The following is a 57671-nucleotide window of genomic DNA, read 5'->3' as shown; positions in this document are numbered from 1 at the left end:
GTGACGTTGCTGATGCCGATGTGCCGCACCAGGCCATCGCGCTGCAGCGCGATCAGGGTCTCCAGCTGTTCGGCAATCGAGCCTTCCGCCGGTTCCTGCGTCTTGAACATCACGCGCAGGTTGACCACCTCCAGCGTTTCCAGCCCCAGATTACGCAGATTGTCGTGTACCGCCTCGACCAGTTGCTGTGGCGAGAAGGCCGGCAGCCAGGAACCATCCGCGCCGCGGGCGGCGCCGATCTTGGTGACGAGGGTCAGCGCCTGCGGGTAGGGATGCAGTGCCTCGCGGATCAGTTGATTGGTGGTGTGCGGCCCGTAGAAATCGCTGGTGTCGATATGGTTGACGCCGTGCGCCATCGCGTCGCGCAGCACCGCCAACGCGCCTTCGCGATCCTTGGGCGGGCCGAACACGCCGGGCCCCGCGAGCTGCATCGCGCCGTAGCCGATGCGGGCGACGCTGCGATCTCCAAGAAGAAACGTGCCGGCTTTTTCGATGTTGCTCATGGCGTTGCGCTCGCGTGTCGTTGAGCCAGCAACGATAGGAAACGTGGCGCGGCATGTGAATTCGCATTTGCTGCGGCGCCGGTTCGCTCCCGCCAGGGCGTGTGACATATGGGCGCAACCGCATCGGCCCAGCCGATCGTCCAGCGGGATGTGCCGGAGTTTCAGGTTTTGCTGGCTCGGCGGGCAGTGCTTTCGCCGCGTTGCGTCGCAACCGTCGCGTCGTCGCGGCGGTGTGTCTTTACGTTGACAGGCGCCAAGCGGCGGAGCGAGTATTCCAGCGTCGCCGCCCATTCGGCGACCGGGATTGGCGTCCCGAACCAAAAGGCGCACCAGCGCCCATCGATCGATGCACGGCGCTTTTTTACCGCCCGCATCACTGTGGGCGCATGCCGGCCAGCTCTACGGCGGGCGGTGCGCGGGGGCCGCAAGGCCCACCGGTTCCTTTTGGCCGGCACGCCAACCGCGTACCGTCCGCCACCCCGATTGGCGTCTGGGTGGCGGATTCCAAAACACAAAAGGAATCCAGCATGTCTTACGACACCCATGAAATGCCCGCATCTGCTGCGCGCCAGATCGTCCACCATTTCGATCCGGCCGCCAACGCATTCGAATGGAACCGTGCAGCCTCTTTCAACCTGACGCCGCGCGGCGAAGGCCCCAGCACACCCGTTCACCCGCTTACGTCTGCCTACCGTCGTCTGGTTGCGGTGATCGTTGGCGTCGATGGCCCCTCGGAGATGCAGCGATGAGCGCCAACAGGCAATTCCGCGTCTGTGAGGGTGTGGTTCTCAGCGTCGAGGCGATGCAGGGCTATGTGCTGGCGATGCTGCATTCCGACGCGCGGCCCGATGCGTCGCCTGTCCTGATCGCCTGCGAAGCCACTGGCTTTGATGAGGTCTTGCCGGGCAGCGATGCGCAGAGCGTCGTGCTGGGCCGCCTGCATGTCTGCATGCGTGTGGACGCGGCAGTGGACGTGCTCAGGTGGCTGCGCAAGCAGGCGCGCGCCGTCGGGGCCGCGCGACGAACGCGGCGCGTGCAATCGCGTGTCCAGAAGACGCGAGCCAGGTGATCAGCGGGAGTGACACGGCCGCCAGCACCGGGCCCGGGACCTGACGGCCGGCGCAGCGTGATCGGGCGGGAGGGGCCGGCTTGGGTGGCGCCGCGCGCGCTGCGATAGGCGCTGCACCCCATCCAACCGCGTGGCCGTGCAGCACGTTCCATGGCTGCGCAGTTGCCGGTGGATTGTCCGCAGGCACAAAAAAAGCGCCCTGGGCGCCCTTTACGTTGTTGATCTGATTGGTGGGCCGTGATGGATTCGAACCATCGACCAAAAGATTAAAAGTCTTCTGCTCTACCGACTGAGCTAACGGCCCACTGTCCCGGCAGCGCGCCGGGGTGCGCATTCTACCCTACACCGGCGTCAAGGCGAAATGGCGTAGTGGGTGGGGTCCGGGACGCCGGCGTCGGCAAAACCGGCCGCGCGCAGGCGGCAGGCGTCGCAGTGGCCGCAGGCGCGTCCGTCGGCGTCGGCGCGGTAGCAGGACACGGTCAGGCCGAAGTCCACGCCCAGGCGCACGCCTTCACGCACGATGTCGGCCTTGCTGAGGAACTGCAGCGGTGCATGCACGCGCAGGCCGGCGCCTTCCACGCCGGCCTTGGTGGCCAGGTTGGCCAGCACTTCGAAGGCGCGCACGAATTCGGGCCGGCAGTCCGGGTAACCGGAATAATCGACCGCGTTGACGCCGCAGAACAGGTCGTTGGCGCCGATTACCTCGGCCCAGCCCAGCGCCAGCGACAGCATGATGGTGTTGCGCGCCGGCACGTAGGTGACCGGAATGCCGTCGCCACCGGCGTCGGGCACGTCGATGTCGTCGGTGAGCGCCGAGCCGCCGATGCTGCGCAGGTCCACGTCCACCACCTTGTGCGCGATCACCCCCTGCGCCGCGGCCACGCGCGCGGCGGCGTCCAGCTCGGAGGTATGGCGCTGGCCGTAGCGCACGCTCAGGGCATGCACGGCAAACCCCTGCTCCTGCGCAAGCGCGATGACGGCAGCGGAATCCATGCCCCCGGACAACAGAACAACGGCTTTTTTCATGACGGATCGGCAATCACAACGGAATAGGCGGAAAGGCTAGCAGGCTCGGCGTGGCACGGCGAGCCGGTCGCTGCTGCGGCGGCAGCGCGATGCCGGGCAACGCGGCTGTGCCAAGCGCGCGCGGGCAGGGTAGCGACCGTATCTGCACGTCAATTCGGTGCGACATCCTGCCGGCAGTTGCGCGCCTCGGGCTTCGGAGGTGCCTGCCCGCTTCGCGTGCGGCACGGCCGGTCTCAGCGCAGGCTCGCGGCCGCCGCCTTGCGCAAGGCCTGGCCAAGTTGCTGCAGGGCGCGCGAGCGCACTGCTGCGCACTGCCAGTACAGCGGCACATCGAGCCAGCGGCCGGGATCGATGATGACCACCTGCCTGTCACGCACGGCGGGGGTGACCATCGATTCTGGCGCCAGACACCAGCCGAGTCCGCGTGCGGCAGCTTCGACAAAGCCGGTCGAGGTTGGCAGGTAGTGGATCGGCGGCGCCACCTGCACGCGGGTGATGCGGCGGACGAAGCGGGTTTGCAGCGTGTCCTTTCGGTTGAACACCAGCATCGGTGCGCGCGCGAGAGCCGCTGCACTCAAGCCCTGCGTGAAGTGCGTCGCAACGAATGCGGCCGATGCGATGGCGTGATAACGCATCACTCCCAGCGCTTGCACGTTGCAGCCCTGCAACGGCTTGCGCTCGGCAGTGACGGCGCCGAGCACCGCGCCCGATCGCAACAACTCCAGGGTGTGGTCCTGGTCGTCCATCTGCACATCGAACAGAAAACCATGTGCGCGATGCAGCGCCGACAAGGCCGCCAGGAACCAGGTCTGCAGCGAGTCGTCGTTGACGGCGATGGCCAGCGTGCGCGGATGCCCGGCGTTGCTGTCGCCGGGAAGGAAATCGGCAATCGCTTCGGACTCCAGTACCTGCATCGGCTTCACGCGGCGCAGCAGGCGCTCGCCGGCCGGAGTAGGGCGGCAGGGAGCCTTGCGGATCACCAGTACCTGGCCGAGCCGGTCTTCCAATGCCTTGACCCGCTGCGAAATTGCCGACGGCGTCACCGACAGCCGCCGCGCAGCGGCGTCGAAGCTGCCTTCCTCGAGAACGGCAGCGAATGCAGCCAGTTGCGGATGCAGCAGATCCATGGCGTCCGGCGGGATTAGAAATTCTAAGCAGGATACAGAAGATTTAGTTTTCCTAATTGCAGCGGAACGCCCAGCATTGGCGCCTGTGATCCGGGAGGTGCTCGTGTTACTTCAAGCCGCAATCTCTGGCTTCATCGCCAGCGCAGGTCTCATCATTGCAATCGGTGCGCAGAATGCATTCGTGCTGCGGCAGGGACTGCAGCGCCAGCATGTCGGTCTGGTGGTGGCGATCTGCGCGTTCGGCGACATCGCGCTGATCGTGCTGGGCGTGGCCGGGATCGGCGTGCTGGTAACGCAATGGCCGGAGTTGTTGCAGGTGCTTCGCTATGCGGGAGCTGCATTTCTCGCGGCATATGGCGCGCTGGCTGCACGCAGGGCCTGGCGTGGCACCAGCGCACTGGCGCCGGCGCAGACCGGCGCGCAACGCTGGCAGCGCGCCATGCTGGCGTGCCTGGCCTTTACCTTTCTCAACCCGCACGTCTATCTGGACACGATGCTGCTGCTCGGCAGTCTGGCTGCGCGTTACCCGGGTCCGTTGCGCTGGGCGTTCGCGTCGGGCGCGTGCCTGGCCAGCATCACGTGGTTTTCCGGGCTGGGCTATGGCGCGCGTCTGTTGCAGCCGGCTTTTCGCGATCCGCGCGCATGGCGTGTGCTGGATGCGGCGATCGCGGGATTCATGCTGGTGCTGTGTGCCCTGTTGTTGCTGCCCTCGCAGGCGCTACCCTGAGGCCTCACCGTCCCGGAGCTAGTGTCATGTCGCCGCTGCGTGTCTCCACCGATCCATCCGCGCTCGATATCGCGCTGATCCATCGCTACCCGGCGCAGCACACCAGCTGGGCCAGGGACATCCCGCTTGCGGTGGTACAGCGCTCCATCGCCAATTCGCTGTGTTTTGGCGGGTTCTTGGAGGGCAGGCAGGTCGCCTTTGCGCGCGTGGTTTCCGACTACGCAACCGTTGCGTACCTGGGCGATGTGTTCGTGTTGACCGCGCACCGGGGCAAGGGCTATGGCAAGCAATTGATGGACGCGGTCATGGCGCACCCCGATCTGCAGGGGCTGCGCCGTTTCAGCCTGGCAACCAGCGATGCGCACGGCCTGTATGCGCGCTACGGCTTCACCCCGCCGCTGTCTCCGCAGTCGCTGATGGAGCGCTATTTTCCCGGCCTCTATACGCGCTAGCGTTGTCGTGCCTTCTGCCGCGCGGCCGCACCGGCACGGTGCGGCGCGCGGCAGAAGGGCGCCTCAAGGTGCTGCCGCGCTGCGTGAGGCGAGCCGCGCAATGCGACCTCGCCATGGCGCAGTGCCGACCGCTGGCTCAGGCGTGGCGGGCCTTGCTCAGCAGCTTTGCGACCGGTGCCGCTGCGTGCTGCCGCGTCTGCCGTGCGTCGATCTTGAAGATCGCCACCGCATCGGTGAGCTGCACCGCCTGCTCTTCCATCGCACGCGCGGCAGCAGTGGCTTCTTCCACCAGTGCGGCGTTCTGCTGCGTGGTTTCGTCCATATGCGTGATGGTCTGGTTAACCTGCTCGATGCCGGCCGACTGCTCCTGGGAGGCTGCAGAAATCTCGCCCATGATGTCGGTGACACGTTGCACGCTGGCCACTACCTCGCCCATGGTCTCGCCGGCGCTGTGCACCAATGCCGAGCCCTCGGCCACGCGTTGCACCGAGTCGTCGATGAGGTCCTTGATCTCCTTGGCGGCGCCGGAGGAACGCTGCGCGAGCGTGCGTACCTCCGAGGCCACCACGGCAAAGCCGCGCCCCTGTTCGCCGGCACGTGCGGCTTCCACTGCCGCGTTCAAGGCCAGGATATTGGTCTGGAAGGCGATGCCGTCGATGACGCTGATGATGTCGGCGATCTTCCTTGACGAGGCCTCGATACCGCTCATGGTGTCCACGACCTTGCCGACCACTTCGCCCCCTTGCGAGGCAACGCGTGCGGCGCCGATCGCCAGCTGATTGGCTTGGCGTGCGCTTTCGGCATTCTGCCTGACGGTGGAGGTGAGTTCCTCCATTGATGCTGCGGTTTCTTCGAGATTGGCCGCCTGCTGTTCGGTCCGTTGCGACAGGTCCTGGTTGCCGGCGGCGATTTCGCTGGCCGCGGAGTTGATCGACACGGCCGATTGCTGGATGTTGCCGACGATCTGCGCCAGCTGGTTGGCCGTGGCGTTGGCGTCATCGCGCATCTGTGCGAATACGCCGCGGAATTCGCCACTCATGCGTGCGGTGAGGTCACCCGCGGCGATGGACTGCAGCAACGACGACAGCGACTGCAGGTTGCCGTCGGCCGTGGACATCAGGTGGTTGAGGCTTTCGACCATGATGCGGAAGTCGAACTGGAAATGCTCGGCATCGCCGCGCGCGCTGAAGTCGCCATTGGCCGCGGCCTGGGCGAGATGCTTGATCTGGTGATTCATCGCCGACAGGTTGAGCTTGACCTGCGACATGGTGTCGCTGAAAACGGCCTTTTCGCCGGGCAGCGGCTGCATGTCTTCGGAGAGTTCGCCGACGGCATACCGCCCCATGATGCGTGCCAGATCGGTCTGCACTGCCACATGCGAGGCAACCAGCAGGTTGGTGTCGTTGGCCATGCGCCCGTAGTCGCCCGGGAAGGCCGCCGCATCGATACGGAAGCTGATCTGGCCGTTGTCGTGATGCCTGGCCATGTCGGTTTGCGCGGTGATCAGGTTACGCAGCTGCAGCTGCATCTTGTCCATGGCCTTGAGCAGGCGGCCGGTTTCGTCGTTGGCGCTGGTGTGCACATCGTTGTGCAGGTTGCCGGCTGCAATGGCCTCTGCAGTGCGTGTGGCCTGGCTGAGCGGCTGGGTCAGGCTGCGGGTGATCAACCAGGCCAGCAGTGCACTGATGGCCAGCGCGGTGATGCCACCACTGGCCAGGATGACCTTGCCACGATGCATCGAGGCAACGGCGGTTTGATAGGCTTCCTTGCTGAGCCGGCGCTCCAGCTCGGCATTGGCGCGGATGGCCGCCTGCTGTGCGTCCATCGCCACGGCGGCGTCGCCCTGCAGCAAATCCTGCGCTTGCTGGTTCTGGTCGTGAATGCCGTACTGGAGAATCTGGTTGTTGAACTTCACCGACACGTCGCGCTTTTCCTGCAGCAGCTGGAGCGCGTTCTTTTCAGGGGCGCTGCTCGGTAAGGCCGTCAGTGCGTCATGCGCCTCCTTGTAGCGTGCACGGTTTTTTTCGATCATCTCCATGCTGCGGCGGTTGGCGGCATCGCCGGACACCATCACGATGTCGCGCAGGCCGATCGCCACATTGGTATTGGCGTCGAGCATTTCCGAGGACAGCTGGATCTTCTCCATGTTGCTGTTGACGATGGTATCCAGCTCGAAACGGGCGTTGGACATGGTGACCAGGCCAGTCGCAACAAGCAGGCCCGACAATAGGATCAAGATGCCAAAGGCCATGCCCAGGCGACGGCCGACATTGAGGCGTTGCAGATATGTATTCATTACCGCATCCAGGTAGTGCAGCTGAGGGGCTCGATGAATGGGTCATCCACCAGAGCGTCTTGCCCAGCTAACGGCCGGATCGCGACGAGCTAAAGGTACGTATCTGAAATGACTTAGATTGAATTCATCGTGCGGAAGAAATTTCCCGACAGCCGTCCGCAGCGGCCTGACACCCGTGCATGCACTGCGTGTTTGTGGCGTTATCGCTGGATCGAAGCATGCCAACCGCAGAACGATTTTCCGACGTTTCACCGACAGGTGGCGACCCCCTTGAGCGCAGCGGATGCTTTGACAGCATCGCATCCGCTATGTATCGCAATACCTGCAATCCGCTTGTCTTTGGTAAGCGCCGGTGCTTGTGCAGCGGCGTGTTCCGGCGATGCGATCTACTCTGATGCCATGCGACACGGGCCTTGCCATGTGCACCTTGCAAGCCGGCATGGCCGGCTGCTGGTGCGGCAGCGCGCATCGCGCGCGTGGCGGCACTGTGGCTCTTGCGCTCAACCTTCCAGCGCAGCGAGTACCTCGGCATGAAGCTGCTCGGCGCCGCTTTCAGTATTGAAGCGTGCAAAGATTTCCTCGCCGGAGAGCAGGCCGACCCGGACCGAGTGGCAATACGATCCGAAGTTTTCGCCTGCATTGAAGGGATCGCTGATGACGGAGATGTGGTTGAGGCGGACCCGGGTGCTGCCAAACTTGATGAACATCTGCAATCTCCTGTGTGAGCGCCCAGTTTCCCACTTTGTCGGGCAGCGCAGAAGCCGGCCTCACGCATCCGTCGACCCAGCACGTACACTGCCGTCCCCTGAAGCCGAGCCCGCCCGATGTCCGATCCGATCCGTCTCGATAAATGCGTGGCCGCGCGGTTTGGCTGCTCGCGTGGAGAGGCGCAGCAATACATCGAGGGCGGCTGGGTCAGTGTGGACGGGGTCGTGGTCGAAGAGCCGCAAGCCTTGGCGACCGCGGCGCAGGTGACGCTGGCGGAAAACGCCGTGCTCGAACCTGCCGAGCCTGCCACGCTGCTGCTGCACAAACCGGCAGGCATGAGCGCCGAGGCGGCGCTGGCACTGGCCACCGTGGAAACGCGCAGCGCCCTGGACCAGCTCGAGATGCGTGTGCTCAAGCGGCACTTCCTGCGTCTGCACGCGCCGCTGCCGTTGGAGGACGCGGCGAGCGGTTTGCTGGTACTGAGCCAGGATGGCCGCGTCCTGCGCAGGCTCAGCGCCGACGCCACCTCCATCGAACAGGAATTCCTGGTGGAGGTGCGCGGGGAGCTGCGCCCATATGGCATGGCGCGGCTTGCGCATGGCTTGGTGTATCAGCAGCGCAGCCTGTCGCCGTGCAAGGTGAGCTGGCAGAACGAGGAGCGTCTGCGCTTTGCGATCAAGCACGTGCAACCCGGCCAGCTGCATTACATGTGCGGTGAGGTCGGGCTGGAGGTGGTCAGCATCCGGCGCCTGCGCGTGGGCCGCGTGTCGCTGGGCAAGCTGGCCATCGGCCAATGGCGCTATCTGCCGACAGGCGAGCGTTTCTGACGGGCAGCACGTGTTGGATGCGCGTGGCTGCCATGCGGCGGCATGCCGCTGCTGCCGACATGTATGCAGCAAGCATTGCGTAACCGCACCATGGCGGTGTCACTGCCCGGCGCCGTTGTTCAGGCCATTGCGGCATTGATGCGCTGTCAGGCCCGCACGTAAAACGTAGCGACCGTGCCGGGCAATAGCGACGCGCGTCGGCCGAGTCTTGCGCGCTCGGCAATGCACTGCGATTGCGCGGTGAGCGCAAGCTGCGTTGCGCATCCCGATGCCGAGGTCGCCTGGTTCGTGGCTTACTTCTTGTTGCGTTTTTTCTTGGCGCGCGTCACCAGCCAGAACACAACGGCAATCACGCCGATGACCAGAATGATGAAGGCCGGTGACAGAAACGAATTGTCGCCCATGGGAATTTCCTGAAAATCTTCGCAGCCGAGTGCTGCACTGACGTCAGCCTAGCGAGCGGCCTGCTTGATGGCGTGAAATACGCTGCATCGGCCGCGCGCAACCGCGCCGCGTCGCCTGGCCCCGCAAGCGCGCGCGACGGCTGCAAGCGCGCTCGCGTGCATCTGCCTGCCGACGCAGCGGCTGCAATACAGGCGCGACTGAGCACGTGTTCGCCTGCCGGCGGCAAGCTGACAGGTCTGCAGCCGGAAGCGCAGGAACAGCAGCGACCAGCCACCTGCTAGGGAGAGGCTGGCAAACCAATGCATCCGACGGCGTCGCGCAAGCTCAGCCAAGGCGGATATCGGCACGGATCCAGCTGCAGGTTCGGGAATCTCGTCACGTCCGCTGGAGCGCAGGCGCAGTGGTCGCATGCCTATCAGATGGTTCGACGGCGCACTCGAGCGAGCCGCTGTGCGTGCGCACGACTGACTTCTTCGCCTGAAAGGCGCGCGCATCCATGCTGGGGGACGACCAACCACGACCCAGGCGCCGGCGATGTTCCGGCGGGGGGCGTGCTCAGCGCCTCGCGAGTTGAACGGCCCAACAGGCCTCGCGTCCGGTGGCTGCAGTTTAAATGGGGCGTGCGGCACGTAAATCGGGACTGCGCCGACAGCGTGTCGGGTCAACCCCGACGATCGTCAAGCCGTCGGGCTGCGCTCGTCCCCGAGCGCAGCCGTGTCAGGTCAGGGGAAGGTCGCGCTGCAGCGGAAGCCGGCGCAGTCGATCTGCACCGTACTGCCGCCACTGCAGGCGGCGGTGAAACGCGTGGCGCTGTGTGCCTGCACCGTGCCGCAATTCAGGCCGCTGCTGATGCCCTGGGCGCGTGTGCTGGCCGATTCGGTGGACATCGCCGGGCCTGCGGGCGCAACCGTGGCTGCGACCTTGCTGGCCGGTGCTGCTGTGCCGGCCAGCGCAGGCGGGGCGACCTCGCCTGCCAGCGGCAGCGTGACGGCTTCGCCGGGTGTACTTTCGGTGCCGGAGGCGGTTGCCGCGACGTGTGCGTTGTCGCCCTGTAACGGCTGGCCGCGGTCCTCGCGGTGGCGGTCGAAGCTCAGCGTCTGTCCGAATACCAGCTGGATCCAGCTCGGGTAGGTGTAGCCGGTGCCCTTGCTGTGATCGACGATGGCGCCGATCGCGCCGCCGATCAGGATGTTGCCCCAGATCCCGATGTTGGCGCGCGAGATGGAACGACCGGCGGCCTTGCGCTGACCGGGCAGCACGCAGCTGACTTCCAGGTCGCGCGAGGACCGGCGTACCTGCACGGTCTGCCCGGACTTCAGGGTGAACCGACCCTTGTCGTTGCTGAGGGCGCAGTCGGCGCCAGCGATGAGGTGCCCATCGGCGGTCTTGGTATCCACTCGGATGGGCTGGGTCGCGTCGTTCATGACCGTCGCGCAACCGCTCAACGCAGCCATGGCCATGGCTGCGGTCACTAGGTGTTTCATGTTGTCCCCTGGCGTAAGGCATGGTCGGGCCAGGCGGGCATGGCGCCGCGTCCCTGGCACAACCGTGTCGTGGTCAATCCCCGTTGCCGACGCATCGCGTCGGCCGCCACTTCATACCGGGATTGTGGGTCGCCGTCCAGTCGCGACCCTCTACGTCAGGCGACCGGAGTGGGAAGTATCCGGTGCTTGGCCATCACGCTGCGGATCGCGCTCAGCAATTGCTCGGGGGTATAGGGCTTTTCGAGGAACGCCACGCCATCCGGCAGGATCTCTTCCACATACTCCACCGCCAGCCCGGAGGTGAGCAGCACGGGCAGGTTGTAGGGGGCGTGCGCAGTCTTGAGCGCCAGATCCACGCCGGTCAGGCCACCCGGGAAATGGATGTCGGAAAACAGCACATCGACGCGCGGATCGCTTTCGATCAGGGCCAGGGCCTCTTCGACCGAGCCGGCGCTGCGGCAGGTAAAACCATAGCTTTCCAGCACAAGGCAGCTGAGTTGTCGGGTGCCATCGCCATCTTCGACGACGAATACAACTGGCCGTTCCTTGTTCTGTGACATGAGCACGTCTCGTAAGGCAGGCCACATTCTCAGCGATGCGGCAGTGAACCCTCTGTCAACGCAGACGGAGCCGTACGGTTACCAGCCGAACGGGCCAGGACCATAGCCGCCGGGGCCGTAGCGCGGCCCGAACAGCGGGCCTTCGCCGCGCCCGACACTGATGCTGACGCCGATCTGATGCGCCTTGCCGTCATCGTCGTAATAGGTCTTGCAGGAGTTCAGGTTGACCGCCTGCCAGTTGCTGTTGCCGCCGCGGTTGGAGTAGCCCATGCCGGTTTCGACCGCGCCATGCAGCTTGCCCTGGCATTGTTCGGCGCGTTCGGCCGCAAGCGAGGCCGCGCTGGGGCGGGTCAGCGCAGGCTTGGGGCCGCTCTTGTCGCCGTAGAAGGTGCCCGGCGGGTCGGTGCTGTACGCGGGGTCGGAGCGGTACTGCACCGGGGCTTGCGGAACGCTCAGGTCCAGCGACTGCGCCGACCCTGGCTCGGCGCTGCGCTCGCCGGCCTGGGCGAGCGCGCTGCCGGCGGCAAACAGAGTGGCCAGGAGAAGCAGGCTGCGTTTCATCGGATGGACTCTACCAGGAGGGACTGACAGCGCGTGCCAGATCGTCTTGTGAAACTAGCAACGGCTGATTGAATGCGCGCTGTCGATCGCGCGGTTTTTCATGCCGGCGCCGTCACCGCGATGGCACACGCTGCTGCATCAGCCCTGCTCGCGCACGATCTCGATCAATTGCGCCCCGTAGCGGGCGAGTTTGCCGCCGCCGATACCGCCGACACGCGAGAGTGCGTCGATGCTGGTGGGCCGCTGTTCGGCGATATTGCGCAGCGTGCTGTCGTGGAAGATCACGAAGGCCGGCACGTTCTGCTCCTTGGCCAGCTCCGCGCGCAGGCCGCGCAGGGCGTTGAACAGCACCAGGTCCTGCGGCTGCACCGGCAGGCCGGTGCGTTGCGCGCTGCGCTCGCGCCCGGCAGCCGGGTTCTCGCGGCGCATCATCACCTGGCGCTCGCCCTTGAGCACCTGGCGGCTGGCGTCGGTCAGGCGCAGGCCGCCGTGGCCTTCGCTGTCGACCTCCAGCAGGCTGGCCGCCACCAGCTGGCGGAACACCCCGCGCCAGGTGCGCTCGTCCAGGTCGCGGCCGATGCCGTAGGTGCTCAGCTGGTCGTGGCCGAGCTGCTTGATGCGCTCGTTCTCGCTGCCGCGCAGGATGTCGATCAGGTGGCCGACACCGAAGCGTTGCCCGCTGCGGTACACGCAGCTGAGCGCCTTCTGCGAGGCCACGGTGGCATCCCAGGCGGCAGCAGGCGTCAGGCAGTTGTCGCAGTTGCCGCAGGGTTTGGGATAGGTCTCGCCGAAGCCGGCCAGCAGCACCTGGCGGCGGCATTGCATCGATTCGCAGTAGCCGAGCAGGTGATCGAGCTTGGCGCGCTCCAGCCGCTTGCGCTCCTCGGCCGCTTCGCCCTGTTCGATCATCTGCTTGAGCAGCACCACATCGCCCAGGCCGTAGCAAAGCCAGGCCTCGGCCGGGTCGCCATCGCGGCCGGCGCGGCCGGTCTCCTGGTAGTAGCCTTCCAGCGACTTGGGCAGATCCACATGCGCCACGAAGCGCACGTCCGGCTTGTCGATGCCCATGCCGAAGGCGATCGTGGCGGCCATGATGATGCCGTCCTCGCGCAGGAAGCGGCGCTGGTTTTCCGCACGCACCTCGGCCGGCAGGCCGGCGTGGTAGGGCAGGGCGTTGAAGCCCTGCGAGCACAGATACTGCGCGGTCTCTTCCACCTTGCGCCGCGACATCGCGTAGACGATGCCGGCCGAGCCGCGGTGACGGCCCAGGAACTCCTGCAGCTGCTTGCGCGCGTTGTCCTTCTGCACCACGGTGTAGCGGATGTTGGGGCGGTCGAAGGAGCTGACGAAGTGGCGTGCGTCGACCAGATCCAGGCGTTCGGCGATCTCGCGCTGGGTCGGCGGATCGGCGGTGGCGGTCAAGGCCATGCGCGGGATATGCGGCCAGCGTTCGTGCAAGACGGTGAGCTGGCGGTACTCGGGGCGGAAATCGTGGCCCCATTGCGAGACGCAATGCGCCTCGTCGATGGCAAACAGCGCGATGCGGCTGCGTTCCAGCAGGGACAGGAAGCGCTGGGTCAGCAGACGCTCCGGCGCGACGTAGAGCAGGTCAAGGTCGCCGGACAGCAACGCACGTTCGACCCGCTGGGCGTTTTCCGCGTCCAGCGTGGAATTGAGGAATTCGGCGCGCACGCCGAGCTGGCGCAAGGCCTCGACCTGATCCTGCATCAGTGCGATCAGCGGCGAGACCACAATGCCGATACCGTCGCGCAACAGCGCCGGCACCTGGTAGCACAGCGACTTGCCGCCGCCGGTGGGCATCAGCACCAGGGCATCGTTGCCTGCCGCGACGTGTTCGACAATGGCTTGCTGTGGGCCGCGGAAGTCGTCGTAACCGAAGACGCGGCTGAGCAGTTCGTGGGCGGGGGAAGACATCCGCCTAGGATACCGCGCGGGTCAAGCCCTGGCCGGTGTCAGGCGGGCGGTGTTGCGCGACGGTGCGTCGGGGATTGCCGCGATGTGAATGCCGGGGGACATGTTTCGCGACGCGGAGAGGGCCGCAACCCGCCGAGTCAGGGGCGCGCCGAAGGCGCGGGGTGTGGCCGGCGATGGAGCAGGGGCCCAAGGTTTCGGCGCAGCGAAACCTTGGGCACACCCGCAGGGGCGAGGCCCAGGGGTTACTGCAGCAGCGAGCGCAGCATCCAGGCGTACTTCTCGTGGGTCTGCAGGCGCTGGGTCAGCAGGTCCACGGTCGGGTCGTCGCCGGCGTCGTCGGCGGTGCCCAGCACCTTGCGCGCGGTGCGGCAGACCGCTTCGTTGCCGCTGACCAGCTGGCGCACCATTTCACGCCAGTCGGCACTGTCGCTCAGCCCCTGTTCTTCAGGGATCGAGGTCAGGGCGACGAACTCGCTGTAGGAGCCCGGTGCGTTGTAGCCCAGGGCGCGGATGCGCTCGGCCACTTCGTCCAGCGCCGCCCACTGCTCGGTGTACTGGGTCTCGAACATGGTGTGCAGCGAGTTGAACATCGACCCGGTGACATTCCAGTGGAAGTTGTGGGTCTTCAGGTACAGGGTGAAGGCGTCAGCCATGTAGCGGGCCAGACCGTCGGAGATCTGCTTGCGATCACCGTCCTTGATCCCGATATCGATGTGTGGTGCCGATGCTGCGGCGACCGGCAGTGCGTCCAATGCTTCATTGATGACGACGGGCTTGTTGGCGTTCTTTTTCTTGGACATGGGAATGGTCCTCCTGAGGAAACAGATATCGGGTCACAATAGACAGGCTAAAGGATCTGCTGTCATTCAATCTTTCACATTTTTCGATCAATGAGCGCTATCGACACCGACCTTGCCAACACCTTGCGTGAGCGCCGCCGCGCCGTCGATGGCGCGATGAGCCGCGACCGTGGCCGGTTGCTCGGTCTATGGTCGCGCTGGCAGGGCAAGCCCGGCAACCCGCAGGTGCGCGAGGCCTTCGAGCAGGCGCTGGCGGCTTCGCAGGCGCAACGCCAGGCGCGTGCCGAGCAGCAGCCGGCCATCACGCTGGACGAGCAACTGCCGATCGCGCGCGAGGCCGAGCGCATCATCGCGCTGATCCGCGACCATCAGGTCGTCGTCATCGCCGGCGAGACCGGCTCGGGCAAGACCACCCAGCTGCCCAAGCTGTGTCTGGCGGCCGGGCGCGGCGCGGCCGGCATGATCGGCTGCACCCAGCCACGCCGGATCGCCGCGCGGGCGGTGGCCGCGCGCGTGGCCGAGGAGCTGAAGACGCCGCTGGGCACCACGGTGGGTTTCCAGGTGCGCTTTACCGACCGGGTCGGCGAGCAGTCGCGGATCAAGTTCATGACCGACGGCATCCTGCTGGCCGAGATCGCCAGCGACCGCTGGTTGTCGGCCTACGACACCATCATCGTGGACGAGGCGCACGAGCGCAGCCTCAACATCGATTTTTTGCTCGGCTATCTCAAGCAGCTGCTGCACAAGCGCTCCGATCTGAAGTTGATCGTCACCTCGGCCACCATCGACACCGAGCGCTTCGCCCGGCATTTCGACAACGCGCCGGTGATCGACGTGGAAGGCCGGACCTTCCCGGTCGAGGTGCGCTACCGGCCCCTCGAAGGCGAGGCCGACGACGGCGACGGCGAGCGTGGCAATGGCCGCGATGGCGAGCGCACCGTCAACGATGCGATCGTGGCGGCGATCGACGAGATCACCCGCATCGATCCGCGTGGCGACGTGCTGATGTTCCTGCCCGGCGAGCGCGAGATCCGCGATGCGCACCAGGCGCTGGAACGGCGCAAGTACCGCGAAACCGAAGTGGTGCCGCTGTACGCGCGGCTGTCGGCGGCCGACCAGGACCGCGTGTTCAACCCGGGGCCGCGCCGGCGCCTGGTGCTGGCCACCAACGTGGCCGAAACCTCGCTGACGGTGCCGCGCATCCGTTATGTGGTGGATCCGGGCTTTGCGCGGATCAAGCGCTACAGCCCGCGCCAGAAGCTGGACCGCCTGCATATCGAGCCGATCTCGCAGGCCAGCGCCAACCAGCGCATGGGCCGCTGCGGCCGCATTGCCGAAGGCATCTGCTACCGCCTGTATGCCGAAGCGGATTTTGCCGCGCGGCCGGCATTCACCGACCCGGAAATCCGCCGCTCGTCCTTGTCGGGCGTGATCCTGCGCATGCTGCAACTGGGGCTGGGGCGGATCGAGGAGTTCCCGTTCCTGGAAGCGCCGGACGAACGCGCAGTCGCTGACGGCTGGCAGCAGTTGCTGGAGCTGGGCGCGATCGATGCCAATCGGCGCCTCACCGCCATCGGCCGGCAGATGGCGCGCCTGCCGGTGGACGTCAAGCTGGCGCGCATGCTGGTGGCTGCGCAACAGCACGGCTGCCTGCGCGAGATGATCATCATCGCCGCGTTCCTGGGTATCCAGGATCCGCGCGAGCGCCCGCCCGAAGCACGCGAGGCGGCCGACAACGCGCATGCGCTGTTTGCCGATGCACGCTCTGAATTCGTCGGCATCCTGCGGTTGTGGGAGGCGTACCGGCAGGTGCACGAGGATCTCACCCAGTCCAAGTTGCGCGATTGGTGCAACCGGCATTTCCTCGGGTTCCTGCGCATGCGCGAATGGCGTGAGCTGCATCGGCAGCTGCGCCTGTTGTGCGAGGAGCTGGGGTGGAGCGAGGAGCCGGCCGCTGCGATGCTGGCGCCATTGCTGGCAGGTGCCAGCGCGCCTGCGCGCGAGGACGGGCACAACGCCAACCGGCCGACGCGCGGGCAGTTGCATCGCGCTGCGCGGCTGGCGCGTGAAGGCAAGCCGGATCCAAATGCGCCACCTGCGCAAGCCACGTCCGCCGCAGCCGGCAAGCAGGCCGACGTTGCCGAGGCCTCGGCACGCATCAGCGAGCGCGAACGCGCGGCGGCGTATCAGGCCCTGCATCGTGCGCTGTTGGCCGGCCTGCCCACGCAGATCGGCCATCGCACCGAAAAAGGCGATTTTCTCGCCGCGCGGCAGCGCCGGTTCGTGCCGTTTCCCGGCTCGGCACTGGCACGCAAGCCGCCGCCGTGGATGCTGGCCGCCACGCTGCTGGATACGCAAAAAGTCTGGGGCATGACCAATGCCGCGATCGAGCCGGACTGGGCGATCGCCGAGCTGGGGCATCTGCTGGCACGCAAGCATTTCGACCCGCATTGGTCGCGTGCGCAGGGGCAGGTGGTGGCATCCGAGCAGATCAGCCTGTTCGGCCTGGTGCTGGCGCCGAAAAAGCCGGTCCACTTCGGCAAGATCGATCCGGCCGGCGCACACGACCTGTTCGTGCGCCAGGGCCTGGTCACCGGCGAGATCAATACGCGTGCGGCGTTCATCGCCGACAACCTCAAGGTGCTGGAGCAGGCGCGCGAGGAAGAAGCCAAGCTGCGTCGTGCCGGCATCGTCGCCGACGAAGACTGGCAGGCGCGCTGGTATCTGGATCGCATCCCGGCCGAGCTGCACTCGGCCAGCGGGCTGGATGCATGGTGGAAGACCCTGCCGCCGGACAAGCGCCGCAGCCTGCACTGGACGTTGAACGACCTGTTGCCCGGCGAAGGCAGCGAGGCCGACCGGTTTCCGAAGTATTTCCCGCTGGGCGATGCGCGGCTGCCGTTGCATTACCGCTTCGAGCCGGGCGCCATCGATGACGGGGTGACGCTGGATGTGCCGCTGCACCTGCTCAATGCGCTGGATCCGGCGCGGCTGTCGTGGCTGGCGCCGGGCTTCGTCGCCGACAAGGCATCGGCCCTGATCCGCAGCCTGCCCAAGGCGCAGCGGCGCAACTATGTGCCGGCGCCGGATTTCGGGCGCGCGTTCTACGAGGCTTACAGCATCGCCTCGGCCGACGCTATCCGTGGCGAGCTGGCGCGCTTCCTGACCAAGGCCACCGGCACGCAGGTGGCGGCGCTGGATTTCGACGAAGAGTCGCTGGACACGCATCTGCTGATGAACCTGCGCCTGCGCGATGACGACGGCAAGGTACTGGCCGAGTCGCGCGACCTGGACGGATTGCGCGCACGCTTTGGCGAGCGTGCCGGCCAGGCCTTCGCCGCACGTGCGGGGCGCGCGCTGGCGGCCGAGGGCTTGCGCGATTTTCCATCCACGCCGATTCCCGAACAGGTGGCCGGCGAGGCCGGCGTGCCGGCGTATCCGGCGCTGGTGGACCAGGGCGAAGACGCGGCGCTGCGCATTTTCGCCGACCGCAACGAAGCGGTGCAGGCGCATCCGCGCGGCGTGCGCCGGCTGCTGGAAATCGCGCTGGCCGACAAGATCAAGCAGGCGCGCAAGCAACTGCCGGTGTCGCCCAAGACCGGCCTGCTGTACGCGGCGATCGAATCGCAGGAGCGTCTGCGCGGCGATCTGGTCGATGCCGCGCTCAACGCGGTGCTGGCCGATGGCCTGGGCGCGATACGCGACCCCGGTGCCTTTGCGCAGCGCCGCGACGAGGCCGGCAAGCGCCTGTTCGGCGAGGCGATGGAACGGCTGACGCTGGCCGAAAGCATCCTTGGCGCCGTGGCCGAACTCAAGCCGCTGCTGGAGGCGCCGTTGATGGGCTGGGCGCGCGGCAACCTGGACGATATGGAACAGCAGCTGCGCGCGCTGGTGCATGCCGGCTTCCTGCGCGAAACACCGGCCGAGGCACTGGCCAGTTATCCGCGCTATCTCAAGGCGATGATCCTGCGGACCGAGCGTGCCAAACGCGATCCGGCCCGCGACCAGGCGCGCATGCTCGAACTCAAGCCGTTCGTGGATGCATTGGACCAGGCGGCCGCGCGTGGGTTGCAGCAACGTGATGAATGGCAGTCGCTGCGCTGGGATCTGGAGGAATTGCGCGTGTCGGTGTTTGCGCAGGAACTGGGGGCCAAATCGGGCGTGTCGGCGAAGAAGTTGTCGCAGCGGGTGGCGGCGTTGCGCAACTGAGTGGTGCTGGCGCTGGTGACGACGGCTTGCCGTCATCACCAGCGCGCTGCATCAGCGCAGGTCCTGCCATCAACGGGTTGCTCATGCCGCGCGCTGCGCTTGAAGCCACCAACGAAACATAGCGGCCAGTGGCCGGCTGGGCATGGACGGCGCGCCCGGAACCGGCGTGTACGAGGTGTACGTGCCGATTCCGAGCACGGGCCGCGCTCGCCTGGCTGTGAGCGCAGCCGTTTTGGCAGCCGCTGCTAGAACTTCATGTGCAGGCTCGCCATATAGCGGCGCCCACTCCTGTAGCGACCGGCCAGGTGGTCGGTGTCGCCGAGATACTGCAGGTATTGCTCGTCCAGCAGGTTCTGCGCGTCGATCTGCAACGACCAGTTCGGACTGAACGCATAGCCGATGCTTGCGCCGAGTTCGGCATAGTCATCCACGCTTGCCGGCGCGGCGCCGGCCACGTAACCGCCGGCCAGGTAGCTGTCGCGCCAGTTGTAGGTCAGCCGCGCGTTGAGCGGGCCCTTTTCGTAGTACGGGCTGACTGCCACGCTGTTGCGCGACTGGTAGGGCAGCGCGTCGCCGGTGTTGTTCTGCCCATTGGCGTAGGTGTAGTTGGCGGTCAGGCCAAAGCCGCTGTCGCCGAACGGCTGCTGGAATGCGATGTTGAAGCCCTTGACCTTGCCATCGCCGGCGTTGCGTGGCCGCTGGATGCTGTAATCGCAGTAGCCATCGGCGGTGCAACCGTTGCTGCCGAGCAACTGCGCCCAGCTTTGCGGCGCGGTATCGCGTAGCGCGTTGTACTGGCGTTCCACGCTGGCGCTGGTATCGATGTAGTTGTCGATCTTCTTGTAGAACACCGACCAGGCCACCACCGATTGCTGCGCGAAGTAGTACTCGGCCGACAGGTTGAAATTCCACGATTCGTAGGGCGACAACTCCGCGTTGCCGCCGCTGCCGGTCAAGGTGGTGTCGTTGAGGAAGGTGTTGTTGACCATCTGGTTGTACGGCGCCCAGGCGATCACCTTGGCCGCGGCAAACCGGAACACCCAATCGTCGGCAGCCTCGTAGGCCAGCGTGAGCGAGGGCAGCAGGAAATCCTCCTTGCGCGTGCGGGTCTGCCACAGGCTGTCGGCGTTCTGCAGGGTGGGCGTGCCGCTGTAGACGAAGCCGCTGCCCTCGGTTTTTGAATCGACATAACGCAGCCCGAGATTGCCGCGCAGGCCGCCGCCGGAGAAATTCAGCTGGGCATAGGCGGCGTTATTGGTCTGCTGCAGCGCCCAGGTGTTGTTGAGGTAGCTGGCCGGGTCCGGCGCGCCGTAGTCGACCGGGCTGTTGCGGATCCAGTCCAGCACATTGTTGCGGCCTGCCTGCACATGCCGGCCGTGGTCGGGATGGAACTCCTGCAGGTCGGTGAGCCCGATGGTGCCCACATCGGCCAGCGTGCCTGGCGTCACGCCGCCATAGACGTTGAGCTCGAAGCGCTCCTCGTGCTTGCCATGACGCACGCCCAGCAGCAATTGATTGAACACGCTGTCGAACTGCAGATTCAGATCGAGTTGGCCATAGGTGTCCTTGCTTTCAGTGGAAAAGATGCCGTTATTGCCGAACCAGCCGCCGGCCGAGCCCCAGTTGGCCGGATCGCGCGCACGCGCCGGGTCGTCGAAGCGGATACCGCGCCGCGTGTCCCAGCTGAAGCCGCCGTTGTAGAACGGCTCGATGAAGTACTGCGACAGATCCTTGTTCTCGGATCTGCTTTGGCCCACCTGCCCATTCACTCCCCAGCCATCGCCGCGAAACGCGCCGCGCAGGTCCAGGCCCTTGGTGGTGACTTCCGATTCGCGCACGTTGTTGTCGTAGATCACGGTGCCGCCGAGCGGGTCGGCATTGGCGCCGGAATGCCCGCTGGTCACCACGCCGTTGCGCAGGCCGCCGAGTTGATCCACTGCCGCCACCGTGCCGGCATTCCAGGTCAGGAAGCTGTACATCGACTGGTTGTAGTTGTCGAAGTTCTCGTTGATGTACAGGCCGCTGAGGTTGAATTCCAGCGCCTCGCTGGGCTTGAGCTGCAGGTTGACCACGGCGCTGTCGCGCTCGCGATCCTGCTGGAACCAGGCCGCGTTGATCGAGTTGGGCACGTCCGCATCGGCGGGCACGCCGCCTGCGGCATTGGCAAATGTGCTGGCGGGTGCATAGCCGAACACTTCCATGCCGCGGCGATCGACACGCTCTTCGTAATGCTGCGCCGATACCGCGATGCCGAAGGTGTCGGCCGCGTTTTTCCAGCTATACAGCAGCGCGGCATTCGGTTTTCCTTCGCTGGGCTGTGCGCTGTAGCTGTAGCCGACGGAGGCGGCTACCTCGTTGACGTCCAGGTCCAGCGGCTGCCGGGTGTGCATCAGCACCGTGCCACCCAGGCTGCCCTCGGTCAGGCGTGCTTCGGAGGATTTAAGGATTTCCGCACGGCCCAGGATCTGCGGCGCCAGCAAGGTGTAGTCGAATCCGCGGCTGGGCTGCTCGCCGTAGAGCCAGATCGCCTGCGCCACCGGGTGGCCGTCCAGGAAGGACAGATTGAGGCTGGGGTCGGTGCCGTCGATGCTGACCCGCTCGCCCTGGCCAAAGCGCCGGTCCAGGGTGACGCCGGGAATCTGCGACAGCGCCTCGGCCACGTTGGTGCTTGGAAACTTGCCGATGTCTTCGGCGGTGATCGCTTCGGAAATGCCGGCGTTGTTGCGTTTGGTATCGAGCGATTTTTCCAGGCTGGCACGGATCCCGACCACCTGCACGGCATCCAGGTCGGTGGCCTGGCGGTCGACCGTGTCCTGGGCTTGCGCAGTGAATGCCAGCGACAACGCGATCGCGCTGGGCAGCAGGGTGATGCTGTATTTCATGATGTCTCTCCTCATCACGCACAGGGAAGGACGGCGGGCTGCTGCTCGCCGGATGCGGGGTCTTGCAGACGCGCGCTCGGGACCGAGCGCGTGGTGGATCGCTTACGACAGGTCAGCGTGGTGTTGCAGATACCAGTTGGCCGCGCCAAGCACGCCCAGTTGCCCGTGCTCGACCAGCTTGACCGGGATGCGTTCGAGCACCGCGCGCATGCGGCCCTTGGCCAGAAAGCGTTCGCGGAAAGCGCTGTTCTGCAGGAACGGCCCGATCGTCGGCAAGAAGCCGCCGGCCAGATAGATGCCACCGGCCGCGCCGTAGGCCAGCGCCATGTCACCGACCGCGCTGCCCAGCACGGCGCAGAAGATCTGCAGGCACTCGCGTGCCAGCGCATCGTCTTCGTGCAGCGCGGCGTGCGTGATCGCGGCCGGCAGCCGATGGCGCGGGGTGGCGCCATGCAGTTCGCACGCGGCGTTGTACAGGTGCAGCAGGCCGGGCCCGGACAGCACATGCTCGAGTGGCAGATAGCGCTCGCCACGCAGCAGGATCCGCAGCACCTGCAGTTCCATCTCGTCGTTGCTGGCCAGGGCGACCTGGCCGGCTTCGGTGGCGAGCACGATCGGCCGCGGCCTGGCGTCGATCCAGACCGCCGCACCCAGCCCGGTGCCGGGGCCGACCACCAGGATCGGGCCGGTGGCGCGCGCATGCCGCGGGGTCGGCCCGCTCAGTTGCAGCGCGGCGCGTTGCTCCATCAAGGGGGCGGCGTAGGCCACCGCTTCGAAATCGTTGACCAGGTGCACGCTGGGCACGGCGAGCGCGGCGCGCATGCGGCCAGGCGAAATCGTCCACGGCAGGTTGTTGCTGATGAAGCTGCCATCGTCCAGTGCGACCCCGGCACTGGCGATCACCACGGCTTCGACATCGCGTCCGGTCTGCAGGAAGTCGGCAAGGATGGCGTCCAGACTGGCGTGTTCGGCGCAGCGGTAGGTGCGGTAATGCGCCAGCTCGGCTGCAGCGTTGTCCGCCTGCGCGATGTGGCCGACCCGCACATGCGTACCACCGACGTCGGCCGCGATGAAGCCGGTGGCAACCGGTGTGGTGGGCAGGCCGGTAGCGAGAGCAGAACGCGAAGTCGCAGCCACGTGCAGTCCTTTGGGTTCGTCCGGTCGGCCAATGCAACCGGCGAGTAGGGCCTGTGTAGGAGTTGGTGACAACGATGTCAATGGTTCAGTCGGGTTGGATCGATCTTGCTGGCAGGCTCAAGTGCGGGATCGCCCGATTCAGCGCTGTCTGAGCAGAGGTGATTGCGCAGTGCGGAAGGCGCGCATCGGCCACTGCTGGCCTGCGACGGTGGCGCTTGTCGCCATCCGGGGACTGGACCATCGTGACATCGACATCGACATCGACATTCGATACCGACAGCCTGGTTGTCAGCTGTCGGCGGAGTCGCCCAGTCGGCGCGCGGCTGCCGTAGAGGCAGCGCCCGGCAAGGTGCTGCAGGCCGCGCCGTCGGTGGGTGGCGCCTGCGTCGGGTACTGCTGCTTGCCGAGCACATAGGTCTGGCTGGTGGCGACGAAGCCGTCCGCGTAGGTGGCCTCGATGAAGTACGCGCTCCAGCCGGCCTCGGGCATCCGTACCGGTACCAACACGGTGTTGCCGCGTGCAGGCGTGATCGGCGTGGCGCTGTAGCGAATGCCGCAGGCATGGCGGAAGTCGCGCGCCACCGGGTTGCTCGCCTGCCACAGGCGCAACTGCGCAGGGCGCTCGGAGGAGTGGAAGCGGAGCTGCGGGTGTTCGCCTGCGCGCAGCGAATCGCGCACCTTTGGCAGCGCGCGTTGCTGCTGCAGCCGGGTCACGAAGGGCACCAGGCTGTCGACGATGAAGGCGCGGATGCCGTTATGCGCGCTGTTGGGCACCATGCGCAGCGCCTTGCTGCCGGGCAGCGCGTTGTAGAAGAACTGCGTGTTGTCCGGCAGGAAAAAATCGTCGCCACTGGCATTGACGATGTACTTGGGCACGGCCAGGCGTTTGCGCTGCGGCGTGTGCAGATAATGCAGCGGGTCCTGCAGTTGCACCAGTTGCGCAAAGGCCGGCGTGTGCAGCTGCGAGGTGATGCCCTGCCTGGCGTAGGCATTGAATGCGATCGGCCAGTTGCCGCCATAGCTCCGGTACATGTGCTCGAGCACTGCCGGCATGTTGAGGATGTCGATCACCAGCGGCACCACGGCCTCCACGCGCGCGTCGGCGATGGTGGCATGCCAGCTCGCCCAGCCACGCTTGGAGGCGCCGGCAAGGATGAAGCGATGAATCTGCAACGGTGCCAACTCGCGTTCGGCCAGGCTCATGGTGCGCGCGATGGCGGCGGCCATCGGCACATGCAGCGGCAGGGTCTTGCGTTGCTGCGGCGATGCCAGAAACAGCGACCAGCTGTAGGCGACGCTGTCGTCTTCGCGGCGCGGCGTGCCGTCGTTGCGATAGGTCAGCGCCTGGCTGGGGATATCGCCCAGCGCGATCACCACGGTGCGGCTGCGCTTTGCCAGCGCCGCCAGGGCCTCGGGTGGCAATTCGCTGGGCGGCTGCGGCGCGCCGCCATCGGCTGGATGACGGGTGCCATTGGTGGAGAGCAACAGTGCACGCGTCGGCAGCGCATCCGTGGGGACATAGATCGCGACATCGTGTTGCCAGCTGGCCGGCTGCACCAGTGCCCCGGGCGACCATTGCTGCGAGGTCAGCAGGTAATCGCGCCGCTCGACGCCGGCCACCGTGCGGGTGGCCACACGCCGGTAGACCAGCGGCTGGCGTTCGATGGCATCGTGATAGCACACCAGCGCCTGGTCGATGCCGACCTCGGGTGCGTCGGCGCACTGCTGCGCTGACAGGGCGGCTGCAGGGGCCGCGCCTGCAGGCGCAGCACCTGCAAACCAGCCCAGCGACGCCAGCAACACCAGGCTGCAACGTGTCATCGACCGCATGCGTGTTCTCCCAGCGGCGTGGGTGCGCCAGCCCGCTGGCGGGCCGCGCGGTGCCCGGTCGGGCTTACTTGATCCGGCGGACCTTGGCCTGGGTGTTGTAGCCCTCGATCTGCAGATACCACACGCCGACCAGACCCGGCTTGATCTTGACCTTGGGCGCGGTCTTGCGCACGCCCGACAACGTGGCGGCGTCGGTCTGCTCCCAGTCCTGGCCATTGGCGAGCGTGTAGACGCGCCCGGTCGAAAAACCCTTGAACTCGCCAACGATGTTGCTCTCGATCGGCTCCTTGCTGCCGAAATCGAAGAAGCCGCGGTTCTTGACGATCACTTCCTGGCGGCCGGCTTCCTTGGCCTGTTCGACCACGACCGCAGCTTCCTTGGCGACCTTGCCCTGCAGCCAGTCGTTGAGCGCGGCCAGTTCGCCGGCATCGAGCTTGTCCAGGCCGGCGGCCTTGAACTGTTCGGCGCTCATCTGCGACTGCAGGTCGCCCTGCACCGCGCGCTGTGCCAGGGCCGGGGTGGCGTTCAGGGCAAGGGTCAGGCAGACCAGCAAGGGAATGCGGCGCGCGAGCGACATGGAAGCCATCCAGAAGACGAAGAGGCAGCTAGTGTAGACGCTGGAGCGCAGCGTGCAGCCTGAGACCACAGGTGCTGATGTGTGCGGGACAGCCCCAAGCCGCCTCGCACAGCGTGGAGGCACCACCAGGGTGTGGGGGCGCTCCGCCACCGGCGATTTAAGATCTACGCGGGCACTTTCGCACGCTCGGGACGGCGGTAAACCAACTCCGGTGCCGGCGCTGCAGCTTCGCGTTCGGCGGTGGCGCGCACCTCGGCATGCCGCGGCGAGCGTTCGCAGACCGGGTCCAGCGTGGCGGCATCGCCACTGAGCGCCAGCGCCTGGCAGCGGCAGCCGCCCCAGTCGATCTCGCGCTTGGGGCAGCCCTGGCAGACCTCGGGCATCCAGGCGGTGCCGCGGAAGCGCACGAAGGCCTCGCCGTTGTTCCAGATGTCGGCCAGCGAACGCTCGCGCAGGTTGTCAAAGCGCATGCCGTCGATGGTTTCGGCCGCGTGGCAGGGCAGCACGTCGCCGCGCGGGGAGATGTTGACGAAGCGCTGGCCCCAGCCGCCCATGCACGGCTTGGGCTGGCGGGCGTAGTAATCGGGGGTGACGAAGTCGATCGCCAGGCGGTCGCCGAGCTCGCGGCGGGCGGTTTCCACCGCATCAATCGTGGCCATCAGCTGCGCGCGGCTGGGCATCAGCGCGGCGCGATTGCGCAGGCCCCAGCCGTAGTACTGGGTGTGCGCCACTTCGATGCGTTCGGCCTGCCACTCCAGCGCCAGCGCGATCATGCCGGGCACGCGCTCGGCGTTATGGCGATGCAAGACCGCGTTGAGCGTCAGCGGCAGGCCGCGCGCACGTACGGCGGCGGCAAACGCGCGCTTCTTCGCCAGGCTGTTGCGATAGCCGGCGATACGGTCGGCACCGGCCGGGTCGACATCCTGCACGCTCAGCTGCACATGCTCCAGTCCGGCCGCCTGCAGCTGGTCCAGCATCGGCTCGCCTCCGGCTACGCCGGAGGTGATCAGGTTGCTGTACAGCCCGAGCGCGCGTGCGTGCGCCACCAGCTCGGGCAAGTCCTTGCGCAGCATCGGTTCGCCACCGGAAAAATGCGCCTGCAGCACGCCCATGTCGGCAGCCTGCTGCAGCAGCGAGCGCCAGCCGGCAGTATCCATTTCCTCGCGCAGCGCCGCCAATGCGATCGGGTTGGAGCAATACGGGCAGGCCAACGGGCAGCGATGGGTCAGTTCCAGCAGCACCGACAGTGGTGGCGGGGCGATGGTCATAGCCGCAGCAGACGCTTTTGATGCAGCGTGTTGGTGAGTTCGATCACATCAACTTCGATATCGGCCGCGTCGGCATCGAATTCGCCCGCCAGTTCCTGCGCGATCTGCGCCAGCGAGCGCGCACCGTCGTAGCGCTGCGCCACCACCAGTGCGATCTCGTCCAGCTCGACCACCCGTTCCGGCGCCAGCAGCACCCATTGGTCGCGCGCGCGGTCGTGCTGCAGGCGCACGCCTGCGCGCAGGGCCGGCTGGCTGTCGCGGGTGATGCTGCTCACGCCGCGGCCCGGCTGGCGTCACGGTCGGGCACGAATGCCTCCGGCCACACGATGCCCGGGGCGACGTAGGCCACGTGCAATGCGTCCAGTTGCGCCCACAGCACCGAGCACTTGAAGTGCAGCGCGGCCTTGACCAGGCCCTGTTTCTCGACGGTATCGGCGTGCTGCTTGACGTAGTCCAGCGCAAAATCCGAATCACGGGGCGCTTCGGTCAGGCGATGCTCGAAATAGGCCAGCGCTTCGGGCGAGACGAAGTCGTAATGCTTGAGCATGCCGGCCACGCGCCGGCCGATGATGTTGGGGGCGAACAGCTCGGTCAGCGAGGAGGCGATCGCTTCGAGCAGGCTTTTTTCGCGCACGAACTGCAGATAGGCCTGCACCGCGAACCGGGTGCCGGGCAGCAGCGCACGGCCGGATTCCACCAGCGTGCGGTCCAGGCCGAGCGCGTCGGTCAGGTGCAGCCAACGGGCAATGCCGCCATCGCCGGGGCTGTTGCCGTCGTGATCGAGGATGCGTTGCCGCCAGATCCGCCGCAACGCCGGGTCGTCCATGCGCGCCAGGATCGCGGCGTCCTTCAATGGAATGCAGCGCTGGTACTCGAAGCGGTTCAGCGCCCAGGCCTGGACCTGGCCACGATCGAGCTTGCCCTCGTGCAGCAGCGCGTGGAAAGGATGCTGGTCGTGATACAGGCGGGCGCCGATGGCGCGCAGGTCCGCCTCCAGCTGGTCCGGGGTGAGCAGGGTGGTCACAGGGTGATCTCCAGGCCGTCGTAGGCGACGTCCCAGCCGCTGGCACGCGCACTGGCGTACTCCGGCGAATGGATGTCGAGCACGGGATTGGTGGTGTTGAGATGGATGAAGATCTTGCGCGCCACCTCCAGCGGGGCGAACGCGGCAATCGTGCCGTCGGGGCCGTCGATGCTCATGTGGCCCATGCGCTGGCCGGTCTTCTGGCTGATGCCCAGTTGCACCATCTCGTCGTCGCGCCACAGCGTGCCGTCGAAAAACACCAGCTCGGCGCCTTGCAGGCGCGCGCGCAAGGCATCGGTCATCGCCGCGCAGCCGGGGATGTAGTGCACGCGGTGCTGGCCATCGTCGATGGTCAGCCCGAGGGTTTCTTCATTGGAGCCGGCCAGGTCGCCGCCGCTGCGCGATTCCATGAACAACGGCACCTTGCCCGGCACCGAGAAGGGCGTCAGCTGCAGGCCCAGCAGCGATAGTGGCGTCTCCAGCGCAAACGGCTGGCGCTGCACGTAAGCCGGATTGACTGCATCGAAGATGGGGTTCTGCGACAGCAGGTCCAGCACGCGGCGGCTGGCATGCAGCGAGAACGCCTGGCTCTCGCGCATCGACAGCAGCCCGGCGATATGGTCGATCTCGCCGCTGGTCAGCAGCACCGCCTCGATCGGCGAATGCCGCAGACCGCGTTGCGGCCAGAGCGCGGGCGTTGCGAGGAGTTGTTGACGGAAATCGGGTGAGGCGTTGATCAGGACCCAACGCTGGCCATCGGCGCTGACGGCGATGCTGGCCTGGGTACGACGTTGGGCACCGTCGGCTTGTTGCCATGCCCGCCGGCTGGCGGGTGTGTGGCAATTCCACTGCGGGTGCCCACCGCCGGCCGCCGATCCCAGAACGATGATGCGCATGGAGAACTGTTACCTATCTGCCGGCAATCGCCGGTCATGCATCGGGAGGAAGGGCGGCAGGTGCGCTCAGAATTCGCCGGAGACGTAGCAGTTGATCTCGGCGCCACAGTTGACTTCACGAACGACAGGCTTCTTCCAGGTCTTCATCGGCTACCTCGCAGTTGGTTGGAATGACGTGGCCGCGGCAGGACGCAGCGGCAACGCCAATGGAGGATAGGCAGGCGGTCTGGGCGAGTTGTAAAAAGCATGTAAAAAGCCGATTGACCGTGCTGATCGGCTTGCGGCGCTGCACCAATCGCGGCCCGCAGCGGTTGCGAATCAAGACCTTGGCGGGTGAACCGACCATAAGCGCAGGCGCGTGCCGTTGCGCCGACCACGGCGCACTGCGCGTTGTGGAGAAGGTGACGCGCACGTTACCGTAGCTGTCAGCCCCTTGTTGTTGCCGATCGCCGTGTCCACCGCTGTGACCAGTTCCTCTTTCGAGCGCCTGCATGCCTTGCTGCAGCGTCCTGCCCTCGCATCGATCGCGCCAGAGCTGCGTGACGCGCTGGCGCAGGCCTGGCAGCAGCTGCCAGCGCCGAGCGAGGACGTGCCCTGGGCACTGCTCGCCGACACGCTGGACGCGTTGGGGTTGCTGGCGGCCGACGAGGCAACCCTGATTGCGGCACTGTTGTTCGACCTGCCGGCGCTGCGCGGCGCGATCGCCGGCCTGCCGTGGCAACCGGCCGAGCGCCGTGTGGCGGTGGAAGGACTGCTGGACGGGCTGGATGCGGCCGACCAGGTCTGGGCCCTGCACGCCGGTCGCGAGGCCGGGCGCAACAGCGAAGGCCTGCGGCGGCTGTTGCTGTCCATCATCCACGACCTGCGGGTGGTGCCGATCCTGCTGGCACGGCAGTTGGCGCGCATGCGCGTGGCCGACCGCCTGAGCGAAGAGCAGCGCCGTGCACTGGCCCAGCTCACCCGTGACATCCATGCGCCGCTGGCCAACCGGCTGGGCATCTGGCAGGTGAAGTGGGAGCTGGAGGACCTGGCGTTCCGGCACCTGGAGCCGGACACCTACCGCCGCATCGCCCGCGAAGTGGACGAAACCCGCGTGGCGCGCGAGCGCTATCTGGATGCGGTCAAGCGCACCTTGTCGACGACGCTGGCGCAGCAGGGCCTGCGCGCGGACGTGAGCGGGCGGCCGAAGCACATCTACAGCATCTGGCGGAAGATGCAGAAAAAGCGGCTGTCCTTCGACCAGCTGTACGACATCCGCGCGGTCCGGGTGATGGTCGACGACGTGGCCGCCTGCTATGCCGCCCTGGGGGCAGTGCACTCGCTGTGGGCACCGGTGCCGAGCGAGTTCGACGATTACATCGCCCGGCCCAAGGCCAACGACTACCGCTCGCTGCACACCGCGGTGGTCGGCCCGGAAGGGCGCACCATCGAAGTCCAGATCCGCACCCACGAGATGCACGCGCAGGCCGAGCTCGGCGTGGCCGCACACTGGAAATACAAGGAAGGCGGCAAGGGCGGCGAGAAGGCCTTCGACCGCAAGATCCAGTGGATGCGCCAGTTGCTGGAACAGGTGCAGGACGGCGACCACGGCGAACTGGCCGGTGCGCTGGATGCCGAGCTGATCGAAGACCGCGTGTATGCGCTGACGCCCAAGGGCGAGGTCATCGACCTGCCGCAAGGCGCCACGCCGCTGGACTTCGCCTACCACGTGCACACCATGGTCGGGCATCGCTGCCGCGGCGCGCGCGTCAACGACCGCATCGTGCCGCTGACCTACCGGCTGCGCAGCGGCGACCGGGTGGAGATCATGACCGCCAAGGAAGCCGACCCGCGCCGCGACTGGCTGCTGGCATCCAACGGCTTTCTGGCCAGTGGGCGCTCGCGCGACAAGGTGCGCGCCTGGTTCCACAAGCTCGACCGCGCGCGCAACGTGCAGGCCGGCAAGGACCTGCTCGATCGCGAGCTCAAGCGCCTGGGCCTGCAGCACGCCGACCTGGGCGTGGCCACGCGCAAGTTCCACGCCGAGACGGTTGACGACCTGTACATCCAGGTGGCGCTGGGCGATACCGGGCCCAACCAGGTCAGCCGCGCCCTGCTGGAGGCCGAACGGGCCGCCTCGCAGCCCGCGGTCCCGGCGCCACCGCGGCCCACCGCGCGCCGCGAGGGCCTGGGCAAGTCCAAGTTCACCGTGCAGGGCGTGGGCAATCTGCTGGTGCAGCTGGCGCGCTGCTGTCAGCCGGTGGCGGGCGAGCCGATCGCCGGCTATCTGACCCGCGGCCGCGGCATCACCGTGCATCGCACCGATTGCGCGGCATTGTCGCGGCTGGCGGCGGCGCATCCGCAGCGCGTGCTCCCGGTGGAGTGGGGCCAGGCCGGCAGCGGCTACGAAGTGGATGTGCAGGTGCGCGCGGTCGACCGTCGCTGGCTGCTCAAGGACATCACCAACCTGATCGCGCAGGAGGACGCGCATGTGCTGGAAATCAACAGCGACAACGTGCGCGACACCGGCAGGGCGCAGCTGCGCCTGCGCCTGAAGGTCAGCGATTACGGCCAGCTGTCCAGCCTGCTTGGCAAGCTGGACGCGCTGCCCGGCGTCAACGAGGTGCGGCGACTCGGTTGAGTGCTCCGCCGCTCGCCGGCGCCAATCGCTTCGGAACAGACGGCACCCACAGCAAGCGAGGGGTGCCTGCCTGACGATTCCCGATTCCCGATTCCCCCAAAGCCCACATCGTCTTCGCAGCAGACAGCTACCATGACCCGGTGAACGCGTCCCCCTCAGGTCGCGCCAAGGACGGACGCCACCGCATGTTCCCGCTTCCGCGCTGGGCCCGATCGCCCCGCCTCTGGGCGCCATTGCGCAGCCGCGCGCTATGGCGCGTGGTGCTGGTGTTGTGCGCCTGCCTGTTGCTGGCCACGGTCGTGCTGCGCAAGCCGCTGGCCGATTGGCTATGGCCGGACACGCGCATCCAGCAACTGCTGCAGCGCGGCGATGCGGCGCTGTCACGCGGCCACCTCAGTGCGGCCGACGGCAACGGCGCGCGTGAACTGTTCGCGGCCGCGCTTGCCCTGGATAGCGACCGTGGCGAGGCCCGCGCCGGCCTGGCGCGCACCGGTGCCGCCGCCGTGGTGCAGGCACGTGCGGCGGTCGCAGCCGGGGACGCCGCCGCTGCACAACGTGCGTTGACGCTGGCGAACGCGCTGGAGGTGCCGCAGGCGCAGACCGCCCCGGTCGCGCTGCGCCTGCGCGCGCTGCAGGCGCGTCGGGCCGGCCTGGATGCCTTGTTCGCCCAGGCGGTGTCCGCGCAACAGCAAGGGCGCCTGGATGGCAGCCCGGACAGCGCGCTGCCGTTGTACCAGCGCATCCTGACCCTGGCGCCGGACCGTACCGACGCGCTGGAAGGGCGCGAGGACGCATTGACCGATCTGCTGGCGCAGGCCCGCCACGCACTGGCGCGCGATGCGCTCGGCGATGCGGCGCTGTTGCTGGCCGCCGCCAAGCGCTATGACCCCGGGCATGCCGATGTCCCGCTGACCGAGGGCCACTACCACCGCGTGCTGGAACAGCGCCGTCAGCGCGCCGAGGGCCTGTTGCGGCGTGGTCGCCTGGCACCGGCCGCACGCGATTTCAACGCAGTGCTGGCGGCCGAGCCGGAGGATGCGGCTGCCCGGCGTGGGCTTGAGCGGGTGGCCGGCGAGTATGCCGCGCAAGCCGGCCGGCAGGCGGCGGACTTCCAGTTCGACGCCGCGCTGCAGTCGCTGCAGGAAGCGAAAGCCTTGCTGCCGGGCGCTGCGTCGATCGCCCAGGCCGAGCAGGCCATTGCGCGTGCACGCGATGCACAGCGCAGCCCGGAAACCGGGTTGTCGCGCGGTACCCGCGAGCGCCGCCTGCGCGCGCTGCTGCAGCGGGTCACGGATGCCGAAGCGCGACAGCAATGGATGACGCCTCCCGGCGCCAGTGCCTACGACGCGGTGCGTGCGGCGCAGGCGCTGGCACCGCGCGATCCACGCGTGCTGCAGGCCGCCGCACGTGTGGTGCCTGCCAGTCAGCGCTGCTTCGAGGACGAGCTGCGCAACAACCGCCTGCGTGCCGCGCGCGGCTGTCTGGATGCCTGGCAGGCGCTGATGCCCGGTGACGATGCGCTGGCCGGCGCGCGTCGCCGGCTAGCGCAGCGCTGGGTCGCGGTGGGCAGCGAACGCCTGGGACAGGAGGACGCTGCCTTCGCACGGCGCGCGCAGGACGAGGCGCACCAGCTGGATCCGGAGCTGCCGGAATTGGCCGAGTTCACACGCCGGGTCAAGGCGGTGGCGGAGCAGCGCTGACGCCGCGGCCGCCTGCGGCGGCGGCGCCCTGCACGCCCTGCCCGAACCCCCGGCGGGCACTCACCCGGCAATAAACAGCTCGCGCACCGTGCCGCGTGCCGCATCCAGCGAAAAATGCCGGGCCACGTTATGCAAGCCGTTGTCGGCCAGGCGCTGCCACAGCGCCGCATCGCGATACAGGCGCACGATTGCATCGGCGAACGCGTCGGCGTCGTCGGCCACGCAGACGTCCTCGCCGTCGCGCAGATGCATGCCTTCCACCGCGCAGGTGGTACCGACCACCGGCTGCCCATGCGCCATGCTCAGATTGATCTTGCCCTTGACGCCGGCGCCGAAGCGCAGCGGCGCCACCGCGATGCGTGCGGTCTCCATGAACGGCAGCAGATCCGGCACATGCCCGTGCAATTGCACGCCGGGGCATTCGTCGGCCAGCAGTCTCAATGCCTCCGGCATGTCCGCGCCGATGCAATGGAAGATCACCTCCGGCAGGTGCGCGCGCACCTGCGGAAAGATCGCGCTGATGAACCACTGCACCGCATCCACATTCGGGGAATGCCGGAAGCCGCCGACGAACACCAGGTCGCGGCGTTGCTCGAAGCGGTGACCGCTGCCGGCCACCTCATGCAGATTGGAGAGCAGGGCGGTGCGGATCTGCGGTGCGTCCGCCTGCAGCTGCGCCTGTTCGGCCGCCGAGACCAGCAGCGTGACATCGGTGGCGGCCATGATCTCCAGTTCGCGCAGGCGGGTGCGTTCTGCCGCGCGCAACAGGTTGGCATCGCCGGCCAGCTCGGCGCCGCGGCGCTCGCGCAGGTAATGCAGGTCGACGGTATCGAACAGCGTGCGCGCCTGCGGGGCATAGCGTCTGAGCAGCGGCAGGCAGGCGTGCGCAACGTGGTGACGCACCAGCAGCACCACGGCAAACCGCGCGCCGTGCGTGCGCAGCCAGCTGCCGATCCCCTCGAGAAACGGCGCGTACCAGACTTCCACGCCCAGTTGCTGCAGTGCCTGCGTGTGCCGTCCGGCGTGTTCGCGGCGGGTCGGCACGAACACCACGTGCGCGCCTTCCTCGCGCAGCAGGCGGATCAGATTGAACTGCCGCAACGAGCCGGAGTCGCGATCCGGCTGCGGCACGCATTCGTCCAGGATCAGCACCTGGCGCTGATGTCGATGCAAGAGGTCAGGATTGAGTGAAGTGGTTTGCGGCGCTTGCGCGCTCAATTGTGTTTTCCACTTGGTCACAGACAGCGTTTGGTGGCCTGTTAGATCAGTCCCTGCTTGTTGACGTTCGCGGTCATGCACCACCACGCTGGCCGGCTGCACCAGCACCCGGTGGCCGGCCGCACGCACCGCAAAGGCCAGGTCGGTGTCCTCGTAGTACGCCGGCATGTAGCGGCGATCCAGCCCGCCCAGCGTCTGCAACAATGCGCGTGGCAACGCGATCGCCGCACCGGAGCAATAGTCCATCGCACGTACATAGGCGTAGCGCGGGTCGTCGGCCGATTCGAAACGGCCATAACTCCACGCGCTGCCATCGGCGAATACCACGCCGCCGGATTCCTGCAGGCGTCCATCCGGATACACCAGCTGCGCGCCGACCAGGCCGGCGGCGGGGTGCTGGGCAAAGGTGTCGATCAGCCGATCCAGCCAGCCGGGCTGCGGGATGGTGTCGTTGTTGAGCAGCACCACGTAGTCGCCGCGTGCCAGTGCGATGCCGTCGTTGCAGGAGGCGATGAAACCGCCATTGCTGACGCGCCGGTGGTAATGCAGGCCTTGCACCTGCGGCAGCTGCGTCTGCGTGGCATCGCTGCTGCCGTCGTCCACGACGATGATCTCCACCTCCAGCAACGGCGGATGCGCCGCCAGTGCGCGCAGGCACGCCAGCGTGTGGGCGATGTGGTTGTAGACCGGAATCACCAGCGTCACGCGCGGGACCGCGCTGTGCGGAACGGCAAACGCGGCAAACGGAGCTGCCTCCGGCAACCACAACGGCGTGCCGAGCGCCGCCGGCGGCGCCTGCGTATGCACGCGAATGCGCTGCCAGGTGGCGCGCCAGCCGCGCGTGCGCATGCTTGCCACGCTGCGGTGGATCAGCCCGAGCACGCGATTGAACAGATAGCGTGCATCGGCCAGGGAAATCGACATTCCGTTGGAACTCCAGACATGGCGTGACGAAGAAAACCCGGCGGGCAGTCGTCGGTGGGCAAGGACTGCGCAAGGCAGGCGCAGGGTACGAAGGGTACCCGCAGATGCAAAGCACGGTCCGTGTCCGCCTGTCGGCAGGCGTCGCAGGTTTTGTTAGCCGCTCTTAAGTCAAAGGGTCCGGCTGACCACAACCACGACAGCGCTGCGCTAGACTCGCCGGACTCTACATTCTCGCATCCCTGTGCCCCGACGCCACGACAACGACGCTCCCGACGATTTCGAGGACGATTCCACCGAGCAAGGCTCCCGCTGGCAACGCCGGCTGATTGTCTGGGCCTTTGCGGCATTCGCGCTGGCGCTCGGTTTCCTGATTCCCTATACGGTGTATCTGAACAAGCAGGTCACCCAGCGTTTCGGCGAGCTGCGCTGGCAGATCCCGACCCGCGTGTATGGGCGGCCGTTGGTGCTGGCGCCAGGCAATGCGCTGGATGCGGCCACCCTGAAGACCGAGCTGGATGCAGCCTCCTACCGCGACGACGGGCAGGCCAAGCTGGCCGGCACCTACCAGCAGGACGGCAGCCGCTTCACCATCGCCAGCCGCGGCTATGTCGATGTGGACGGGCGCGTGCCTGCGCGGCGGGTTGAGGTCAGCCTCTCCGGTGGGCGCGTGGCCAGCCTGCGCGACGCTGGCGACCGCAAGGCGCTCAAGAGTGCGCGGCTGGATCCGGCGCGCATCGCCACGCTGTACGGGCAGAAGCAGGAAGAACGCCGCCTGGTGCGCATGGAAGAAGTGCCCGAGCTGCTGGTCACCGGCCTGCAGGCGGTCGAGGACCGCGACTTCAACAGCCACCACGGCATCGACCTGAGCGGCATGGTGCGCGCGGCCTGGATCATGGCGCGCTCCGGCGGCCAGGTCCGCCAGGGCGCCAGCACCCTGACCCAGCAGCTGGCACGCAGCGGCCTGCTCGGCATCGGCAAGGAACAGACCCTCACCCGCAAGTTCAACGAGATCCTGTACGCGGTGATCATGGAGGCGCGTTACGACAAGCGCACCATCCTGGAGGCCTATCTCAACCAGGTCTACCTGGGCCAGCGCGGCGGGCAGGCGATCCACGGCGTGTCCTCGGGCGCGGAGCTGTGGTTCGGCCGCGAGCTCAATTCGATGACCACCGAGCAGATCGCCTTGCTGATCGGGCTGGTCAAGGGGCCGTCCTACTACGACCCGCGGCGTAACCCGGAACGGGCGCTGGATCGGCGCAATTTCGTGCTGGGCAAGCTGCACGAAAACAACCTGATCGACGCGGCCGAATACAAGCGCGCACTGGCCGCGCCGCTGGGCGTGCCCACCGAGCCCGGCCTGGTCGCGGCCAATCGCTTCCCGGCCTATGTGGACCTGGTGCGGCGCCAGCTGGCGCACGACTACCCGGAAGGCGTGCTGCAGGGCGCCGGCATGAGCGTGCTGACCGGCATGTCGCCGTCCGCGCAGGCGTATGCCGAAGGCGCGGTGACCGGCACCATCAAGCGGCTGGACAACAAGAAGCGCCCACCGCTGCAGGCCGGCCTGGTGCTGACCGACGTGCACAACGGCGATGTACTGGCGGTGGTCGGCAGCCGCGATGTGGCCAAGCCGGGCTTCAACCGCGCGGTCGAAGCGCAGCGGCAGGTCGGCTCGTTGCTCAAGCCGTTCGTGTACCTGCTGGCGCTGGCCTCGCCGGACCGCTGGGCGCTGTCCAGCTGGGTCGACGATGCGCCGGTGACGGTGCAGCTCAGCCGCGGCAAGACCTGGTCGCCTGGCAACTCCGACAACCGCAGCCACGGCACGGTGCGGCTGATCGATGCGCTGGCGCATTCCTACAACCAGGCCACGGTGCGCGTGGGCATGCAGGTCGGCCCGGAGCGCATCGCGCAGCTGATCCAGGTCCTGGCCGGCATCAAGGCCGATACCAATCCGTCGTTGATCCTCGGCGCGACCGACCAGAGCCCGTACGGCATGGCGCAGCTGTACCAGTTCCTGGCTGCCGGCGGCGAGATCCAGCCACTGCATGCGGTGCGCGGCGTGCTCGATCCGCAGGGCAAGCTGCTCAAGCGCTACGACAAGACCCCGGCGCCGGCGCAGGAGGGCGATTCGGTGGCGGCCAACCTGATCAGCATCGCGCTGCAGCAGGTGGTCAGCGGCGGCACCGCACGGCAGTTGCTGGGCGATGGCCTGGGGCGGCTGTCGCCGGCCGGCAAGACCGGTACCTCCAACGACGGCCGCGACAGCTGGTACGCCGGCTACACCGGCGACCACCTGGCGGTGATCTGGATGGGCAATGACCAGAACGAGCAGACCGGCCTGTACGGCGCCACCGGCGCGATGCGGGTGTGGTCGAGCATCTTCGCGCGGCTGCCGAGTGCGCCGTTGAAGGTCAGCGGCAAGGGCCTGGACTGGCAGTGGGTGGATGCGGCCGGCACCGGCGTCACCGATGCTGGCTGCCCGGGCGCGCGCCAGTTCCCGTTCGTGGTCGGCTTCACGCCGGCCTACGCCCCCTGTGCCGGCAATGCACCGTCGATCGAAGGCGTGCCCGGCGACGCAGCCGCGCCGGCCGAGCAATCCAGCGGTGGTGGCTGGCGTCGCTTCTTCGGTCTGGAAAAGAAGCCGGAAGACCCCGCGCCGGCGCCCGCCGCGGCTCCACCTGCACGTTGACTGGAGTGACCCGATGAACCGACTGCACCGTCTGCTTGCCCTTGCTGGCGTGTCTGCCGCACTGACCGCCTGCGTCAGCGCGCCGCCGCCGTCGCCGCCGACCCCGGTGGACCCGACCACGCCGACACAGCGGCTGTTGCTGATCGAACGCGAGGCCGGCGTCGACGACACCGAGCTGTCGGTGCAGCCATTGCGCGACCCGCAGGTGGACGATCTGCGCGAGACCGCCAAGAGCAAGCGCCAGTCCGGTGATCTGGCCGGGGCGGCGGCGGCGCTGGATCAGGCCGTGGGCCTGGTCTCCGGTGATCCGGCCATCCTGCAGGAGCGTGCCGAAGTGGCGGTGCTGCAGGCCGATTGGCCCGCCGCCGAGCGGTTTGCCAAGCAGGCCATCGAGCTGGGCTCCAAGACCGGGCCGCTGTGCCGTCGGCATTGGGCCACCATCGAACAGTCGCGGCTTGCGCGCGGCGAGAAGGAAAACGCCGCCTCGGCCAAGTCGCAGATTGCCGGCTGCACGGTGCCAGGCGTGAAGCGCTACTAAGCACACAGCGATGCCGGTTGCGCTTGCCGCAAGGCGAGCGCGGCGGCGTGTGCTGCAGCTGGTGTCGCGCGCGCAGCCGTGCGACGCGCCATTGTCGCCCGCACCGCCGCCAGCGGCGCCGTGCAGCATATGCCAGCTGCGGGGGCGGTTGCCGTCGCTGGCCCGCAGGCGCAACCCACCCGGCATCACCGCGCACGCGCTAGGCTGTCGCGCTTGCCCCAGCTTTTGGTCCCATGTCCCAACTTGCCACTGCCAGTATCGAGGCGCTCAGCGAGGGCGGGGCGCTTGCGCGTCAGCTCGATGCGTTCGCGCCGCGTGCCGCGCAGCTGCGCCTGACCGGCGCCATTGCCGAGGCCTTCGAGGCGCGCGATGTGCTGTTGGCCGAGGCCGGCACCGGCACCGGCAAGACCTACGCCTATCTGGTGCCGGCGCTGCTGTCGGGGCTGAAGACCATCGTGTCGACCGGCACGCGCGCGCTGCAGGACCAGTTGTTCCATCGCGACCTGCCACGCGTGCGCGCCGCGCTCGGCATCGGCCTGCGCAGTGCGCTGCTGAAGGGCCGCGCGAACTACCTGTGCAAGTACCGCACCCAGCAGGCGCGTGGCGAACCGCGCTTTGCCACGCCCGAGCAGGTCTCGCAGTTCCAGCGCATCGTGGCCTGGAGCGGGCGCACCCAGTTCGGCGACATGGCCGAGCTGGAAGCCTTGCCGGACGACTCGCCGCTGCTGCCGCTGGTGACCTCCACCGTCGACAACTGCCTGGGCACCGAATGCCCGTTCTACGGCGAATGCTTCGTGGTGCAGGCGCGCCAGCGCGCGCAGGCGGCCGATCTGGTGGTGGTCAACCACCATCTGCTGCTGGCCGATCTGGCGCTCAAGCAGGAAGGCTTCGGCGAGATCCTGCCCGGCGCGCAGGCCTTCGTCATCGACGAGGCGCACCAGCTGCCGGAACTGGCGGCGAACTTCTTCGGCGAAAGTTTCGGCATGCGGCCGTGGCAGGAGCTGGCGCGCGATTGCATGGTCGAAGCGCGCCTGGTCGCCGGTGCGCAGGCCAGCCTGCAGGAACCGATCCTGGCCCTGGACGAGGCCTTGCGCGGCCTGCGTGCGGGCATGGAAGGCCTGCCCTCGCGCGGCACGCAATGGCGCGCGCTGGCCAGGCCGCAGGTGCGCGAAGGCTTCGATGCGGTGCTGTCGTCGCTGGCGCGCCTGGGCGAGGCCTTGCTGCCGCTGCGCGAGGCCTCGCCCGGCTTCGATGGCTGTTCTGCGCGCGCGCAGGAAGCGCTGGCACGGCTGTCGCGTTGGCTGGGCGAGGACGCGCCAGTGCCGGATTTCGACCAGGAGCTGCCGGACACCGTCGACAACGACGTGCTGTGGTACGAACTCAGCCCGCGCGGGTTCCGCTGCCAGCGCACGCCGCTGGATGTGTCCGGCCCGCTGCGCGAGCACCGCGAGAAATCCCATGCGGCCTGGGTGTTCACCTCGGCCACGCTGGCGGTGGGCGGCGAGTTCGACCACATCGCGCAGCGCCTGGGCCTGAGCGATCCGGTGACCCTGCTGCAGCCCAGTCCCTTCGACTGGGCGCGCCAGGCGCTGTGCTATCTGCCGCCGAACCTGCCCGATCCGGCAGCACGTGGATTCGGCACCGCGCTGATCGCGGCGCTGACGCCGGTGCTGGAGGCCTCCAACGGCCGCGCCTTCCTGTTGTTCGCCTCGCACCGCGCGCTGCGCGAAGCGGCCGAGGCCCTGCGCGGTGCGCCGTGGCCATTGTTCGTGCAGGGCGAAGCGCCGCGTGCCACCTTGCTGCAGCGTTTCCGCACGTCCGGCAACGGCGTGCTGCTGGGGTCGGCCAGCTTCCGCGAGGGCGTGGATGTGGTTGGCGATGCCCTGAGCGTGGTGGTGATCGACAAGCTGCCGTTCGCCGCGCCCGACGACCCGGTGTTCGAAGCGCGCCTGGATGCGATCCGCCGCGACGGCGGCAACCCGTTCCGCGACGAACAGCTGCCGCAGGCGGTGATCGCGCTCAAGCAGGGCGTGGGCCGGCTGATCCGCAGCGAGACCGACCGCGGCGTGCTGGTGCTGTGCGACCCACGGCTGGTGAACAAGGGCTACGGCCGCACCTTCATGACGTCGCTGCCGCCGTTTGCGCGCACCCGCGAGATCGGCGATGTGCGTGCGTTCTTTGGCGTCGCCGAGCCGGTGGGCGACAATGGCGTGCTCGCGCTGCCGTTCGGCGACGCCTGAGCTTCCCCTTCCTGCCTGCGGTCCTGCCATGAAAGTCCTCGCGTTCGAGACCTCCACCGAAGCCTGTTCCGTCGCGCTGCACATCGACGGCCGCGTGCTCGAACGCTTCGAACTGGCGCCGCGTCGGCATGCCGAACTGGCGCTGCCGTGGGCCGAACACCTGCTCGCCGAGGCCGGCATCACGCGCCGCCAGCTCGATGCGATCGCGGTCGGCCGTGGCCCGGGCGCGTTCACCGGCGTGCGCCTGGCCATCGGCATCGCGCAAGGCATCGCGCTGGGCCTGGACCTGCCGGTGCTGGCGGTGTCCACGCTGCAGGTGCTGGCCTTGCGCGCGCCCGCCGAGGCGAGGCAGGTGCTGGCCTGCATCGATGCGCGCATGGGCGAGGTGTATGCCGGCGTCTTCGCGCGCGATGGCGACACACTGCAGGAGCTGGCAGCGGAAGTGGTGTGCGCACCGCAGGCCTGCGTCGTGCCGGACACGCTGAACCGCTTTGCCGGTGTCGGCAGCGGGTTCGCCGCTGCCGATGCAGTGCTGCAACAGCGGTTCGCAATGCAGTTGACCAGCATCGATGCCGCCGCGTTGCCGCATGCGGCCGACCTGCTCACGCTGGCCGTGCCGGCGCTGCTGCGCGGCGAAGGCGTGGCGCCGGAGCGGGTGGAACCGGCGTACCTGCGCGACAACGTGGCGCTGACCCTGCTCGAGCAGCAGGCCGCCCGCGCAGCCAAGGCCGCTGGCGCCGCACCATGACCGACGACCTGCAACGCGCGCGTTTCCGCGGCTGCCTGCTGGGCCTGGCGGTGGGCGATGCGCTGGGCACCACACTGGAATTCTGCGCGCCGGGCAGCTTCACGCCGATCGACGACATGCGCGGCGGCGGCCCGTTCGCACTGCGCGCCGGGCAGTGGACCGACGACACCTCGATGGCCCTGTGCCTGGCGCACAGCCTGCTGTATCGGCAGGGCTTCGACGCCGCCGACCAGATGAACCGCTATTGCAACTGGTACCAGCACGGTTACCTCAGCAGTACCGGCGCCTGCTTCGATATCGGCGCGACCGTGCGGCAGGCGCTGGAGCGCTATCTCGATGGCGGGCCGGCCTTCAGCGGCAGCACCGATCCGCGCTCGGCCGGCAATGGCTCGCTGATGCGGCTGGCGCCGGTGGCGATGTATTACGCGCACCGCCCCGCCGAGCTGGGCGAGCGCGCCGCCGACAGCTCGCGCACCACGCATGCCGCTGACGAAGCGCTGGATGCCTGCCGGCTGTTCGCCTTCCAGTTGCGTGCCGCGCTGCTCGGCAGCCAACGCCAGCAGGTGTTGCAGGCCCGCTGCGAAGGGCTGTCGACACCGGCGCTGCGTGCGTTGTCGGTGCGCGACCATCGGGCGGTTCCCGCCGCCGGGATCCGCGGCACCGGCTACGTGGTCGATGCGCTGTCGGCGGCGCTCTGGTGCTTCGCCACCACCGACACGTTCGCCGATGCGGTGCTGCGTGCGGCCAATCTGGGCGACGATGCCGACACCACCGCGGCCATCTGCGGTCAGCTGGCCGGTGCGTTCCATGGCATCGAGGCAATTCCCGCCGCCTGGCGCGCGCGCGTGCAGGATGCCGACGCCATCATCGACCTGGCCGATCAGCTCTACGCAGCGGCGCAGGTCACCTGAGGCCGCACGCACCGCACGCGCCAATGCCGCCTGCCGGGCAGGCATGCCGCAGAAGGACGCGTCCTGATCGGACGCGCGACAGCTCAACGATCGTCGTGCAGCTCGCCGCCGGGCAGGAACAGCCAGGTGCGGGTGACCTGCAGGATATCCACGTCGTCCTTGGTCCTGGGCAACGGCGGGAACGGCTGTGCCAGCTGCACCACCCGCAGCGCTGCCGCATCCAGGGTCGGGGTGCCGCTGGAGATCAGCACGCGGCTGCTTTCCACGCTGCCGTCGCGGCGCACGCCCACGCTGATCACCACCTTGCCGCCGAGCCGCCGCCGGCGCGCCTCGTCCGGGTAGTTGAGGTTGCCGACGCGCTCGGCGCGATCCACCCAGGCACGCAGGTAGTTGGCGTAGGCGTATTCGCGGGTACTGGCCGAGACGAACTTGCGGTTGGGGCGCTTGGCGTATTGCTCCGAGCGCAGATGCACCTCGGCGGCGAGCCGGGCCATTTCCGCGTCGCGTTGCACGCGTTGCGCATCGGTGGGCGAGAGCGGGTCGGTCTGCGGGTTCGGCTGCGCGGTGGGCACGGTCTGCTCGCCGCGGCGACTGGTGACCACGCGGGTCTGGGTCGGGTCCGGCGCCTGCACCGTGGTCGCGCGCTGCGCCTGCGGTGCCAGCCCGCTGCGGTCCTGCGGCACCACGCCGGGCTGGCTGTCGCGCGGGCGTTGCGCGGTGGCGTGATCGCCGCCGCCCTGCTGGTTGGCCTGGGCCAGGAAATCGGCCTGCCTGGGTGTCAGCGGGGTGCTGGTCTGGCTGAAGATCACATCCAGCGTCGGCACCAATGGTGCGTCCTCGCTGACCGCAAACCCCACGCCCAGGATCAGCGCGCCGTGCAGCAGCAGCGAGATCACCAGCGTCGTGGTCAGCCGGCGACGCTCGTCCACGGCAGCCGGCTGTGCCGCGGCCGCGCTCATTGCGCCGCGCCGGCCTCGATCGCGTCGAACAGCAGCCCGGCGATGTTCAGGCCGAACTGCGCATCCAGCTCGCGCACGCAGGTGGGGCTGGTGACGTTGACTTCGGTCAGGTAATCGCCGATCACGTCCAGGCCGACGAAGCGCATGCCGCGGCGGCGCATTTCCGGGCCCACCTGCGCGGCGATCCAGCGGTCGCGCTCGGACAGCGGCCGGCCTTCGCCGCGCCCGCCGGCGGCCAGGTTGCCGCGGAATTCGTCGCCTTGCGGAATGCGGGCCAGGCAGTAGTCCACCGGCTCGCCATCGACCAGCAGGATGCGCTTGTCGCCGGCGGTGATGTCGGGGATGAAGCGCTGCGCCAGGGTCAGCTTGCGATTGCCGTCGGTCAGCGTTTCCAGGATCACGTTGAGATTGGGGTCGCCGGTGCCGCTACGGAAGATCGAGCGCCCGCCCATGCCGTCCAGCGGCTTGAGCACGGCCTGGCCGTGTTCGAGCACGAAGGCCTTCAGTGCCGCCGCATCGCGGCTGACCAGGGTCGGCGGGCAGCACTGCGGAAACAGCAGCGCGGCCAGCTTCTCGTTGTAGTCGCGCAGGCCCTGCGGGTCGTTGACCACCTGCGCGCCGGCGCGCTGGGCCACGCTCAGTACCTGGGTGTCGTAGATGAACTCCGCGTCCACCGGCGGGTCCTTGCGCATCAGCACCACCTGGCCGGGACCGAATGCCAGCTCGGCGAACTCGCCCAGGGTGAACCAGCCGGTCGTGTCCTCGCGCACGCTCAGCGGCGCGACCTGCGCCACCGCGCGTCCCTCGCGCAGGCTGAGTCCGCCGGGGCGCACATACTGCAGGCGGTGACCACGCCGCTGCGCTTCCAGCAACATGGCGAAGGTGGTGTCTTTGGCGATCTTGATGGAGGCGATGGGATCCATCACCACGACGACGTCGAGCGACATGGGCAGCTAAACCTTTAGAACAGGCTGCCGATGGTAACTTCAAGCGGTGGGCGATGGCGCGCCCGGCCGGTCGTGGATGCGCGACTTGCCGGCCGACCCGCAGCCGTCCACAGTCGGAACGTCCGCCTGGCGGGCCCCCGGCAACGCACCCTTGACAGTCAATGCGGGTCTTGGGATATACATGTCGTTTCGCAGCGACGCCGGAAGGGAAGAAGCGTCGCGCGTCCGGGGATATTTGCATGACTGAAAACATGGCTGCGGGTGGGGAACTCGCAGGACTGAAGGTGATGGTGATCGATGATTCGAAGACCATTCGCCGCACCGCCGAAACGCTGCTGAAGCGGGAAGGCTGTGAAGTAGTGACGGCGACCGATGGTTTCGAGGCACTGGCCAAGATTGCCGACCAGCAACCTCAGATCATTTTTGTCGACATCATGATGCCGCGCCTGGATGGGTACCAGACGTGCGCGTTGATCAAGGGCAACCAGCTCTTCAAGTCGACTCCGGTGATCATGCTGTCGTCCAAGGACGGCCTGTTCGACAAGGCACGCGGCCGCATCGTCGGCTCCGAGCAATATCTGACCAAGCCGTTCACACGTGAAGAACTACTGAGCGCGATTCGCACGTACGTCCACGCCTGACCAGGGGGAAAGGCAACATGGCTCGAATTATATTGATCGAGGACTCGCCCACCGACAGGGCAGTCTTCAGTCAATGGCTGGAAAAAGCAGGCCATACGGTCGTCGCCACCGACAATGCCGAGGAGGGACTTGCGCTGATTCGCAGCCAGGCGCCCGATCTGGTGCTGATGGACGTGGTGCTGCCCGGCATGAGTGGCTTCCAGGCAACGCGTGCATTGGCGCGCGACCAGGCCACCAAGGACATCCCGGTGCTGCTGGTCAGCACCAAGGGCATGGAAACCGACAAGGCCTGGGGGTTGCGACAAGGTGCCAGCGACTACATCGTCAAGCCGCCGCGCGAAGACGACCTGATCGCCCGCATCAAACAACTGGTGCGTTGATGCGTTCTCCATTCGACATTCTCGAAGACTACGAGCGTCGCAGCCTTGCGCACGCCACGCCGCTGCCGGAACGCCAGTTCTCGGCCGATATCTGGCGCGGGGTCGGTTATCGCGTCGGGACCCGGCGGCTGGTCTCGGATTTCCGCGAAGTGGCGGAAATCGTGCCGATGCCGCCGGTCACGCCGGTGCCGGGCGCCCAGCCCTGGCTGCTGGGCGTGGGCAACCTGCGCGGCAACCTGTTCCCGGTGATCGATCTGAAGCAGTTCCTGGAGGGCCGGCGGACGGTGCTGCAGGAAGGCCAGCGCGTGCTGATCATGCGCCAGAGCGGCGGCGACGTCGCGCTGACCATCGACGAGCTGTACGGCCAGCGCAGCTTCGAGCAGGCCCAGGCGGTCGAACCCGGCGAGCTGGCACAAGGCCGCTACGCCCACTTCATCGACCGTGCCTTCCGCAACGAGACGCAGGACTGGGGTGTGTTCTCCCTGGCGTTGCTGTCGCGCACCCCTGAATTCCGGCAGGCCGCGGCCTAAGCCGCGGCCCCGCCACGTCATACAGATCGAGGTCGAACCATGAGTACCGCCCCGGACGCCCGCAAGACCAACAAGCTCGGCAGCGTCAGCACCAGCTTCTGGCTTGGTTTGCTGGTGTTGTCGATGATCGTGTTCGGCGCCAATACCGGCGTCGCCACCTGGCAGGGCAGTCGCCTTGCCGGTGCCGGTACCGGTGCGGCCGATCTGCAGGTGCTGTCGCAGCAGCTGGCCAACCAGGGCCGCGAAGCGGTGTCCGGCGACCCGAAGGCGTTTGCCGCGTTCAAGGAGACCAAGGGCCGCATCGACAGCACGGTCAGCGAACTGGATGGCCGCTACGGCAAGGAAGGCTCGGTTGCCAGCGCGATGGCCCAGCTCAAGGCGACCTGGGTGCCGCTGAGCAAGAATGCCGACCAGATCATCGCCAGCGAACCGGCGGTGCTCGGCCTGTCCGGCAACGCCGAACGCTTCTCCGGCAGCGTGCCGCAGTTGCAGGCGCAGTTGAACGAAGTGGTGCGCGCGATGACGGTCAGCGGCGCGCCCGCAGCGCAGATCTACAACACGCTGCAGCAGGTCGTGGTCGCCGGCACCATGGCGCGCCGGGTGACCGAAATGCGCGCCGGTGGCGCCAATGCCGCCGCCTCCGGCGATGCGCTGGCGCGCGACGCGGTGGTGTTCACGCAGATGCTCGAAGGCCTGCGCGCAGGCAACGACGAGCTGGGCATCGCCGCGGTGCGCAACCCGGCCGCGCTGTCGGCGCTGGAGCAGTCGCAGGCGCAGTGGGCGACGATGAAGAAGGACGTCGACGCCATCCTGGCCAGCTCGCGCAACCTGTTTGCCGCGCAGTCCTCGGCCGCCGCGCTGACCGCCGGTTCGAACAGGATGCTGGACGACAGCAAGAAGCTGTTCGATGCGTTCTCGGCATTCGGCTCGGTGCGCGACACGCGCCTGTTTCCGAACTTCTGGCTGGGCGTGGTGTCCGGCCTGCTGGCGTTGCTGGCCATCATCGGTTTCGTCTGGAGCTCGGTGCGGGTGCGCTCGCGCGAGCAGGACGTGCGTTACCAGGCGCAGGTGGAATTCAACAGCCGCAACCAGCAGGCGATCATGCGGCTGCTGGACGAAATCAGCTCGCTCGGTGAGGGCGACCTGACGGTCAAGGCCTCGGTGACCGAGGACATGACCGGCGCGATTGCAGACGCCATCAACTACGCCGTGGACGAGTTGCGCCACCTGGTGACCACCATCAACGACACCTCGGCCAAGGTCGCCGTGTCGACCCAGGAAACCCAGGCCACGGCGATGCAGCTGGCCGACGCGGCGGGACAGCAGGCCAACCAGATCACCACTGCCTCCGAGCGCATCAGTGAAATCGCCGCCAGCATCGAACAGGTGTCGCGCAACTCCACCGAGTCGGCCGAAGTGGCGCAGCGCTCGGTGGTGATCGCCGCCGAGGGTGCCGGGGTGGTGCGCGAGACGATCCAGGGCATGGACCAGATCCGCGACCAGATCCAGGAAACCTCCAAGCGCATCAAGCGCCTGGGCGAATCCTCGCAGGAGATCGGCTCGATCGTGGAACTGATCAACGACATTTCCGAGCAGACCAACATCCTGGCGCTCAACGCCGCGGTGCAGGCCGCCTCGGCGGGCGAGGCCGGCCGCGGTTTCGCGGTGGTGGCCGACGAAGTGCAGCGCCTGGCCGAACGCACCTCCGGTGCGACCCGGCGGATCGAGGGCCTGGTGCAGACCATTCAGGCCGATACCAACGAAGCGGTCAGCTCGATGGAGCAGACCACCTCCGAAGTGGTGTCCGGTGCACGCCTGGCCGAAGACGCCGGCACCGCGCTGACCGAAATCGAGCGCGTGTCCAATGCCTTGAACAACCTGATCAAGAACATCTCCATCGCCGCGCACCAGCAGTCGGCCGCAGCGACGGACATCACACAGACCATGGGCGTGATCCGTCAGATCACCAGCCAGACGTCGCAGGGTGCGGAGCAGACGGCCGAGTCGATCGGCAACCTGGCTCAGCTCGCTGCCGATCTGCGCCGTTCGGTCGCCGACTTCAAACTGCCGGCGTGAGCACGACGCGGAACGGGAAAGGATCAGCAGATGGCGCGTAGTCGCATGACGTCGATGCAGGAACAGACCGGTGGCCGCCTTGGCGGTACCCCGGCCGTAGGCAGGGGGCTGCAATGAGTGCGCTTCGCGATGCGATGAGTCACGCCGCGCTGGGCTGGGTCAAGCCGGAGCTGGACGAAACCTTGCGCCAGGCGCGCAACGAGATCGAGTACTTTGCCGAAGAACCGTCCGACACCAGTCGGATGCGCTTCTGCGCCGGCTATCTGCACCAGGTGCAGGGCACCTTGCGCATGGTCGAGCTGTACGCCCCGGCGATGGTGGCCGAAGAGCTGGAGCTGCTGGCCCAGGCCGTGCAGGTCGGCGAGGTGGCCGACCGCGACGAAGCCTGCGCCATGCTGATGCGCGGCACCGTGCTGCTGCCCGATTACCTGGAGCGCCTGCAGAACGGTCACCGCGACATCCCGATCGTGCTGCTGCCGCTGCTCAACGAGATCCGCGCCACCCGTGGCGAGCCGGGCCTCAGCGAGAGCGTGCTGTTTGCCTTCGATCCGCAGGCCGGCGTCGCCACCGAGGCCGAGCTGGACCATGCCCGCGGCAGTCTGAGCGGGCGCAATCGCGAGTTGCTCGACACCGTCGGCAACGCGGTCAAGGAGGAATTGCTGCGCGTCAAGGATGCGCTGGACCTGCACCTGCGCACCGGCGGCGAGATCGCCGAACTGCAGACCCAGGTCAAGGACCTGGGCAGCGTCGCCGACACCCTGGGCATGATGGGCCTGGGCGTGGCGCGCAACGTGGTCGTGCAGCAGCGCGATGCGCTGGCGCGGGTGGTCGACGGCCAGGTGCAGATGGATGAAGGCGTGCTGCTGGACATCGCCGGCGCGCTGCTCTATGTCGATGCCTCGCTGGATGACCAGGTCGCCAGCCTCGGCGCCGATGTGGGCGACGGCAATGAAGCCAGCAACAGCGCCACCTCGTCGGAAGTGCGGCGCACGGTGGACGTGCTGGCGCAGGAGGCGATCGCCAATTTCGGTGCGGCGCGCGAGCATTTCGTCGCCTTCATCGAGACCAACTGGGACCACGCGCGCCTGACCGATGTGCCGCATCTGCTCGGCGAAGTCGGCGGCGCCCTGCGCATCCTCGAACTGCCACAGGCGGCCGACTATCTGGAAGGCGTGCGCCGCTACGTCGACCTGGAACTGATCGGCAAGCAGCGCGTGCCCAGCGGTCGCCAGCTGGACACCCTGGCCGACGCGATGGCCAGCCTGGAGTACTACCTGGAAGCCCTGCGCGAGCGCCGTCCCGGCCGCGAAGAGATCCTGGACATCACCCGCAACAGCCTGGAGACGCTGCGCTACTGGCCGCTGCCCTCGGGCCAGCCATCCGACCTGCCGGTCGGTGCCGACCAGCCGGGCAGCGTGGCCGAGCCGCTCGTCGCCTCGCTCGCACAGCAAGCCGGTGCGCCGGCGGCGGCCAACGACGCCGCACCGACGCCGTCGCTGGAATGGGCCAACGAAACCGTGGTCGAGGCGCCGTTTGCCGCCAGCGTGGTGCACGACACCGGCGCTGCCGCTACCGATACGGTGTTCTCGTTCGACCCGGTCGCCGCCGAGGAAACCCTCTCCGGCCAGGCGCACGTGCCGTTTACGGTGGCACCGCTGGACCTGTCCGACGATGGCGCGCAGGCGCCCGGCGACTGGCAGCTGGAAACCACCGAGCAGGCCGCACCGATCGCCACGTCCGTGTTCGACCCGGTGTCGGCCGAGCAGGACGGCAGCGTGTCGGCCGATGCCGCGCAGGTCAGCTACACCGTGGACCTGAGTGCGCTGGAGCAGGACGACAGCGCCACGCCGGCGGTTGCCGAGCAGGCGCCGTTGCAGATCGAGCAGATCGCGTTGCCGGGCGATGCCGACCAGACCGAGGCACCGCTGGATTTCATCGCGCAGGCCGGAAGCGGCCGCGTGCAGACCAGCATCGACGATGCGTTCTCGCCGCCACCGTTGCCGCCCGTCGCGCCGCAGGAGCCGGCCGACCCGTTCGTCGAATCCGTGCCCGAACCGCAGCCGGCCCCGGCCGACGACGCCGCCGGGCAGGGCACTGCGCGCGTGCAGCAGGCGGTGGTCAGCGCGTTCGAACTGGACGCCGCATCGACGGCGTTCCTGGCCCAGCTCGACGCAGCCGCCGCGCAGTTCGATGTGCAGCGTCCGCAGGCAGCGCAGGCGTCCGATGCCGATGCCCAGGCTGCGAAGGCAACGCCCGGGCCGGCCGTGAGCGAACCGCTCCAGGCCGGTGCCGAGGCCGGCATCTTCGGCGGCTTTGGCGACAGCGATATCGACGACGATATCCGCGACGTGTTCCTGGAGGAATTCGACGAAGAACTGGTCAACCTTGGCCAGCTGCTGCCGGTATGGCGTGCCGCGCCGCACAGCCAGGACAACCTGCGCCCGATCCGCCGCGTCTTCCACACCTTGAAGGGCAGTGGCCGTCTGGTCGGTGCGCACGTGCTCGGCGAGTTCAGCTGGAAGATCGAGAGCATGCTCAATCGCGTGCTCGACAATTCGCGGCCGGCCAGCCCGGCGGTGGTGGCGATGGTCGAGCTGGCCTACGAGGTGCTGCCGCAGTTCAACGCCGCCTTGCGCGACCAGGGCCGCATCAGCGCCGACCTGCCGGCCATCCAGGCAGTTGCCGAGCGCGTGGCTGCGGGCGAAGAGGCCTATTACGTGGCCGTACCGGCGATGCCGGTGGCGGCGGAGGTTGCCTTCGTTCCGGCAGCGGCGGGCATGTTCGCTGCGAGCGGCGGAACACCGGCGTCGGTGGACAGCGTGCTGCGCGAGATCCTGGAAGCCGAAGTCGCCACCCATCTGGACACCGTCAACGCGTGGCTGCAGGCCAGCCAGGCCGAGCCGCAGTTGGCGAGCGAAGAATTACTGCGCGCCGTGCACACCATGAGTGGCGCGTTTGCGATGACCGACGTGCCGGAAATCACGCTGGTGACCACGCCGGCGGAGAGCTACGTCAAGCGTCTGCTTGCCGCCTCGCTGACCCCGTCGCAGGAGGGCATCGACGCCATTGCCGCAACGGCGGCGGCAATCGCCACCACCGTGACCGCCCTGCGCGCCGATGCGCCGTTGATTCCGTCGTTTGCGCCGTTGACCGAGCGCCTGCGCGCGCTGGTGGAGACGCTGCCGGAAGCGCAGTGGCCACCGCAGGCGTTCCTGGACGAGCTGGAGGATCTGGAGGCGCCGGGCGAGACGGCCGTCGGCAGCGCGTCGGCGGTCGAGTTGACCGGTGCGCAGGACCTGTCGCCGTATCTGAATGCCAGCGCACTGCCGTCGGATGCGGCCGATACCGGCGCGCCCGTGCATGCCGCCGATGACGTGGCGCAGGATGCCGCAGCGCCCGCCGACGCCGACGCCGACGCAGCGATTGCGGTGGACGAACTGGCCGAGGCCGAGGCCGAAGACACCTCGGCGCTTGCGCTGGAAGCACCGGCACCGTACGAACAGGCGCAGACGGCTGACGTTGCTGCGCCGGAGCAGGAGCAGGGCGCCGATTCGCTCGAGGCCGCGCAGGCGGCGGCCGCGGATGCGCGCACATCCGAGGCGGTCACCGGGCAGGCCGTCGACGCGTTGCACGGCGATGCTGTCCAGCACCAGCACCAGCACACAGACGACGCCGAAGCCGCGTCGCTTGGCACCGATGCGCACGACACGCCGGCCGATGAGCCGGTAGTCGACGCCGATGCCTGGGTTGCGACCGGACTGCAGCAGGCCGGCAGTGTCGATACGGTGTCGCACGAGCCAGCAGGCGACGCGCCCGGAGCAAGCGAACACGTGGCCGTGGACGAGCTGTCCGACGCGGAAGCCGCGTTGGGTGAGACGCAGACGCTCGCCACGCCGGACGCCGGGCAGGTCGATGCCGAGCACGCAGACGCCGGGCAGCAGTGGTCGGGCGAGCACGCGGCCGTGCACGACCAGCAGGATCAGTACGACGGCAACGTCACCGCACATGCCGAGGCAGGGGCGGGTGATGGCGTAGCGTCCACCGACGACGCGCCTGTCGAGACCATCGAAGCATTGGAAGCGGTGCATGCGCAGGGCCCGTTGGCCGACCAGACGCAAGCGGCGACCACCGAAGACTGGACGCAGGACAGCGCGGCGCTGGATGGCGAGTCGACCGAGCAGCGCGACCACGTGTCCACCCCGCACGACGAGGCTATCGGTGCGCAGGCGCAGCCGCCCGCCGACGAGGCAGCGCAGCACGGCGATGCCGGGCTGCCGCAGGATGCCGACGCGCAGCTTGGCGACCAGTTGCAGGTGCAAGACACCGCACAGTTGGGCCAGCATCCGTCTTCCGAAGAACATGCTCTGTCGGGCGAGCAGGAGCACCTGCAGGAACCTGTGCATACGGACGAGGCTGCGCAATCGGAAGCGCATGTCGAGTCGGGCGAGCAGGAACAGCTGGGCGCGTACGCGCATGCCGACGAAGTCGAGCACGTTGCGGAAGCCGAGCGCGCTGCAGAAGCAGAGCAGACTCCAGCAGCAGAGCAGGCCGAAGCAGAGCAGGCTACAGAGGCAGAACAGACTGCAGCGGCGGAATACGCCGCAGACGCAGACCACGCTGCAGACGTACAGCAGGCTGCCGAAGCGCTACCCGAGCGCACCATCGCGTCGGTGCAGGCCTTCGAGATGGCGCAGGTCGCCGACCAGGTCGAAGAGACCGGCGATCCGCAATCGGAAACTGCACCGGAGCTGCAGTCGGACGTCGTTGCTGACGCGGATGCGGAAACCCATGCCGATGCCGAGGTCCACGCGCAGCATCCAGACGCAGACGCAGACGCAGACGCAACACTCGGCGCGACTACCGCAACCGATCCTGCCGAGCATCACGAACACGTCGAGCAAGTTGAAGGCGTTGGGCAAACCGAACACGTCGAATACGTCGAGCATCTGGAGCACGGCGAACCCGCAGAATCCCCAAGCGAACCCGAAGACGCCGCAGCCGTGGCCTTCAGCGCGCCGGTGGAAGACGCCGCGGCGGCCGAGACCACCGCCAACGCTGTGGGCGCAGCCTTCGATACCGGCCCGCTCAATTTCGACCAGCTCGATGGCGAACTGGTCGACATCTTCGTCGAGGAAGGCCGCGACCTGCTGGACCATTGCGATGGTCTGATCGCCCGCATGCGCGAAGTGCCGGAAGACCGCGAGGTCCTCAACGGACTGCAGCGCGACCTGCACACGCTCAAGGGCGGCGCGCGCATGGCCGGCATCAATGCCATCGGCGATCTCGGCCATGCGATCGAGTCGCTGCTCGAAGCAGTGGCGGCCAACCGGACCGACATCGACCGCGACGACGTGCGCCTGTTCGAGCGCGGCTTCGATCGCCTGCATCAGCTGTTGACCCGCACCGGCATGCACCGCGCCGTGGCGATGCCGACCGACCTGGTGGACGCCTTCGAAACCCGCACCCGTGGCCGCAATGCCGCAGAACCCAGCGACGCCGATGTGCGCGCGATCGCCAGGGCATCGGTGGAGCCGGCACCGCTGTCGGCGCCGGTGCCGGTCGAGGGCCAGAGCGAGGACGACTTCCTGCCGCGCGTGCAGCAGGAGCAGGTGCGCGTGCGTGCCGACCTGCTCGACCGCCTGGTCAACCACGCCGGCGAAGTGGCGATCTACCGTTCGCGGCTGGAACAGCAGATGGGCGCCTTCCGCGGCGCCATGGGCGAACTGGATCGCACCAACGCCCGTCTGCGCGACCAGCTGCGGCGTCTGGATCTGGAAACCGAAGCACAGATCGTGGCGCGCTATCAGCGTGAGCAGGACCAGGGCGACCGCACCTTCGATCCGCTGGAACTGGACCGCTTCTCCACCCTGCAGCAGCTCAGCCGCGCGCTGAACGAATCGGCGGCCGACTTGGGCGGCTTGCAGGGCGTTCTGGAAGACCTGTCGCGTCAATACGACGGCCTGCTGCAACAGCAGTCGCGCGTGAGCTCCGAGCTGCAGGACGGCCTGATGCGTGCGCGCATGGTGCCGTTCGACGGCCTGGTGCCGCGCCTGCGTCGCGTGGTCCGCCAGGCCGCGACCGATACCGGCAAGCAGGTGCATCTGCTGCTGGAAGGCACCCAGGGCGAACTGGATCGCAACGTGCTCGATCGCATGGTCGCGCCGCTGGAACACATGCTGCGCAACTCGGTGGCGCATGGCCTGGAAGCGCCGGAGCAACGGCGCGACGCGGGCAAGCCGGAAGAGGGCAGCATCGCGATCCGCCTGCGCCGCGAAGGCTCGGAAATCGTGCTGGAAGTGGCCGACGACGGCGCCGGGCTGGATCGCGAGGCGATCCGTCGCCGCGGCGAGCAGCGCGGCCTGATCGAACCCGGCCAGGAGCTCAGCGAGGCCGAGCTGGACGGGCTGATCTTCGCCTCCGGTTTCAGCACCTCCGAGCAGGTCAGCCAGCTGGCCGGCCGTGGCGTGGGCATGGATGTGGTGCGCAACGAAGTGCGTCAGCTCGGCGGCTCGGTGGACATCCACTCGGTGCGCGGCCAGGGCGTGACCTTCACCTTGCGCCTGCCGCAGACGCTGGCGGTCACCCAGGCGGTGTTCGTGCGCATCGGCGACACCACCTTCGCGGTGCCGGTGGGGTCGGTCAGCGGTATCGGCCGCATCTCGCGCAGCCGCTACGAGTCGGGCGAGGGTGGCTACCACTACGCCGGCGAAGAGTACGTGCTGCACGATCTCGGCTCGCTGGTCGGCCAGGCCGCCGCGCGTGCCGATGGCCAGGCGCAGGTGCCGTTGCTGCTGGTGCGCGCGGGCGACCTGCGTGCGGCGGTGGCGATCGACCAGGTGCTGGGCAACCGCGAAATCGTGGTCAAGCCGGTGGGCCTGCAGATCGCCTCGGTACCGGGCATCTACGGTGCCACCATCACCGGCGATGGCCGCGTGGTGGTGATCCTGGACGTGGCCCCGCTGGTGCGTCGCTATCTCAGCCAGCCGGCGCGTCCGGCGCCGGAAACCCCGGCCGAATCGCAGCGCCAGGTGCCGTTGGTGATGGTGGTGGACGATTCGCTGACCATGCGCAAGGTCACCAGCCGCGTGCTGGAACGCCACAATCTGGATGTGACCACCGCACGCGATGGTGTCGAGGCACTGGAACTGCTCCAGGAGCGCGTGCCCGACCTGATGCTGCTGGACATCGAAATGCCGCGCATGGACGGCTACGAGCTGGCGACCGCGATGCGTGCCGACCCGCGCTTCAAGGCGGTGCCGATCGTGATGATCACCTCGCGCAGCGGCGAGAAGCATCGCCAGCGCGCCTTCGAGATCGGCGTGCAGCGTTACCTGGGCAAGCCTTACCAGGAGTTGGATCTGATGCGAAACGTGTACGACCTGCTGGGGATCGCCCGTGTCCGAGACTAATGGCGCAATGGGAACTCCGGTCGCCCTGCTGGGCCGGCCCGGGCAGGCGCGCGAGCGCCTGCGTGAAGCGCTCGGCCTGGCCGGCGCCCACGTGGTGCTGGAAGACGAACCGGCGGCGGTGGACGTGCAGATGCTGCGCGATGCCGAGCCGGTAGCGGTGCTGGTTGCGCTGGAGCCGTCGATCGAAGACGCGCTCGAAGCCCTGGAGCCGGCCTTCAACATGCCCGGCGTCACGGTGATCTTCGACGAGGCCGAGCTGACCGTGCGCCGCGAGGGCTGGGAAGCGCAGCGCTGGGTGCGCCATCTGGCCGCCAAGCTGCATGGCCATGCCGACGTGTTGCCGCCAGGCACCGAGAGCGAGCCGTCGCTGCATCCCGAACCGGGCCTGGAACTGGCGCCGCGGCAGCACTCGGACCTGCAGCTGGACCAACACCTGCAGGCAGCCGCGCACGCGTTCGACAGCGTGCCCGGCGATGCCTTGTTCGCGCGTGGCGCGGGCACGTCCGAGGCCGCAGCGGCGGCCGACAAACCGGCCCTGACGCTGGGCGATTCCAGCACCTGGGGCCTGGTCGACGAGGTCGCGGTGGTGGTGCGCCCGCGCGCCGAATTGAACATGGACGCGCTGTCGACCGGCGGGCTGTCGCTGGTAGAGCTGGATCAGGTCGGTACGACCACTGGTGCGGTGCTGGTGCTGGCCGGCATCGGCGGCCCGGATGCGATCCGCCGCCTGCTGTCCGCGCTGCCGCCGGAGTTTCCTCGCGCCGTGCTGGTGCGCATGACCCTGGATGGCGGCCAGTACGGCAACCTGGTGCGGCAGATGGGACGCGTGTCGGCGTTGCCGGTCGACCTGGGCGAAGCCGGCCAGGTGATTACGCCGGGCAGGGTCTATGTGCTGTCCGACGACATCGGCGTGCAGCACCATGCCGGCGCGCTGGCATTCGTCGCGCAGGCCGATCCGGCCGGGCTGGTGGCCGCGTTGCCACCGGCCGACAGCGCGGTGCTGATGCTCAGCGGCGCCAACGAGGCGCTGGTCGAGCCAGCGCTGGCGCTGGCCGAGCAGGGCGGCTGGCTGGCGGGTCAATCCGCCGACGGCTGCTACGACCCGGCCGCGGCGGCACGTCTGGCGCGCCAGGGCATTCTGACCGGCGACCCTGCGCAGTTGGCGCGGGCGTTGGCACAGCGCTGGCCGGCGTAAGCCGGGCGCTTCCTCTCAAGATCGGAACAGGTGCGATGAGCTACGCCAACAATGACGAAATCCGCGGCGTCCTGATCCAGGCCGGCAGCGAGCGCGTGCTGCTGCCCAACGCCACGGTGGCCGAGGTGATGTCGCGGGTGGCGGTCGAGCCGATGGCGGAGATGCCGCGCTGGGTGGTCGGGCGCATCGACTGGTATGGCTGGAAGGTGCCGCTGCTGTCGTTCGCGCGCCTGAGCGGCATGGGCGACGAGCCGACCGCGGTCAACAACAAGGTGATCGTGCTCAAGGCGCTGGGCGGCAATCCGGCGCTGCCGTACTTCGCCTTGCTCACCGCTTCGTTCCCGCAGCTGATCTCGGTGCCGCGCGATGGCCTGCTGGCCGATGCGTCCGAAGATGCGCTGCCCGACGGCGTGCACATGCGCGTGCTGCTGGGCGAGCAGAGCGCATTGCTGCCGAATCTGGACGCGATCGAAGCGCAGCTTGCGCAGGCGCTGGCGGCGCTTGCCGCGTAACACGCCGCTACCGGACGACGACACTGCCGGCTTGCCGGCGATGTCGCGATGAAGGGCGGGATGGGCGCAGCAACGGCCAGGCGGGCATCGCCGTTGCTGGGTGCAATGGGTGCCGGCATGGCCGATGCCTGAGATCTCTTGCTGCCTGTGGGCGGCCGTTAGCGGGGGCGTGATCTGTATGCGTCAGCCTGATCCACACAGCACGCATGCCGCGCGCACGGCGCGACCGCGGCCGTGACGAGCTTTCCCGTCTTCGCACCCGTCCAGCACGCCGACGGTGTGATGCTGTGCGATCTGGCCGTCGTCGATCCGGCGGCGATGGCCGACTACCACAGCCGTAATCGCGCGCATCTGGCCGCTGCGATGCCGCTGCGGCCGCCGGCCTTCTACACCACCGACGGCTGGCGTCGGCTGAGCATCGCCTACCGCACCGCAGTGCCCGGCGAGCGCGAATTGCAACTGGTGTTGCTGCGCGAGGCGCAGGTGATCGGCACGGTCGGCCTTACCCAGATCCAGCGCGGTGCCTTCCAGGGCTGTCATCTGGGTTACGGCCTGGATGCACAGCAGCAGGGGCGCGGCCTGATCCAGTGGGCGGCCACGCAGGGCATCGCGTTTGCGTTCGGCCCGCTTGGCCTGCACCGGGTGATGGCGCAATACGTCCCCGACAATCTGCGCAGTGCGCGCGTGCTGCAACGGCTGGGCTTTCAGATCGAAGGCTATGCGCGCCGTTATCTGCAATTGAACGGCGTCTGGCGCGACCACGTGTTGACCAGCAGGTTGCGCGATGACGCTGACGCCTGTGGCGGGTAAGTCTTTTCGCCCCTGATCGTGGGGGCAGCCCGGCAGCGGCGCGCATGCAGCAGGCCCGACGCAGCGCTGGTTGTGCGCGGATCCGCAGCCCACAGCGCCGCAAGGCGGTTTATCCGCGCGCGGCGCTGCCGCATGATGCAAGGCTGTCGCCGCGCAGTGCGGCTGCCTGTTTTCTTCCTGCATGGAGTTCGCCCGGATGATCCAACGTCGTCACTTCCTCAAGAGCGCCACGCTTGGTGCGATCGCTTCCGGCCTGGCCGGGTGGGGCGCGCGTGCGCAGGCGGCCGTCGGTGCCGGCACGGGCGGACGCGTTGCCGCGTTGCC

General features: G+C 67.8%; 45 protein-coding genes, 1 tRNA gene and 1 other RNA gene (2 of these 47 cut by a window edge). 22 read left to right on the top strand and 25 right to left on the bottom strand.

The genetic code is table 11. The features are described from left to right. Positions 1-503, bottom strand: the 5' portion of a protein-coding gene (locus EO141_RS11220) for an aldo/keto reductase family oxidoreductase (protein WP_127169236.1). Its footprint begins 364 nt before the window's first position; the window shows 503 of its 867 coding nt (coding positions 1-503); it begins with the start codon at positions 501-503; the stop codon falls past the left edge of the window. Positions 504-1030: 527 nt separating this feature from the next. Between EO141_RS11220 and EO141_RS11215 the strand changes: the two genes are divergently transcribed. Beyond that, positions 1031-1252 (top strand): hypothetical protein, encoded by a 222-nt coding sequence (locus tag EO141_RS11215; protein ID WP_127169198.1) that lies wholly within the window; start codon positions 1031-1033, stop codon positions 1250-1252. Next, positions 1249-1572, top strand: a complete 324-nt coding sequence (locus EO141_RS11210) for a hypothetical protein (RefSeq protein WP_164739163.1) — start codon at positions 1249-1251, stop codon at positions 1570-1572. The genes EO141_RS11215 and EO141_RS11210 overlap by 4 nt, the downstream gene beginning before the upstream one ends. 228 nt (positions 1573-1800) lie before the next feature. Here EO141_RS11210 and EO141_RS11205 read toward each other — a convergent pair. The 3 genes from EO141_RS11205 to EO141_RS11195 all read right to left on the bottom strand — a co-directional run bounded on the left by EO141_RS11205 (position 1801) and on the right by EO141_RS11195 (position 3725). Beyond that, positions 1801-1876: transfer RNA gene (locus EO141_RS11205), tRNA-Lys, on the bottom strand. Between the two features lie 47 nt (positions 1877-1923). Next, positions 1924-2598, bottom strand: coding sequence for a 7-cyano-7-deazaguanine synthase QueC (queC, locus tag EO141_RS11200; RefSeq protein ID WP_016904340.1), 675 nt, complete (start codon positions 2596-2598; stop codon positions 1924-1926). A 233-nt stretch (positions 2599-2831) separates the two neighbouring features. Beyond that, positions 2832-3725, bottom strand: coding sequence for a LysR family transcriptional regulator ArgP (locus EO141_RS11195; RefSeq protein WP_126944876.1), 894 nt, complete (start codon positions 3723-3725; stop codon positions 2832-2834). A 103-nt stretch (positions 3726-3828) separates the two neighbouring features. Here EO141_RS11195 and EO141_RS11190 point away from each other — a divergent pair, with 103 nt between their 5' ends. After that, a complete protein-coding gene (locus tag EO141_RS11190) occupies positions 3829-4452 on the top strand; it encodes a LysE/ArgO family amino acid transporter (protein WP_127169235.1) in 624 nt (207 codons plus the stop codon). 26 nt (positions 4453-4478) lie between these two features. Further along, positions 4479-4904 carry a GNAT family N-acetyltransferase gene (locus EO141_RS11185; protein ID WP_127169197.1) on the top strand — a complete coding sequence of 142 codons (426 nt, stop codon included), beginning with the start codon at positions 4479-4481 and terminating at the stop codon, positions 4902-4904. A gap of 136 nt (positions 4905-5040) precedes the next feature. On the opposite strand, the gene EO141_RS11180 is transcribed toward EO141_RS11185, so the two are convergent. Both EO141_RS11180 and EO141_RS11175 read right to left on the bottom strand, forming a co-directional pair. After that, complete coding sequence (locus tag EO141_RS11180) at positions 5041-7200, bottom strand: methyl-accepting chemotaxis protein (protein WP_127169196.1); 2160 nt, start codon at positions 7198-7200, stop codon at positions 5041-5043. 500 nt (positions 7201-7700) lie between these two features. Next, positions 7701-7907, bottom strand: a complete 207-nt coding sequence (locus EO141_RS11175; RefSeq protein ID WP_104584680.1) for a hypothetical protein — start codon at positions 7905-7907, stop codon at positions 7701-7703. Between the two features lie 117 nt (positions 7908-8024). Here EO141_RS11175 and EO141_RS11170 point away from each other — a divergent pair, with 117 nt between their 5' ends. Then, a complete protein-coding gene (locus tag EO141_RS11170) occupies positions 8025-8735 on the top strand; it encodes an rRNA pseudouridine synthase (protein ID WP_127169195.1) in 711 nt (236 codons plus the stop codon). Between the two features lie 1127 nt (positions 8736-9862). On the opposite strand, the gene EO141_RS11160 is transcribed toward EO141_RS11170, so the two are convergent. The 5 genes from EO141_RS11160 to EO141_RS11140 all read right to left on the bottom strand — a co-directional run bounded on the left by EO141_RS11160 (position 9863) and on the right by EO141_RS11140 (position 14480). Further along, entirely contained in the window at positions 9863-10537 is a 675-nt protein-coding gene (locus tag EO141_RS11160) for a hypothetical protein (protein WP_241236649.1), read from the bottom strand. Between the two features lie 242 nt (positions 10538-10779). Continuing rightward, positions 10780-11184: a response regulator gene (locus EO141_RS11155; RefSeq protein WP_104584674.1), complete on the bottom strand. Its 405-nt coding sequence runs from the start codon at positions 11182-11184 to the stop codon at positions 10780-10782. A gap of 78 nt (positions 11185-11262) precedes the next feature. Beyond that, complete coding sequence (locus EO141_RS11150; protein ID WP_104584671.1) at positions 11263-11745, bottom strand: hypothetical protein; 483 nt, start codon at positions 11743-11745, stop codon at positions 11263-11265. 138 nt (positions 11746-11883) lie between these two features. Beyond that, a complete protein-coding gene (recQ, locus tag EO141_RS11145; protein WP_024939934.1) occupies positions 11884-13680 on the bottom strand; it encodes a DNA helicase RecQ in 1797 nt (598 codons plus the stop codon). 242 nt (positions 13681-13922) lie between these two features. Further along, complete coding sequence (locus EO141_RS11140; protein WP_102580821.1) at positions 13923-14480, bottom strand: Dps family protein; 558 nt, start codon at positions 14478-14480, stop codon at positions 13923-13925. A gap of 90 nt (positions 14481-14570) precedes the next feature. On the opposite strand from EO141_RS11140, the gene hrpA reads away from it, so the two are divergent. Beyond that, positions 14571-18689, top strand: coding sequence for an ATP-dependent RNA helicase HrpA (gene hrpA / locus EO141_RS11135; RefSeq protein WP_127169193.1), 4119 nt, complete (start codon positions 14571-14573; stop codon positions 18687-18689). Between the two features lie 106 nt (positions 18690-18795). Here hrpA and EO141_RS11130 read toward each other — a convergent pair. The 11 genes from EO141_RS11130 to EO141_RS11080 all read right to left on the bottom strand — a co-directional run bounded on the left by EO141_RS11130 (position 18796) and on the right by EO141_RS11080 (position 28796). After that, a non-coding RNA gene (locus tag EO141_RS11130) (sX9 sRNA) lies at positions 18796-18872 on the bottom strand. 62 nt (positions 18873-18934) lie between these two features. Further along, complete coding sequence (locus EO141_RS11125; RefSeq protein WP_127169192.1) at positions 18935-21571, bottom strand: TonB-dependent receptor; 2637 nt, start codon at positions 21569-21571, stop codon at positions 18935-18937. Between the two features lie 102 nt (positions 21572-21673). Next, a complete protein-coding gene (locus EO141_RS11120; protein WP_127169191.1) occupies positions 21674-22708 on the bottom strand; it encodes a glucokinase family protein in 1035 nt (344 codons plus the stop codon). Between the two features lie 288 nt (positions 22709-22996). Next, positions 22997-24538 carry a PhoPQ-activated protein PqaA family protein gene (locus EO141_RS11115; RefSeq protein ID WP_127169190.1) on the bottom strand — a complete coding sequence of 514 codons (1542 nt, stop codon included), beginning with the start codon at positions 24536-24538 and terminating at the stop codon, positions 22997-22999. Between the two features lie 64 nt (positions 24539-24602). Next, positions 24603-25115 carry a hypothetical protein gene (locus EO141_RS11110; protein ID WP_104584661.1) on the bottom strand — a complete coding sequence of 171 codons (513 nt, stop codon included), beginning with the start codon at positions 25113-25115 and terminating at the stop codon, positions 24603-24605. A gap of 164 nt (positions 25116-25279) precedes the next feature. After that, positions 25280-26383 (bottom strand): pyrroloquinoline quinone biosynthesis protein PqqE, encoded by a 1104-nt coding sequence (gene pqqE, locus EO141_RS11105; RefSeq protein ID WP_115677206.1) that lies wholly within the window; start codon positions 26381-26383, stop codon positions 25280-25282. Beyond that, positions 26380-26658 carry a pyrroloquinoline quinone biosynthesis peptide chaperone PqqD gene (gene pqqD / locus EO141_RS11100; RefSeq protein ID WP_115677205.1) on the bottom strand — a complete coding sequence of 93 codons (279 nt, stop codon included), beginning with the start codon at positions 26656-26658 and terminating at the stop codon, positions 26380-26382. Before pqqD ends, pqqE begins: the two co-directional genes overlap by 4 nt. Continuing rightward, positions 26655-27407, bottom strand: a complete 753-nt coding sequence (gene pqqC, locus EO141_RS11095) for a pyrroloquinoline-quinone synthase PqqC (RefSeq protein ID WP_115677204.1) — start codon at positions 27405-27407, stop codon at positions 26655-26657. Before pqqC ends, pqqD begins: the two co-directional genes overlap by 4 nt. Further along, a complete protein-coding gene (pqqB, locus tag EO141_RS11090) occupies positions 27404-28303 on the bottom strand; it encodes a pyrroloquinoline quinone biosynthesis protein PqqB (RefSeq protein ID WP_104584653.1) in 900 nt (299 codons plus the stop codon). Before pqqB ends, pqqC begins: the two co-directional genes overlap by 4 nt. Before the next feature lie 66 nt (positions 28304-28369). Next, entirely contained in the window at positions 28370-28450 is an 81-nt protein-coding gene (gene pqqA, locus EO141_RS11085; RefSeq protein ID WP_002812057.1) for a pyrroloquinoline quinone precursor peptide PqqA, read from the bottom strand. Beyond that, positions 28419-28796 (bottom strand): hypothetical protein, encoded by a 378-nt coding sequence (locus EO141_RS11080; protein WP_126969667.1) that lies wholly within the window; start codon positions 28794-28796, stop codon positions 28419-28421. The genes pqqA and EO141_RS11080 overlap by 32 nt, the downstream gene beginning before the upstream one ends. On the opposite strand from EO141_RS11080, the gene EO141_RS11075 reads away from it, so the two are divergent. Continuing rightward, positions 28740-30923, top strand: a complete 2184-nt coding sequence (locus EO141_RS11075) for a bifunctional (p)ppGpp synthetase/guanosine-3',5'-bis(diphosphate) 3'-pyrophosphohydrolase (protein ID WP_164739174.1) — start codon at positions 28740-28742, stop codon at positions 30921-30923. The two genes, EO141_RS11080 and EO141_RS11075, sit on opposite strands and share 57 nt — an antisense overlap. 185 nt (positions 30924-31108) lie before the next feature. Beyond that, positions 31109-32623 (top strand): hypothetical protein, encoded by a 1515-nt coding sequence (locus EO141_RS21360; RefSeq protein ID WP_164739173.1) that lies wholly within the window; start codon positions 31109-31111, stop codon positions 32621-32623. 60 nt (positions 32624-32683) lie between these two features. On the opposite strand, the gene EO141_RS11060 is transcribed toward EO141_RS21360, so the two are convergent. Beyond that, the gene (locus EO141_RS11060; RefSeq protein WP_164739162.1) at positions 32684-34765 is read right to left on the bottom strand and encodes a glycosyltransferase; all 2082 of its coding nucleotides are present in this window, start codon (positions 34763-34765) and stop codon (positions 32684-32686) included. 241 nt (positions 34766-35006) lie between these two features. Between EO141_RS11060 and mrcB the strand changes: the two genes are divergently transcribed. From mrcB to EO141_RS11035, 5 genes are all read left to right on the top strand, one after another. Continuing rightward, on the top strand, positions 35007-37451 hold the full coding sequence (gene mrcB / locus EO141_RS11055; RefSeq protein ID WP_115677717.1) for a penicillin-binding protein 1B: 2445 nt from the start codon (positions 35007-35009) through the stop codon (positions 37449-37451). Positions 37452-37464: 13 nt separating this feature from the next. Beyond that, positions 37465-37989 (top strand): hypothetical protein, encoded by a 525-nt coding sequence (locus EO141_RS11050; protein ID WP_127169187.1) that lies wholly within the window; start codon positions 37465-37467, stop codon positions 37987-37989. A 233-nt stretch (positions 37990-38222) separates the two neighbouring features. Beyond that, complete coding sequence (locus EO141_RS11045; protein ID WP_115677716.1) at positions 38223-40229, top strand: ATP-dependent DNA helicase; 2007 nt, start codon at positions 38223-38225, stop codon at positions 40227-40229. Positions 40230-40257: 28 nt separating this feature from the next. After that, on the top strand, positions 40258-40977 hold the full coding sequence (tsaB, locus tag EO141_RS11040; RefSeq protein WP_115677715.1) for a tRNA (adenosine(37)-N6)-threonylcarbamoyltransferase complex dimerization subunit type 1 TsaB: 720 nt from the start codon (positions 40258-40260) through the stop codon (positions 40975-40977). After that, positions 40974-41888 (top strand): ADP-ribosylglycohydrolase family protein, encoded by a 915-nt coding sequence (locus EO141_RS11035; RefSeq protein ID WP_127169186.1) that lies wholly within the window; start codon positions 40974-40976, stop codon positions 41886-41888. The genes tsaB and EO141_RS11035 overlap by 4 nt, the downstream gene beginning before the upstream one ends. A gap of 83 nt (positions 41889-41971) precedes the next feature. On the opposite strand, the gene EO141_RS11030 is transcribed toward EO141_RS11035, so the two are convergent. After that, positions 41972-42847: an energy transducer TonB gene (locus EO141_RS11030; protein ID WP_127169185.1), complete on the bottom strand. Its 876-nt coding sequence runs from the start codon at positions 42845-42847 to the stop codon at positions 41972-41974. Beyond that, positions 42844-43794, bottom strand: a complete 951-nt coding sequence (gshB, locus tag EO141_RS11025) for a glutathione synthase (RefSeq protein WP_104584632.1) — start codon at positions 43792-43794, stop codon at positions 42844-42846. Before gshB ends, EO141_RS11030 begins: the two co-directional genes overlap by 4 nt. A gap of 239 nt (positions 43795-44033) precedes the next feature. On the opposite strand from gshB, the gene pilG reads away from it, so the two are divergent. From pilG to EO141_RS10980, 9 genes are all read left to right on the top strand, one after another. Beyond that, complete coding sequence (gene pilG / locus EO141_RS11020; protein ID WP_104562659.1) at positions 44034-44435, top strand: twitching motility response regulator PilG; 402 nt, start codon at positions 44034-44036, stop codon at positions 44433-44435. Positions 44436-44452: 17 nt separating this feature from the next. Further along, positions 44453-44815, top strand: a complete 363-nt coding sequence (locus EO141_RS11015; RefSeq protein ID WP_024940328.1) for a response regulator — start codon at positions 44453-44455, stop codon at positions 44813-44815. After that, the gene (locus EO141_RS11010) at positions 44815-45345 is read left to right on the top strand and encodes a chemotaxis protein CheW (RefSeq protein WP_014508568.1); all 531 of its coding nucleotides are present in this window, start codon (positions 44815-44817) and stop codon (positions 45343-45345) included. Before EO141_RS11015 ends, EO141_RS11010 begins: the two co-directional genes overlap by 1 nt. A 39-nt stretch (positions 45346-45384) precedes the next feature. Continuing rightward, positions 45385-47421 (top strand): methyl-accepting chemotaxis protein, encoded by a 2037-nt coding sequence (locus EO141_RS11005; RefSeq protein ID WP_104584630.1) that lies wholly within the window; start codon positions 45385-45387, stop codon positions 47419-47421. 113 nt (positions 47422-47534) lie between these two features. Further along, positions 47535-54830 carry an Hpt domain-containing protein gene (locus EO141_RS11000; RefSeq protein WP_127169184.1) on the top strand — a complete coding sequence of 2432 codons (7296 nt, stop codon included), beginning with the start codon at positions 47535-47537 and terminating at the stop codon, positions 54828-54830. A 7-nt stretch (positions 54831-54837) separates the two neighbouring features. Beyond that, positions 54838-56025 (top strand): chemotaxis protein CheB, encoded by a 1188-nt coding sequence (locus tag EO141_RS10995; RefSeq protein ID WP_126970009.1) that lies wholly within the window; start codon positions 54838-54840, stop codon positions 56023-56025. Positions 56026-56060: 35 nt separating this feature from the next. Next, the gene (locus tag EO141_RS10990; protein WP_119127710.1) at positions 56061-56537 is read left to right on the top strand and encodes a chemotaxis protein CheW; all 477 of its coding nucleotides are present in this window, start codon (positions 56061-56063) and stop codon (positions 56535-56537) included. Positions 56538-56819: 282 nt separating this feature from the next. Then, positions 56820-57347 carry a GNAT family N-acetyltransferase gene (locus tag EO141_RS10985; protein ID WP_115677709.1) on the top strand — a complete coding sequence of 176 codons (528 nt, stop codon included), beginning with the start codon at positions 56820-56822 and terminating at the stop codon, positions 57345-57347. A 196-nt stretch (positions 57348-57543) separates the two neighbouring features. Next, on the top strand, positions 57544-57671 hold the start of the coding sequence (locus tag EO141_RS10980; RefSeq protein ID WP_104584712.1) for a N(4)-(beta-N-acetylglucosaminyl)-L-asparaginase. The gene runs 937 nt beyond the window's last position; 128 of the gene's 1065 nt are visible here — the first part of the coding sequence; its start codon is at positions 57544-57546; its stop codon lies off the right edge, out of view.

The organism is Xanthomonas sp. BRIP62415 (assembly GCF_003993515.1).
Lineage (GTDB): Bacteria > Pseudomonadota > Gammaproteobacteria > Xanthomonadales > Xanthomonadaceae > Xanthomonas > Xanthomonas euroxanthea.
Note: the sequence above shows the minus strand (reverse complement) of the source record. Positions and strands in the feature narration are given on the sequence as shown.

What these genes read in the sequence shown, in the direction of transcription:
- EO141_RS11215 (WP_127169198.1), top strand. Translation starts at nt 1,031, where the DNA reads ATGTCTTACGACACCCATGAAATGCCCGCATCTGCTGCGCGCCAGATC.
- EO141_RS11210 (WP_164739163.1), top strand. Translation starts at nt 1,249, where the DNA reads ATGAGCGCCAACAGGCAATTCCGCGTCTGTGAGGGTGTGGTTCTCAGC.
- queC (WP_016904340.1), bottom strand. Translation starts at nt 2,598, where the DNA reads ATGAAAAAAGCCGTTGTTCTGTTGTCCGGGGGCATGGATTCCGCTGCC.
- EO141_RS11195 (WP_126944876.1), bottom strand. Translation starts at nt 3,725, where the DNA reads ATGGATCTGCTGCATCCGCAACTGGCTGCATTCGCTGCCGTTCTCGAG.
- EO141_RS11185 (WP_127169197.1), top strand. Translation starts at nt 4,479, where the DNA reads ATGTCGCCGCTGCGTGTCTCCACCGATCCATCCGCGCTCGATATCGCG.
- EO141_RS11180 (WP_127169196.1), bottom strand. Translation starts at nt 7,200, where the DNA reads ATGAATACATATCTGCAACGCCTCAATGTCGGCCGTCGCCTGGGCATG.
- EO141_RS11175 (WP_104584680.1), bottom strand. Translation starts at nt 7,907, where the DNA reads ATGTTCATCAAGTTTGGCAGCACCCGGGTCCGCCTCAACCACATCTCC.
- EO141_RS11170 (WP_127169195.1), top strand. Translation starts at nt 8,025, where the DNA reads ATGTCCGATCCGATCCGTCTCGATAAATGCGTGGCCGCGCGGTTTGGC.
- EO141_RS11155 (WP_104584674.1), bottom strand. Translation starts at nt 11,184, where the DNA reads ATGTCACAGAACAAGGAACGGCCAGTTGTATTCGTCGTCGAAGATGGC.
- EO141_RS11150 (WP_104584671.1), bottom strand. Translation starts at nt 11,745, where the DNA reads ATGAAACGCAGCCTGCTTCTCCTGGCCACTCTGTTTGCCGCCGGCAGC.
- recQ (WP_024939934.1), bottom strand. Translation starts at nt 13,680, where the DNA reads ATGTCTTCCCCCGCCCACGAACTGCTCAGCCGCGTCTTCGGTTACGAC.
- EO141_RS11140 (WP_102580821.1), bottom strand. Translation starts at nt 14,480, where the DNA reads ATGTCCAAGAAAAAGAACGCCAACAAGCCCGTCGTCATCAATGAAGCA.
- hrpA (WP_127169193.1), top strand. Translation starts at nt 14,571, where the DNA reads ATGAGCGCTATCGACACCGACCTTGCCAACACCTTGCGTGAGCGCCGC.
- EO141_RS11125 (WP_127169192.1), bottom strand. Translation starts at nt 21,571, where the DNA reads ATGAAATACAGCATCACCCTGCTGCCCAGCGCGATCGCGTTGTCGCTG.
- EO141_RS11115 (WP_127169190.1), bottom strand. Translation starts at nt 24,538, where the DNA reads ATGCGGTCGATGACACGTTGCAGCCTGGTGTTGCTGGCGTCGCTGGGC.
- EO141_RS11110 (WP_104584661.1), bottom strand. Translation starts at nt 25,115, where the DNA reads ATGTCGCTCGCGCGCCGCATTCCCTTGCTGGTCTGCCTGACCCTTGCC.
- pqqE (WP_115677206.1), bottom strand. Translation starts at nt 26,383, where the DNA reads ATGACCATCGCCCCGCCACCACTGTCGGTGCTGCTGGAACTGACCCAT.
- pqqB (WP_104584653.1), bottom strand. Translation starts at nt 28,303, where the DNA reads ATGCGCATCATCGTTCTGGGATCGGCGGCCGGCGGTGGGCACCCGCAG.
- pqqA (WP_002812057.1), bottom strand. Translation starts at nt 28,450, where the DNA reads ATGAAGACCTGGAAGAAGCCTGTCGTTCGTGAAGTCAACTGTGGCGCC.
- EO141_RS11080 (WP_126969667.1), bottom strand. Translation starts at nt 28,796, where the DNA reads ATGCAGGCGCTCGAAAGAGGAACTGGTCACAGCGGTGGACACGGCGAT.
- EO141_RS21360 (WP_164739173.1), top strand. Translation starts at nt 31,109, where the DNA reads ATGTTCCCGCTTCCGCGCTGGGCCCGATCGCCCCGCCTCTGGGCGCCA.
- EO141_RS11060 (WP_164739162.1), bottom strand. Translation starts at nt 34,765, where the DNA reads ATGTCGATTTCCCTGGCCGATGCACGCTATCTGTTCAATCGCGTGCTC.
- EO141_RS11050 (WP_127169187.1), top strand. Translation starts at nt 37,465, where the DNA reads ATGAACCGACTGCACCGTCTGCTTGCCCTTGCTGGCGTGTCTGCCGCA.
- EO141_RS11045 (WP_115677716.1), top strand. Translation starts at nt 38,223, where the DNA reads ATGTCCCAACTTGCCACTGCCAGTATCGAGGCGCTCAGCGAGGGCGGG.
- tsaB (WP_115677715.1), top strand. Translation starts at nt 40,258, where the DNA reads ATGAAAGTCCTCGCGTTCGAGACCTCCACCGAAGCCTGTTCCGTCGCG.
- EO141_RS11035 (WP_127169186.1), top strand. Translation starts at nt 40,974, where the DNA reads ATGACCGACGACCTGCAACGCGCGCGTTTCCGCGGCTGCCTGCTGGGC.
- EO141_RS11030 (WP_127169185.1), bottom strand. Translation starts at nt 42,847, where the DNA reads ATGAGCGCGGCCGCGGCACAGCCGGCTGCCGTGGACGAGCGTCGCCGG.
- gshB (WP_104584632.1), bottom strand. Translation starts at nt 43,794, where the DNA reads ATGTCGCTCGACGTCGTCGTGGTGATGGATCCCATCGCCTCCATCAAG.
- pilG (WP_104562659.1), top strand. Translation starts at nt 44,034, where the DNA reads ATGACTGAAAACATGGCTGCGGGTGGGGAACTCGCAGGACTGAAGGTG.
- EO141_RS11015 (WP_024940328.1), top strand. Translation starts at nt 44,453, where the DNA reads ATGGCTCGAATTATATTGATCGAGGACTCGCCCACCGACAGGGCAGTC.
- EO141_RS11010 (WP_014508568.1), top strand. Translation starts at nt 44,815, where the DNA reads ATGCGTTCTCCATTCGACATTCTCGAAGACTACGAGCGTCGCAGCCTT.
- EO141_RS11005 (WP_104584630.1), top strand. Translation starts at nt 45,385, where the DNA reads ATGAGTACCGCCCCGGACGCCCGCAAGACCAACAAGCTCGGCAGCGTC.
- EO141_RS11000 (WP_127169184.1), top strand. Translation starts at nt 47,535, where the DNA reads ATGAGTGCGCTTCGCGATGCGATGAGTCACGCCGCGCTGGGCTGGGTC.
- EO141_RS10995 (WP_126970009.1), top strand. Translation starts at nt 54,838, where the DNA reads ATGGGAACTCCGGTCGCCCTGCTGGGCCGGCCCGGGCAGGCGCGCGAG.
- EO141_RS10990 (WP_119127710.1), top strand. Translation starts at nt 56,061, where the DNA reads ATGAGCTACGCCAACAATGACGAAATCCGCGGCGTCCTGATCCAGGCC.
- EO141_RS10985 (WP_115677709.1), top strand. Translation starts at nt 56,820, where the DNA reads ATGCTGTGCGATCTGGCCGTCGTCGATCCGGCGGCGATGGCCGACTAC.